The following is a 57,671-nucleotide window of genomic DNA, read 5'->3' as shown; positions in this document are numbered from 1 at the left end:
TTTGCAGAACGGTGGTCAGGTACTGAGTGGCGTATCAAAGAAATGTGACTACGTAGTTGTTGGTGATGAAGGCAGCGATGCTTGGACTACAAAAAACTACGGAAGTAAGGTAAAGAAGGCCCTGGAGCTTCAGTCCAAGGGCGATGACATCCAGATTGTCAGTGAAGATGCTTTGGGGCTATAGCGGGGTCGTTTTGGTGTAACATAATTGTGTACACAATTATGTTAGGAGTGTGCCATGCCCGTTTGCGTTCCAATTAAAGATATGCGGGACACCGCAAAGTTCTCGGAGCTCGTTGAAACTACTACGGGTCCAGTGACTGTTACAAAAAACGGCTATAGCAAATTTGTTGTACTTCGATCTGAAGACTACGACCTCATGGTTCAGGAACAAGCTAAGGCTCGCCTGATGGCTCGCATAGCTGTTGCCGAGCGGGAGCGTGCTGCCGGCACGGCGCGTGATGCCTTTGAGGCTCTCGATGACCTTGAGGCAAAATATGGCCTATAACGTCAAGATTCTGCCTACAGCGGAACAAGAGGTTGACGATATCGTTGATTATCTATTGGGGCATGGTGTTTTTACTGCCCGGCGCTTTCTGGATAAATACCGTAGTCAGCTTCAGCTTCTTCGAAGTGGCGTAGTTGACTACGGCTTATCGAAATTACCTGAGCTTGCAGCGCTCGGTTACCATGCTTGCCTCGTTAATTCTTATGTAATGCTTTATTACTACGATAACGAGGACGTTGTGATTGCCCACGTTTTTCACCAAAGCCAAGATTATGCCGCATTGGTTGTGTCTAGAAATCGATTCGAGTTGCTGGATAGTAGCGATTAGTCGGAACCGCCCGGAGAGCTTAACGCTTTCCGGGCGGTTTTTATTTGGATGCGGTAACAGGCACCGTGATTTGCGTCACGTAGGTCGCCGGATCGTCGCTGATGATGTCGTCGATGAGGGCGATTTCGCGTGAGGGCCCGGCGGGGGACAGGTCGCGCTCGTGCATGTAGTCGAGCAGGAGCTCGTAGCGCGGGGCTGCCTGCCCGTGCGTGCCGCGGAAGCTAATGGTCAAACAGCGCGCGGCGGGGCGTACCTCGACATCGCCCAGGTAGTCATCCGTGTCATCCAGCAGCAGAAAGACCTCGTCGTAGCCATCGAAGTCGCCGGTGGCAATGCGCTCGGGCGCGATGCCCACACCCAGATTGCCAAGGAAAACGAAGGTCTCGTGCTGTCCTTTTTGCAGCTGGCGAATCTGCCACTCCAACGCATAGGCATCGGTGGGGTTGACGCGTTCGCGCAGCACGGCGCAACGAAGTTCGGGCGCGTTGACCTCGTAGATGGTATCGAGCTCAGCATCCAATGCGCCTCGCAACAAGGCAAGCCGGTTGTTGATCTTGCGTGAGACGCGTTCCAACTCACGGCGTTTACGTTCGATAAGCTCCTGCTGCTGGGCGAGTTGGCGCTGCATGAGGTCCACGTCGCGCGTGGTCACAAATTCGCGAATCTGCGCCAGTGGCAAGTCAAGAACGCGCAGGTTGCTGATGGTGTTGAGAGTGGAGAGCTGTCGCGCTCCGTAGTAGCGATAGCCGCTTGCAGGGTCGATATGCGCCGGCTCCAGCAGGCCCAGCTGCTCGTAATGGCGCAGTGTGCCAACGCTCAGGTTAAACAGGCGCGCCACCTCGCCAATGCGGAGCAGGCCGTCGGTATGTTCGCTGGACGTGTCAGTCACAGGATTACTCCTTTCGGCAGAAAGCGGGACGGGGTCGCCAGGCTCGCCCCGCTACGCCACGAGCTTGTCAAAAGTGCCGCGGCGGTTGAGCACCGTAAACGCCACCACGCAAATGACTGCCGAAAGAATCGACCCGCACGGCGAGGCGATGCCCATGGGAAACAGTGTGTCGGAATAGGCGTTCGACAGCAGCCATGCGCCCGGCACGCGAATGAGCGCCACGGCCAGCACGTTGTGCGCAAAGCCGATGTAGCTCTTACCGTACGCAGCGAAAAAGCCGCTAAAGCAAATGTGGATGCCGGCAAAGATCGCGTCGAAAATATAGCTGCGCATATAGCCGGTGCCGGCTGTGACCACTGCGGCGTCCTTGGCAAAAAAGCCGAGAAACGCCGGCGCCACCAGCCACATCAGCACCGTGATCAGGCAGCCGTACACCACCGAGATGGTCATGGCGTCCTTGAGCACCTGACGCGCGCGGTCGCCCTTGCCTGCGCCGGCGTTTTGCGCCGTGAGCGCGCTGACGGTGGCGCCCATGGAGCTCGGCACGATGAACAAAAAGCTGATCATCTTCTCGACCAGGCCCACGGCGGCGGCGTCGACCAGCCCGCGGTGGTTGGCGATAACGGTGATGAACATAAACGCCACCTGGATGCAGCCGTCCTGCACGGCCACGGGCACGCCAATCTTAAGGATGCTGCCGAGCACCTCGGTCTGGGGGCGCAGGTCGCTGCGCTTGACGTGGATGTTCGTGCGGCGGCTCTTGAGCCATACGAGCGCGAGGGCAACGCTTGCCGTCTGCGCGATCACCGTGCCGAGTGCCGCGCCCACGGGGCCGAGCCCCATGTGGCCAATAAACAGAAAGTCGAGCGCGATGTTGATGGCGCACGCCACGCCGATCACATACATGGGCGAGCGCGAATCGCCCAAGCCGCGAAAGATGGCCGAAAGGATGTTGTACGCGGCGATGCATGGAATGCCGATAAAGCAGATGCGCAGGTAGGCGGCAGTGCCTTCGACCGCTTCGGCCGGCGTGCCGATGAGCTCCACGATCTGCGGACACAGTGCGAGCAAGAGCGCGGCCAACACCACCGAGACACCCATAAAGAGCGTGATGGTGTTGCCGATGGCGGCCTCGGCGCGATCGAAGCGGCGCGAACCCACGGCATGGCCGACGATGACGGTCGTTCCCATGGCCAGGCCCACGAGCGTTACGGTAATGATATAGAGCGTCTGCGCGCCGTTGCCCACGGCGGTGATGCCGGCGGCGCCGCTAAACTGTCCGATAAAGTACAGGTCAGCCATGCCGTAGAGCATCTGCAAAAAGTACGAGAGCATATAGGGTAGGGCGAAGACCGCGATGGTCTTGAGGACATTGCCGCGTGTGAGGTCATGTTCCATGGGCGGGCACTTTCTGGCTTGGTTCATTTACGTACCAGTGTAGTGAAAACCCTACAACGATTGTAGAGTCAAGGTCCATGTTGCCGGTGGGGCGAAAAAATTGCGCCTTCAATCATTTCCATTTGAATACGGTCGCGTGCCACGCGGGCTTAGCGCCTGCGCCAGCCTTGTAGAAATCGATTTCGGAACACTTGACACCATCGCTCGGCGCGCAATAATACGTGCGTTTGCGAACAACGTTTGATGGGGGATGAACCTGCGTGCGCAATCTCAAAATACTGTTTTCCTACTTGGGGGCATACCGTCGCGATGCCATTCTCGGCGTGATGTTCGTCTCGGTTGAGACCGCGCTCGAGCTGTTTATCCCGGTCATCATGGCCAACATCATCGACGTGGGCGTGCCCACGGGTGACGTCAACTACATGCTGCTGCAGGGCGCATGCATGCTGGTGTGTGCGGCGTTTTCGCTGGTACTTGGCCTGGGCTACGCGCGCACATCCGCCCGCGTGGCCTCGGGCCTGGGCGCCAACCTGCGCGAGGCCGAGTATCGCAAGATCCAGACGCTCGCCTTTGGCAACCTGGACAACTACGATGCTAGCTCGCTTGTCACCCGCATGACCACCGACATCACCGTCATCCAAAATGCCATCGGCAACGGCTTTCGCCCCATGGTGCGCGGACCGGTGACGCTCATCGTCGGCCTGGTCTATGCCCTGGTGCTGTCGCGCCCGCTTGCCACGGTCTTTGCGATCATTCTGCCCGTGCTGGCGATCGTGCTGGGCGTCATCACCTATCGCGTCAGCCCGCTCTACCGCCAACTGCAGACCTCAATGGACCATCTCAACGGCGTGGTGCAGGAGGACCTCACCGCCGTGCGCGCCGTCAAGGCGTACGTGCGCGCCGAGCACGAGGAGGCCAAGTTCGACACCGTCAATACCGAGCTCGCGCACACGGCGACGAAGACCTTCGGCAACGCCGTGCTCAATCTGCCGGTGTTTCAGCTGTCGATGTACGTGGCCGCCATCTCGATCCTGTGGATCGGCGGGCGCATGATTATCGCCGGCGAGCTGGGCGTGGGCTCGCTTACGGGCTTTATGAGCTACGTGCTGCTGATCATGAACTCGCTCATGATGATCTCCAACGTGTTTTTGTTGCTCACGCGCGCGCTCGCCAGCGTGGAGCGCATCTCGCGGGTGATCGACGAGCAATCGCTTATCCAGGCGCCTGCGGCAGACGCGGCTGTGCACGAGGTCGCCGACGGAAGTGTCGAGTTCCGCGACGTGTCGTTTAAGTACCGCGCGGATGCTGCCGAAGACGTGCTTGAGCATATCGACCTTCGCATCGAGCCGGGCTCTACGGTGGGTGTGCTCGGCGGTACGGGCTCGGGCAAGAGCTCGCTCGTGCAGCTCATCGCGCGCCTGTACGACGCGACCGAGGGCGCTGTGCTCGTGGGCGGGCGCGATGTGCGCGACTACGACCTGGCCGCCCTGCGCGACGCCGTGGGCATTGTGCTGCAAAAGAACGTGCTGTTCACGGGTACCGTGCGCGAGAACCTGCAGTGGGGCGCGCCCGACGCCACCGACGAGGAGTTGCTGCGCGCCTGCCGTGCGGCGTGCGTGGACGAGTTCCTGGATCGCATCGGCGGGCTGGACGGCGAGTTGGGCCAAGGCGGCGCCGGTGTTTCGGGCGGACAGAAGCAGCGCCTGTGCATCGCGCGCACGCTGCTCAAGCACCCGCGTGTGCTCATTTTTGATGACTCAACCAGCGCGGTCGATATGGCGACCGATGCCAAGATCCGCGAGCATATCGCGCAGATTCCCGATACGACCGTGATTGTCATTGCACAGCGCATTGCGAGCGTCATGGATGCCGACCGCATTATTGTGCTGGACGACGGCCGTGTCCACGGTGTGGGCACGCACGAGGAGCTGCTGGCGGGCGACGCCATTTATCAGGAGATCTATGCCTCGCAGATGGAGTTTGCGGGGGATGCGGGCGTCGTGGATGGTGCAAATGCCCTGTCTTCCTCTGGCCCCAGTGGATCACCTCAAGCCACGGAAGGGAGTGAGCGCCATGCCTAAGACATCCGCTCAGGCCCGTCCCGCCAATCTGACGCAGACGCTCCGCCGCCTGCTCTCCTACATGGGTCACGCCAAGTTCTCGCTGCTCGCAGTTGGTGTGCTTGCCTCTGTGGCCGCCATCGCAAGCCTTGCCGGCACCTACATGGTGCGCCCCATCGTTAACGGTTTGGCCACGGGCGGGGAGGAACTGCTCGCCAGGCAGGTCATCCTGACGGCGATCATTTACGCCGCGGGCGTGCTCTCGGCCCTGGGCTACTCGCAGATTATGGTGCGCGCGGCCCAACGCGTGGTGTCCGATATTCGCCGCGACCTGTTCGCGCACATCCAGGCGCTGCCGCTCAGTTATTTTGACAGCACGCGCTCGGGCGACATCATGAGCTTTTTCACCAACGACGTCGACACCGTCTCCGAGGCGCTCAACAACAGCTTTGCCAACGTGATTCAGGCCGCCATTCAGGTTGTGGGCACCACGGCCATGCTCATCATCCTTAACTGGCAGCTCACGATTATCACGCTCGTGTGCGATGCGGCCATTGTGCTGTATGCGCGCTATTCGGGCGCGCGCTCTAAGCGCTTCTTTGCCGCCCAGCAGGCATCGCTTGGCGACCTGGACGGATATATCGAAGAGATGGTCTCGGGCCAAAAGGTCATCAAGGTCTTTAACCGCGAGGCAGCGAATGTCGCCGGCTTCACCTGCCGCAACGACGAGCTTCGCCGCACCGGCACCGCCGCCGTGAGCTATGCCAACTCCATGGTGCCCATGACCGTGGTGATTGGCTACGTCAACTATGCCATCGTCGCGGTGGCGGGCGGCATGCTCTGCATCAAGGGGCTCGCCGACGTGGGCGCGCTTGCAAGTTACCTGGTCTTTGTACGCCAGGCGGCCATGCCCATCAACCAGTTCACGCAGCTGGGCAACTTCTTGCTCAATGCGTTGGCCGGCGCCGAGCGCTTGTTCGCGGCTATGGACCTTAAGCCCGAGGTGGACGAGGGCTGCGTGGAGCTGGTGCAGACGGGCGACGCCGCGTGGGCATGGAAGATTCCCGAGGGCCAGGGCGTGGGCGCGTACGGGCACCTGCATGATGTGGCTGCCGTTGATGAGTCGGGCCGCGCGGTGTCTGCCGACGGTACCGAGCTCACGTGCGGCTTGGTCCCGCTTGCCGGCGACGTGCGCTTCCATGCCGTGGACTTTTCCTACGTGCCGGGCACCCGCGTGCTCACGGACCTCAACCTGTTTGCCAAGCCGGGGCAAAAGATCGCGTTTGTGGGCTCGACGGGCGCCGGTAAGACGACCATCACCAACCTCATCAACCGCTTCTACGAGGTCGATGACGGCGAGATCACGTACGACGGCATCGACGTCAAGCACATTGCCAAGGCCAGCCTGCGCGGGTCGTTGGGCATTGTGTTGCAGGATACGCACCTGTTTAGCGGCACCATTGCGCAGAACATCCGCTTTGGCAAGCTCGACGCGACCGACGAGGAGGTGCGCGCCGCTGCCGAGGCAGCCTGTGCGGATTCGTTTATCCGCCGCCTGCCTAGAGGCTACGACACGCCGGTTACGGCCGATGGCGCCAACCTGTCGCAGGGCCAGCGCCAGCTGCTCGCCATCGCGCGCGTTGCTGTGGCCGATCCACCGGTGCTCATCCTGGACGAGGCCACGAGCTCCATCGACACGCGCACCGAAAAGCTAATCGAGCGCGGTATGGACCGCATCATGCGCGGCCGCACCACGTTTATGATCGCGCACCGCCTGTCCACCGTCCGCGACGCCGATGCCATCATGGTCCTCGAACACGGCCGCATTATCGAGCGCGGCACGCACGAAGAGCTGCTCGCTCAGCACGGCGAATACTGGCAACTGGCGCATGGCTTAAAAGAGTTGGATTAACCCGTTCGAGTACGATGCTTTGACCCCTTCGTGCTCTTCACCTCGCTTCAAACCATCACAACATTCGACGTTTTTTGCCAAAATCGGGAAAAGCATCGAATGTTGTGATGGTTTTTCTGCCACTCGACTGGGTGGAATCGCTTTCTTGCGCACGAAGGTGTGCGGACCCGTGGGCAGGGGAATAAGATTGGTTATCCGACTCCATTGGAGGGCTCATGGACCTGCCGATCGTCCTGTCCCATAAGACTGCCTGGCTGTACCACAACGTGGCGCGCCCGTCCGAGCCGCTCTCGCGAGCAAGCAGCCTATACGATGAGGACTCGCTTGCTAATGAGGCGGAGCCGATTGCGGACCTGCCCAAATTGGGACTCGATGCCAAGGGGCTGAGGGCTTCAACGGCAGTTGGGATCGTTACCGACTATCTGATTTCGCTTGGTATTCCACGAGAAGAGCTCGATCATATCGATACGCTCGTCAACTTCGATTTTGAGCGCTCGACGCCGGCTGGATTTAGGTGCCACGTGTTTGGAGCGCCGGTACCTCCAGGCCATCTTATCGAGGTGGCAGAGGACCTTCTAGTGGTTGATGAGGCCATGTGCTTTGTCCAAGCGGGTTCGTGGATGAGTGAGCCCGAGCAGTTGGAATATGGCTACGAAATCTGTGCCCGATACCATTTGAATCATCTGTCGACAGGCGATTATATCGAGATGGGGCAGAGGTATACCGTTGCCGACTTGATTGCCTATTGCAATGAGAACCGATCTCGTCAGGGGGCTATACGCGCGGCCGCCGCGCTCAAGCGCGTGCACGATGGCGCGCGGTCGCCCATGGAGACGGCCACCGCAATCATGGTCGTAGCAAAACGTTCCCAGGGCGGGCTGGGATACGCCAAGATCGAGCTCAACCATCGGGTCGATGTTCCCAACGAGTTCAAGTATCTCGCAAAGGCCGGGTATTTTGAGATCGACGTATATGCGCCTGCGAACGGTACGGGGATTGAATACAACGGCTCGGACCATCTTGATAAACAGCGCAGCGCGTCGGATGCGGAGCGTATGACCGTGCTGAGCGCGCTGGGCTTTAGGATGATCGTCCTCACCGGGACTCAGTTTGCCCACCAGCTGCAATTGCACCGGGCGATGAACGCTATCGCGCTCGCTATGGGCCTTAAGTGCGACCGAAGCGAAGTGTTCCAGAAACGTCAGAACGACCTGCGAGAATTCGTGATTCGGCACTGGGACGGCGGCCTCTAGGGGCGCTTTGGTCCTTCTACGGGGCGCTGCGGGCAGGCAAACCATCACAACATTCGACGTTTTTTGCCAAAATCGGGAAAAGCATCGAATGTTGTGATGGTTTGTGCTGAGGATGGGCTTGGAAAGTCCGTTTTGCTCGAAGCGACTCGTCCTGTCGTACGGGTGTCGGCATAATTCTCTCGTGGGGTATTATGTTTTCCGAAGAATAAAACGCCGCGTGAGGGGAGGGCTGCGTGGACGGGCACGTGCAACATGACGGCTTTGGCCGCGATATCAACTACCTGCGCATTGCCGTTACCGACAAGTGCAATTTCCGCTGCATTTACTGCATGCCGGCCGACGGCGTGGCGCCCCGTGCACACGACGAGCTGCTCAGCGCCGAGGAAATCGCCCGCTTTGTGCGCCTGGTGGCGGGGGAGGGTATTCGCCGCGTACGCCTGACGGGCGGCGAGCCGCTGGTCAGCCGCCGTATCATTCCGCTCATTCGCGACATCCGCGCGATCCCGCAGATCGAGGACATCTCGCTCACCACCAATGGCGCCCTGCTGCCCAAGCTGGCGCCGCAGCTCAAAGACGCCGGACTTAACCGCGTCAACATCTCGCTCGACACACTCGACCCTACGCTCTTTGGAAAGATCACGCGTCTGGGCCGGCTCGAGCAGACCATGGCCGGCATCGACGCGGCGCTGGCTTGGGGCTTTGAGCCCGTTAAGGTCAACTGCGTTGTGGTGCGCCGGCTCAACCAGGATGTGGCGGCCCTCGCACGGCTCACGCTCGACCGACCCATCCACCTGCGCTTTATCGAATACATGCCCATCGGCGACGAGCACACGAGCTCGCATTGCGCTGTGGACCCGCATGCGCCCGCGCTCAATCCCGAGCTGTGGGACGCGAGCGATACCGTGCCGAGCGATGAGCTGCGGGCGCGCATCAATGCCGGGGCCGCCGCGGTGGGTCTGGGCGAGCTCGAACCGCTCGACATCAACGACGCTCCTGCCGGCGCGGGCCCTGCGCGCTATTGGCACTTTCCGGGCGCGGCGGGAACGGTTGGCTTCATCAGCGCCATGTCCAACCATTTTTGCGCGAATTGCAACCGTCTGCGCCTGACGGCCGATGGCAACGTGCGTCCGTGCCTGTTCAGCGATGCCGAGTATTCGGTGCGCGATGCCCTGCGCCGTGGTGATGATATGCAGGTACTTTCGATTTGGCGCGATGCCGTGGCCCACAAACCGCAGGAACACGCGATAATTGAGGGCACGCAACGATTTATGTCCCAAATCGGAGGATGATCATATGGCCAAGAGCAGGTACGCCGATGCCACCAAGGCCGCTCGCAGGGCCGCGATGTCTGCCCACAAAGTCACGGCTGCGGCGAATGCTGGCAACGCCGACGCGTCCGCGCAGCCGACTTCCAGCGCTGCAGCCGAGCCCGCCCGCGACGCCCGTCGCGACGAGCTGACGCATGTGGACGCCAAGGGCGAGGTACGCATGGTCGACGTGTCCGACAAGGCCGAGACCCATCGCATTGCCATCGCCGAGGGCACTATCCTCATGCATCCCGAGACGCAGGCCATGGTGCTGCAGGACCGCGCCAAGAAGGGCGACGTGCTTGCCTGCGCGCGCGTGGCGGGCATTATGGCCATCAAACGCACGAGCGACATCATTCCCATGTGCCATCCGCTGCTCATTACCAAGAGCAAGTGCGACATTGCGCCCATCGCTGCGGCGGGGACGCCTGCCGAGGACGTGCCCGAGGGCTGGGCGCCGGCGCGCGCGGACGGACAGGTTGGCTTTCACGTGCTGGTTACGGCGGGCGTGACGGGTAAGACGGGTATTGAGATGGAGGCGCTGACTGGTGCGAGTGCCGCGTGCCTGACCATCTACGACATGTGCAAGGCCGTCGATCGCGGCATGGAGATCGTCGACGTGCGCCTGCTGCACAAGGAAGGCGGCCGCTCGGGTGTGTGGGACCGCGCCGAGCGCCAGGCCGCTGCTGTTGAGTCCGCGGCCGCTGACGGTGCCGCACCCGCAAGCGCGCCTGCCGCCGTCGCGTCCGCAGCTCCGGCCCCGGCCGTCCCCGCGATCGCGTTTATCGGCTACCAAAACTCGGGCAAGACCACGCTCGTCGAGAAGGTTATCGCCGAGCTCACCCGCCGCGGCCTGCGCGTGGGTTCGCTCAAACACCACGGGCACCACGGCTTTGATATCGACGTGCCCGCTAAGGACACCTGGTGCCATCACCAAGCCGGATCCAAGCACGTGGGCCTCATCTGCGCCACGCGCTGGGCGGAGTACGCCGACACACGCGAGGAGGACGAGATGCCCGCGCGCGAGCTGTTGTCGCGCTACAACGATGTCGACGTGGTGATCATTGAGGGCTACAAGACCGAGGGCTTCGACAACATCGTGGTCGCGCGCTCCGGTGTCGACCGTCTGCGCGGCAAGAGCTCGCTCGACCTGGTCGACGGTCACACGCTAGCCCTTGCCTGCAACGAAGCCCTGGCGCGTCAGGCCTTCGACGCCGGCTTTGCGACCCGAGCCATCAACATCAACGACGCCCGAGCCATCTGCGATCTGATCCAAGATCACCTTTAAGGCTTGACGCTGCGCTGTCATAACGTGCCAAAAGGGGACAGGTTTGTTTTGGCAGGTTTTATCTGGGCAAACGCCATTTCCACCACAAAGGGCCAGGCACCTTTGTGGTGGATTTTGCTTTAGTAGATGTGTGGGGCATGCCTTACAATCTACCAAGTAGTTCATACTGAGCGAAAAAAGGAGAGAAGGGTCCTGATGCGTCCTTAATGTTTCATGCGGACTGATTGATTTGATAGACGGTGGCGAATGCCCACCGCCCGTATTCGTATGAAACAAGGAGTCTCCATGCTCGCATCTCTTCTCTCAAAATCTCAACCTTCGCTGTCCGCGCAGGCTAAGCACCTGGTGGCAATGCGCTTCCTCATATATACCGGCTTTCAGACCAGTTATTTTATCGGCGTCATCGGAACGCTCACCTATGCAGACGATGCCTCGGTCGTCGCGACATCGCTGGCCGTTCTGTTTATGAACGTTTTCGTGATCCTGGGATCCTTTGCGGGTGGCGCGGAGCTCGACGCCTGGGGTCTGCGCCGCCATTTCTTGCTGAGCATCATCGGCGCGCTCGCAACCGGCATGTCAATCATCGCCTTTGGTAGCGCGACCGGCGTCGTCCTGCTCGGCGCGGTGTTTCTGGGCTTTACGATGGGATTCGCCCAGCCCATCGCCACGTCCTATCCGGCGTATCTCACCGACGACCCCGTCGAGCTCAAAGACATCAACTCCGCCATCGCCATGTTTTCAAACGTGAGTATCATCGTTGGCCCCACGCTGGGCGGCTTTGTCGCGGCGGCTGCGTCGTCGCGCACGGTGTTCGTGCTCATGATGCTCTTTACCGTGCTGGCGTTCGTCGTCGGTTGGGGCTTTAGGCCGCAGACCAGCCATGTCGCCGGGCATGCGGATGCCGATTCGACAGAGGAAGGGGAGCGTGCGGGACAAAGCTCCAACCCCAGCACGTCCGCCCGCGCCACCTTCGCAGGCAGCATCAAGACGGTCTTCACCAACAGCGTCCTCGCGCTACTTTTCTGCATCATTTTTCTTTCGAACTTTGGCTACGGAGCCTTCGATCCGCTCGAGTCGTTCTTCTACCGCGATGTCCTGCACGTCGGCGTTGAGTGGATGGGTTGGCTCTCGTCTGCTTCGGGCGTGGGCGCGGTGCTGGGTGCCGTGCTCGCGCTCCGCTTGCCGCCGCACCTGGTCAACCTTAAAACGCTGCTCGTGGCGCTCATGTCCGTGGGCCTGGGAAGTCTGCTCTATGTGGGGACACCGTACGTGGGCGTGGCCCTCATCGGCCAGATCGCCCTGGGCATAGCTTGGGGTGTCGTCAACCCGCTCCACAACACCATTGTGCAAACGACGGCTCCGCTCGAGCAGCTCGGTCGCGTGAACTCGGTCATGGGCTTTGGCAATATGTTCGCCGGCGTGGCCCCTCTGGCGATTGCCCCGTGGCTGGCGGCGACATTTGGCGTGCAGCAGACGCTCATTGGAGCAGGCATGGTCGTGACGGCAGTCCCCGCGGCGTTGCTGCTGTTTGGGCGCCGGCATTTTGATCGTGCCGCAAGGCAGTAAAGACCATCACAACATTCGGTAAAAATCGCGATTTTGCCGAAAAACGTCGAATGTTGTGATGGTTTGGCCCGCAAACGTCACTTCCACCACAAAGGGGCCAGGCGCCTTTGTGGTGGTTTTTGCTTTGACGGGCCGCGCCTGCGCCTTGGTATACCATGTACGCCGTTCACGAATACACCCCACACCGCCGCACGACCCAGAAAGGCCCCCATGGACACCACCTTCAGCCACATCAAAGCCGTGTTCTGCGATATCGACGGCACGCTGCTCGCGAGCCAGCACACGGTGTCCCCGCGCACCGTGGCGGCAATCCGCGCCCTGCGCGACCGTGGCGTGCTCTTTGGCCTGTGCACCGGGCGCGACGCCCACGCGACCGAGGCCATGTACGAGCTCTGGGGCATCGAAGGCCTGGTGGACGTGCTCGTGGGCTGCGGCGGCGCCGAGGTCATCGACCGTGCGCACGACATCAACGAGCTGAGCTATCCGCTGCCGGGCGAGACCATCGCGCGCATCTGCAAGCACATGGCGGACCTTCCGGCAACGCCTGTCTGCCCCCGAGACGGCGTGTTCTACGTGCCCGAGAGCAACGCGTGCGTCGAGCACCTGTCGCGCGTCGACGGCGTGCCCTACCAGGTGGTCGATTTTGCCGAGTTTTTGCGCGAGCCGCAGCCCAAGGTGATGTTTACCATGGCGCCCGAGGTAATGCCGCGGGTGATCGAGCGAGCATCGACGTTTGCCGATGACACTGTTAAGGCAGCGGCCCTGCAGACCACGCAGCGGCTCTACGAGTTTATGGATCCGCGTGTGTCCAAGACGCGCGGCCTTGTGCGCGTGGCGGAGCTCAACGACATGGAGCTCCAGGACATCTGCGTGTTTGGCGATGCCGATAACGACACCTGCATGGTGGCTGACGCCGGCGTGGGCGTGGCCATGGCAAACGGCAGCGATGCCACCCGTGCCGCCGCCGACTTTGTAACCGCCAGCAACGACGAAGACGGCATCGCGATCTTTATCGAGGAACATCTGCTGTAGCGCCGGGGCGGAACCACCACAAAGGGGGCAGGCATCTTTGTGGTGGCCTCAGGCGATTTGGGCGAAATGATGCCTAAAATCTGCGCGAAAATTCAAATATAGTTGTCTGAACATTACGCTTCTAACTACCAATGGGTTAAAGATATTCCCATCAATTTAGTAGTCTATTCCTCCCGGTTAATGACCTACCGTTCACAGGATGTTTGCTCTTGAGCAAAATGTTGTGCAAATAAATCTAATGCCATTAAAAAATAATAGGCAACTAAATTACCAGCAGAAACAAATAATAGATAGCGAATAAACGAAGGCAAATCCGAGCAAATGTCAAGAGAATTGAGAACTCACTACAAAACTATCGGTTTTATTTGCTCAGATATTTAAACAATCGTTATAATTGCATTACTAAACGAGCGCAATTACAGATTGCGCAGATACGTTTGATGGTGAAAGAGCAAGATCGCGGTCTCTTGGGGAGGAGACATCGATGAAAGCGAATTCGGACAAATCTAAGCAGAGTAATAAAGCGACGCGCCGTGTACTGGCAAGCGTTTTGTGCGGAGCCTCCGTTTTGAGCCTGGTACTGTCGCTCGTCATGCCTCCGATCTCGCAGGCCATTGCCAACGATGCCCAGGCGGTTTCTACCGAGGAAACTGTGATGGGGGGGGGTTCCTCAAGTGAGTCTACTGATGTAGACAACACCAACAGCGGGGATACCGAAAAAAACCAGAATAGTGACGAGACCGAGGGCGACGAGACTGGCGACGATGCCCAGCTTGAGGGACAGTCCGAGGAAGAGCAGCAGAACGAGGGTACAACGACTTCGGATGACAAAACCGTTGTCGCGGCTGCGGAAGGTGAGCAAGCCGGAACGGCTGCTGTGAAAATTAACAATGAAGCTGAGCTTAGCCAGAAACTTCAGGGCGTTGCGGAAAATCAGTCCGGCAGTTTTCAATTGATGCAGGACCTAGACTGCAACGGCGAAATCTTTCTCAATAAGAAAGGTAGCAATATCACCCTTGATCTTAATGGCTACAAAATAAAGCACTCGAGCAATGATAATAAGCCGCTTTTCAGTGTGAGCAATAGTGCCGAGTTTACAATCACGGATTCTAATCCGGGTGTGGATGAGATCAAAGGCACTCAGCCGCTGCAGGATCAAGGTCAGACTTTTACTAGCGAAAATTATGGCAAAAATGGCAAGGTCGACGACTATGACAACGATGACATCCCGACCACGCTCACCTATTACGTAACCAAGTCGTCCGCTAGCGGTACGAGCACGGCGGAAACGCTTGAAACACATACGGTCAACATCAAGGGTGCAATTGTCTCAACTGCGCCCACGGGTTCCGCGTTGAAGCTCATTAACGTCTACAATCACGGCAAGTTTAACCTTCGGGGCGGTACGCTTACGCAGAAAAAGGACTGCAATGTCGGCAGCCTCATCTATGCCGAGAACGGCTCCACCGTCAATATGAGCGGTGGCTACGTTTGCGGTGCAACCTCTAGGAGCCAAGGCGCAGGCATCGAACTCAAAGATGAAGGTACGACCCTTTATCTGACCGGTGGCGTGATCGCAGGCAACTACGCTCCCAATGGCGGCGGTGTGTACTCGAACGGCTCGAGCGTATCTATTTCGGAAAATGCGGTTATTTCGGGCAATGCGACGTTCAATGGGGAAAGCGATCAACCTGGCTATGGCGGCGGCATTATGGCCGTAGGCGGCATCGTGTCCGTTTCTGGTGGCTATATCACGAATAATAGAATGGCTAAATTCTGCAACAAGGATGGCAACGGTGACCATGGCGGCGCTGGGCTTGCTGCCAATAACGGCGCCAATGTCACTATTTCTGGTGGCCAGATTACCGGCAACTACTCCGAGGAAGCCGGCGGCGGTGTTTATGTCACGGATGTCAACCGTAATACTCAACCCCGTACGGGTATGGCGTGGCTGAAAATCACGGGAGGAATTATTGCCTCTAACGTGAGCTACCGATCTGAAGGTGCCGGCATTCGAGTGGGCCAGATGGTTGACGCGATGATTAACGGCACTGAAGACAATAATGTCTATATCACTAACAATCACTGCATGTCTCGCTTTGACTGGGGTGGCGGCGGCATCTTTGTTCAGGGAAACTCAGACCAAGGCAAGGAATATACTGCTGGTAGGCTATTCATATATAACTCGTACATTAGCGCCAATGAAGCTGGCGGCTACGGCGGTGGCGTTGCAGTCTGCCCCACGGGCAAGACGTTGGTAACGAACACTGAGGGCACGGCAATCTTTGGCAATTCGTCTGCCGGCGCTGAGTATGATGACGGAGATCGTTTTAAAGACGATTATAAATATGGTTACAACTCACAGAACAATACCGGCAATGAAGCTAAACCCCATCTTTCAGGTGGTGGTAGTGGCAAGAATCAAGATATAGATGCATACAAATCGAAGGTGTTTCGCGATAACGGTCATGCCGATTTCTTCCTTGCGGCAGCGGCTGGCCATCAGGAACCGCTTGCGGCGGTAATCGGCAAGATGCTCGGCGACGGAGACGCCAAGTATTCGGGAAGCAAAGAACGCAGCGATAACAAAGAACTCAGTGATAACGACGAACTCTATGAGGCTATCAAGATCCCTGCCAATGGCGGCGTGAAGATTTATCGGAGCGTCGGTCTGAAGTCGGATGTCAAAGTTGGAAGTGATGAAGCGAATAATGCGCAGAAAGCTGCCAGAACTTTCATCACGGGCAACTATTCCTGGGACCATGGTGGCGGCATCATGTCGAATGGCGACTTGTACCTAGGCGTGCCTGCGGATACGTACGTCTACCCGAGCCTTAAGCTGAAGGCGACCAAGAAGTTGGCCGGCCGTGAGCTTAAGGCTGGGGATTTCACCTTTACGGTCTACCGCAAGGATTCGAGTGATCCTATCGCTCGCGGGGTATTCACTCCTGACGCTTGCACCGAGGTTGGAACTGCGAGTAATGATGCAAGTGGCATCATCAAGTTTGACCTTGGTGAGCAGTTCATAGCGAACGGTACGACTGGCACGATTACATACTATTTGGTTGAAAATGCTGGCACTGATTCCGACATCACGTACGACCCGGCCGTGTACGAGATTACGGTTAAACTTGCAGAAGGCAAGCCAGATGTGCTCATGTCTGTTCCGATTCTGGATAATGCGACCGAGACCAAACAGCTTACAATCCATAACTACACGATCAATGGCATGACTGTAACCAAGCACTTCGGTGATTCAACTAGCGATCCGCGTCCTGTGCAGGCAGATTCTGACGGCTATTATTATGTGGTCGTTGGCTCCAATGGGGAAAAGACCTTCACCAACAAGTACAATCCGTACACTTCCAGCGGCTCTTGGACTCCTAAGGCGACTAAGGTCGTTGAGGGTGGCGAGATGAAAGAGTTTACGCTCGAGTTTGCGGATAACGAGAACTTCGATAAACCCATGACGGCTACGACCGACCCCGACGGCGAGATTACCACCACTGCCAGCGGCGACAAGTCCCAGACCCTGAGCTTCGCCGATGAGATTACGTACACACTTGCCGATCTCGTCAAGGGCACGGATCCCACGGGCCGCGGTGCAAGCAATACCTTTACTTATTACGTTCGCGAACAGCTGCCAACCACGCCGTTTACGAACTACACATACGACCAGTCGGTTTATCAGATTACGGTCAATGCGGTTGACGACTCTAACCACAAGATCAACATCTCTGCGACCTACAAGCAGATTCGGGATCGTGATGGCAAGCCAGTGACCACCGACACGCCCCACGACCTCACCGAGTCCACTCCCACCTTCACCAACACCTACTCCACCACATTGCCCCTTTCTGGTATGTCGGGCGTCACTCTGACGTACCTTGCCGGCGCGGCGGTGCTTTGCGCTGCTGCGGCCTGGATGCACATTCGTCGCAAGGCGAATGCGAAGGGAGGCGAGCGTCGTGAATAAGAAAGTTTGCTCCTTCCCGATCTTGTTTGCGCTGCTTGCCCTCGTGATCGGCACCTGCGCGGTTGTGTTCCCCGCATCCGCGCAGGCCGCGCCGACCTCGACCGGTTCCATCACGGTGAGCGGCACCGTGGCGAGCAGCTACGATGCCTACCAGATCTTTAGCGCCAACGTCGTCGACGGCGACAGCGACGCCAAGATCGCCACCGACCTCGCCTGGGTAAGCGACGCCGTGCGCGACGCCGCGCTGCCTGTGCTGCACAGCGCCGGCATGCCCAAATCCCAGACCACCGCGCAGGAAGCTGCCGAGTGGCTCAACACCGATTCCCACCTTACGAGCGCGCTGAGCGCACAGCTCGCTCGTTCCCTCCAGAGCTCTGGCGCCGAGCTCGTGGCCCTTAACGCGGGCACGACGGCCGAGCTGCCCTGCGGCTACTGGCTCATCGTCGCCGACGACGACGCCATCGCCCAGGACGAGGCCGGCACCGCGCCGATCATGGCCCTGGTGGGCGGCAGCACCGTCACCGTCAAGCCCAAGGCGGCGACCCCCAAGGTCGCCAAGCACGTGCTGGAGGACAGCACCGCCGCCTGGCAGAAGGCCACCGACGCCACGGTCGCCGACGACCTGTACTGGCGCCTCTCTGCCACGGTCCCGGCCGGGCTCACCGCCTACGACACCTATACGGTGCGGTTCGTCGACACCATGAGCGCGGGGCTCGACCCTTCCAGGGTGGCCGCGAGCATGCGCGTGTACGTGGCGGCGGGCGCGGACGGCGGCTTTGACGCCGTCTCGGCCGGCAAGGACGGTCGCGCCGGCACCGACCCCGCGAAGGGCTGGACCGATATCACGGCCCAGTGCGCCACCAAGGTAGCGGCCGACGGCAAGACCTTCACCGTGCGCACCGGCGACCTCATCGCCGCGCTCGGCGGGGCCGACGCCTTCACCGCGGGCGCCCGCGTGGTCGCCGTGTACAACGCACCGCTCAACAGCGCATGCAACCACGGCATCGCGAAGGGCAACCCCAACGAGGTCTACCTGCGCTACCCGCGCTCTCCCTTTGCCGACCAGTCCGGCGACGCCGGATTCACCCGCACGCCGAGCGACGATGCGTGCGCCTACACCTGGGATCTCGCGCTCACCAAGCGCGGCAGCGACGGCGACAAGCCGCTTGCCGGGGCGGTCCTGAGCATCATCGACGACCGCGGTCGCACGCTAGCGGCCGACGGCACGTGGGATGCAGAGGGCAAGGCCACCGTCACCACGGGCGAGGACGGCCGCGTGACCGTCTCGGGCGTGGACTCGGGCAAGCTGGAGGTCCGCGAGCTTAAGGCGCCCAAGGGCTACACCGTCTTTAAGGGCACGCGCTCTGTGACGGTCAAGGCCGAGGGCCTGGACGTCGACCAGGTGGCCGCCGCCAAGCCCAAACTCACCATCACGGCCGAGTCGCCCCTGCGCGCCGACAGCGCGGACGGGTCGACGGGCAGCCTGGAGGCGTCGCTCATCAACACGCCCACCGGCACACCCCCTAGCATTACCACCGGAGGCTTTATGCCCTCGACTGGCGATATGGCAATGTACGCCGCGGCCGCCGCAGCGGTCGCCGGAGCCGCGCTCATTGTGGTCGCGCTCCTGGTCAAGCGGGGAGGTGGCAGCCATAAAGAGTAGCTGGCAGCCCCACAGAGAGCGGGGCGAGACGTAGCGAAGTAGATGTTAAGACACAGACAGATAATGACCGATCGAATGAGTTACGAAGTAGAAAGCAGAGGAAAGAAGATGCACATGAACAAGAACATCGCACGCCTGGCAGTAACCGCCGGCCTCACAGCAGCGCTGAGCTTCGGCGGAGTCATGGCCCCGGTGACCATGGCGTTTGCTGAGGGCACGCCGAGGGTGGCCCAGAGCGGCAACGTGACGATTACGGAGGATATCTACAAGGATACGACCTTTAAGGGAATCCAAATTTTCTCGGCGAAGGTCACGCAAGACCAGAAGGATGATGGTACCTGGGACTCCACTGCGGAGAAGACGCTTTCCGATATCGATTGGGCAAGTGATCCCGTAAAGCGCGCAGTGACTACGGCATTTAATAACGATGACCCCAAGCCTGATGGCTTGCCGACTGGCGAAGATGCTGAATCTGCTCAGGCGTGGGCTCAGTTCATCAAAAAGCACGAGAACGAAGTTGTGAATAAAAACGTCAAGGCCGGAATCGTGCTCGACAAGATCGCTGCTGCTGTTGAGAAGGCGAACATTCCTGAAGGCAATAACGGCTGGCTAAATGCTGACAACACCGGTTCTTTTAGTAACTTGCCTACTGGTTACTGGCTCTTCGTGACTAAGAGTGTCGGCAAGGATGCTAATGCTGAAAAGGGTAACACGGACACCTTCAGTTCGCCCATTTTCGCCGTTGTGGGCGGTTCCGCTGAGAACTTAACTCCCAAGAAGCAGGTCCCCACTGTAACCAAGGCCGTCAAGGATGACAAAGAAGGCGGCTCTTTTGGCGATAATGTGTTCACGAATCCCAACATGGCTGCGGACTCCCGAATGGATCAGTTTATCGATTATCAGCTTACCGGTACCGTTGCGGGTAACATCGACACTTACAGCACCTACAGGTACACCTTCACGGATAATCTTCCCAAATCCATGACGCCTAGTCTTGGGGCTGACGGCAAGACGCCAGTTGTTAAGGTCAAAATTGGCAATACCGAGGTTAAGACCGGCTACACTGCCAAGTACGATAGCGACACGCTGACTGTCGACTTCCTTAATCTCAAGAATTGCACGGCTGAGGGTGGCACTCCTATCTTGCTGAACGGCAACTCTAAGGTGACCGTTGAGTACCAGGCCAAGCTCGACTCTAGCAAGGTTTGCAATACTGACGGTTCGCTCAAGTCAGGATTCAGCAGTTTGCTCGGTACCGCACAGAAGAATACGGTTAAGCTTACCTACTCCAACAACCCGCACGGTGAAGGTGAAGGCACTACGGTTGACCATCCTGCCTATGACTACACCTATGGTATCGATGTTACCAAGGTCGGTAGCGACGAGGATGAGGCTGGCAAGCCTAAGAAGCTCGAGGGCGTTGAGTTCACGCTGCAGGAGAAGGATGATACGAACAACTTTATCAAGGCGGATGGTACCAAGACGAAGGATAGCGAGCAGGCTAAGCTGAAGACCGACGCAAACGGTAAGATCAACGTCGTTGGTCTTGATGAGGGTACTTACGTCCTTACGGAGGTCAAACCGGCGCCTGGATATAACAACTCCCACAGCGCTGGCATCACGTTCACCATTACTCGCGGGACGCTTCCGGCAGACGATACGACTGTTGTTAACCCGGGCTGCACTCTTGCTGCTGGTACTGATGAGAATCTCGTCAAGGTGGCTCAAACTAATACCGAGGCCGCTGACGGCAAGGTACACCTCACTGTCACCGACCAGAAGGGCACCGGCCTTCCCCTCACCGGCCTCAACGGCGTGACCTTCACTTGGATCGCTGGTGGCGCGGTGCTGTGCATCGGCGTGGCGCACCTTATCCGCAGCCGTAAGCAGGCCGAGGAGTCCGAGCAGGAGTAACGCTCACTCACCCATCCCTTTGGCAGGTGGGATGTGATGGCCATGAGACTTGCGGACACTTTTCTCGTCCATTGACGTTCTTGCTTTGCCATTCTATTTTCGGGGCAGACTCCGCACTGGAGTTTGCCCCGTTCTTTTTGGACAACGCAGGCAGCCTCCACCGTCCGGTGCGGACTCATCCGTCATCGCGTTTTTTGACTCGTATGAGGTTCGGTTTAAGGTCCGTAGGCGCACGCGCGGTGCGGACGGTTCTCGGCGTTTGCGCCGCAAGCGCAAATAAAAACGGCCGGGGTTGCAGCCCGGCCGTTTAACACGTTAGAAAACTAGGCTGCCCGCGCTCCTTAACACTTACGCGGGATGCGTCGTTTTCTATAAACATTGTATCCCGAATCGCTCAGTTGATTCGAGATATTTTGAAAACTCAAATACGGGCCTATGCCTGATAGAAATCTCGTTATTTCCTAAAATTATGTATAATTCCAATATTAACTGGAACTAAACGAAAAAGATGGAAATGAACGAAGCGCTTGCCTACTTACAAGAAGCACTGGGTCTCTCCGCCAAGGCTAAAACTTGGCCTGGATCCGCACACTTGCCGCTGCATCTGCGGTCGATTGAGGTCCGCGCCGTTGACGCAAATGGTTTTTCTTTTTTGCTTGCAAGTTTGCCTACTGGCGTCAGGCTTCCCGAGGCTAAGAGAGTCTATAGCCAGCTAGCCTTGCGTGCGGAGGCTCCTGTCGTCGTTTCGTTTCCTGATGCCGATGCGCGCCAACGCAAGGCATTGGTCGCACAAGGAATCCCCTTTGTTTGCCCTGGTAGGCAGGCCTTTCTTCCATTTATGGGCGCGGCCTGCACGGAGAGGGGTGGCACTAGATTTCATAATCGCGCGACCAAGATGTCGCCCAACGCGCAGGCTGCCGCAATCTGGGGAGCAGGGCAGGAGTCATATCATTCCGATGACCTTTGTCGTGCGCTTGGGATTTCGGCAAGCCGCGCGAGTGAGGCCATAACCGAGCTTGTAGACAGGGGGCTCGCAAGGCGCGAGCGGCGCGAACGGCGTGTCATTGTGTTTCCCGTGGCCGTGGATTTTCTGCTCAATGAGCACATGGCAGAGCTTTCCTCGCCTGTCTCGAAGGTTATTTTTGCAAGGAAGGCACCACGGATCGACCGTCTCACTGACGCTGGCGAGACGGCGCTCGCTGCGCGTTCGATGCTCGCTGCGCCGGGTATAGAGCAAAAGGCTGTCTTAAGAAGTGCATGGCGTGAGCTGCGTGACCTTGAAGTCGCAGAAGGGGAACTGCCAGACAGCGAAACGGCGATGATCCAAGTGTGGCGCTATGCGCCCGTGTTTGCCGACTCCTCCCGTATCGACGACATTTCACTTGCGCTATCTTTGGCGGCAATCGACGATGAGCGAATTCAGCTCGAAGTCGATCGTCTGTTTGGAAAGGAATATTCATGGCAGGAAGCGCTGTAGAAGGTCTCTAAGAATTCCGACCGTAGGCGGTGCTTCGGTCCTGGCTGCGTTGTCCGGGATAGGGGCTCGCGAATCGGCTATTATTTGTTTAGACAACTTGAGCTGTAGAGGAGTGATCGACGATGGCGCAGGGTGCCAAACACATGAAGAGCGATGACGCCGCGACCAACGGCGGCTCAAGCCCGCAACCCAAGCCCAAGGGTGGTAAGCGTCGTCGCAAGCGACTACCGCGCTGGGCCGACCGGCTTATCACCATCGTCATCATCCTTATTGGCGTGGGCCTTATGACCTGGCCGTGGATCTTGGACCGGCTCGAGGCCTCGGGCGTGTTCAACCAGATCAGCACCGTGTCCAGCACCGTGGACGCGCTATCGGAAGAGGAGCGCGAGCGCATCCTGCTTCAGGCGCGCTCCTTTAACGAGCAGCTAGCCGGCGAGGCCACCGAGCTTCCCGTCGACCAGATCGAGCCCTACGATCAGCAGCTTATCTTTGACCGCGACCCCATGATGAGCTGGGTCGAGATCCCCTCCATCGACGTGAGCATGCCCATCTACCATGGCACGAGCGAGGAAGTCCTTATGGCGGGCGTCGGTCACCTGGAGGGCACGAGCCTGCCGGTGGGCGGCACCTCGACGCATTGCGTGCTCACCGCGCACTCGGGCATGCGCAACCTGAGCATGTTCGACGACATTCACTCGCTGGAGCCCGGCGACCTGGTGCTGCTGCACACCATGAACAAGACGCTCGCCTACAAGATGGTGGACTCCGAGGTCGTGCTGCCCGAGGAGATGGAGTCGCTGACCATTGAGCCCGGAGCCGACAAGGTGACGCTCGTCACCTGCACGCCCTACGGCGTGAACGACCACCGTCTACTGGTGCATTGCGTGCGCACCAAGTACAACAAGAAGGACGTCGACAAGCAAAAGTCGCTGGCCGGCCGCCACTGGGGCAAGCGCGAGTTTGCCGTGCTCATCGTGGTCGTGGCCATCCTGCTGTTGCTGCTGGACATCGTGGTCCACGCGATCCGAAAACGCCGCAAGGCCAAGGCCTCGGCATAGCCATTGTTCAGAACCACCACAATGGGGACAGGCACCTTTGTGGTGCTCAGGGCTCCCAAACCGTCCCAACATTCGACGAAAATCGCGATTTTGGCGAAAAGCATCGAATGTTGGGACGGTTTTCGTCGTGGGCGGGACGGTTTTCGCCGCAGGTCCGCCGAACCACGCCCTGCCGTCCCGCCGCCCTCGTTACGTTTTCGCTGCATTTGGGTAAAGCGCCTGCTCCAAGCGGCGTTGCCCTGTATACTAGAGCGGTTTATCTGTTATGCGGAAGGGAGCGCCTATGGCACTCAGCGAGAAAGACGTGCGCGGCATCGCCGAGTACGCAAAGATCGCACTGACCGATGACGAGCTCACCCAGATGACGTCCTACATGAACGACGCCGTCCAGATGCTCGAGCCCGTCTTGCAATATGACTTGCCCGACGTGGAGCCCACGTTCCATCCCATCGGAAGCCTGTCCAACGTGATGGGCGACGACCTGCGCGAGCCCGAGCGCGACCTGCCGCTCGACGTCGCGCTGGAAAACGCCGGCAGCGCGCGTGACCGCTACTTCCGCGTGCCGTCCATTTTGGGAGAGGGGGAGAGCGAGTAATGGCTCAGAGCTTCGATTCCCTTACCGCCGCCCAGATCGCCGCGGGCGTTGCCGCCGGCGACTTTACCGCTACCGAGGTAGCCCAGGCCTCCCTTGCCGCCATCGAGGCACGCGAGGGCGGGGTCCAGGCATTCCTGCAGGTGTCGCCCGAGCTTGCGCTCGAGGCCGCCGCGCGCGTGGATGCCGACCGTGCCGCCGGAAAGCCGCTGCCCCCGCTCGCGGGCGTGCCGCTGGCCATCAAGGACAACATGAACCTCGTGGGCACGCGCACTACCTGCGCTTCCCGCATGCTCGAGAACTACCAGAGCGTCTACACTGCCACCTGCGTTCAGCGCATGCTCGACGCCGGCTGCCTGCCTATGGGCAAGGTCAACATGGACGAGTTCGCCTTCGGTAGCTCTACCGAGAGCTCGGCCTTCCACCGCACCAACAACCCCTGGGATACCGAGCGCGTGCCCGGCGGCTCCTCGGGCGGCTCTGCTGCCGCCGTCGCTGCGGGCGAGGTCGCGCTCTCGCTGGGATCGGACACCGGCGGCTCCATCCGCCAGCCGGCGTCGCTGTGCGGCGTGGTGGGCTTTAAGCCCACGTATGGTGCCGTGAGCCGTTACGGAGTGGTCGCCTTTGGCTCTTCGCTCGACCAGGTGGGCCCCTTCGGCCGCACGGTCGAGGACGTCGCGCTGGCCATGAACGCGCTTACCGGCGCGGGCCACGATCCGTACGACTGCACCAGCCAGGATTGTGCCGTCGACTTTACCGAGCACCTCAATGACAGCATCGAGGGCAAGCGCGTGGGCATCATCCCCGCGTTTATGGAGGCCGAGGGCCTGACGCCCGAGGTCAAGGCCGCTGTTCAGCGCGCCGCCCAGGAACTGCAGAATCAGGGTGCCGAGCTGGTCGAGGTCGACCTGCCGCATCTGGACGCCGCCATCGCCGCCTACTACGTCATCGGCCCGGCCGAGGCGTTTTCCAACCTGGCCCGCTTCGACGGCATTCGCTATGGCTACCAGGAGGAGGGCTGCGCCAACCTGTCCGACCAGAGCTCGCTCTCGCGCGCCCACGGCTTTGGTGCCGAGGCCAAGCGCCGTCAGATGCTCGGCGCCTACCTGCTGAGCTCGGGCGTGTACGACAAGTACTACTACGCCGCGCAGAAGGCCCGTACGCTCATCACGCAGGACTACGACGCCGCGTATGCCAAGGTGGACACGATCCTGATGCCCGCCTCGCCGCGCACGGCCTTTAAGTTTGGCGAGATCAGCGACCCCACGCAGATGTACCTCTCCGACCTGTACACCATTTCGCTCAACATTTGCGGCAACGGCGGCATCTCGGTGCCGCTGGGCCTGGGCGAGGACAGCAAGCTGCCCGTTTCTGCCCAGCTGGTGGGACCTGCCTTTAAGGACCGTCAGCTGCTCACGTTTGCCCGCGCCCTGGAGCGCGGCTTTGCCGATGCCGCCACGGGTGCGCCCGCGCTTTCCGTCGCGCCCGATTTTGCCGGGAAGGGAGGCGAGCTGTAATGAAGGAGCTTTCCGAGGTCCTGCAGGATTGGGAGGCCGTGATCGGCCTGGAGATCCACACCGAGCTCACCGCACTCGACACTAAGATGTTCTGCAACTGCAAGCTCAGCCACGATGACGAGCCCAACGCCAACGTGTGCCCGGTGTGCCTTGGCCTGCCCGGCGCCCTGCCGGTGCCCAACAAGCGCGCCATCGAAAGCATCGTCAAGGCAGGTCTCGCCACCAACTGCGAGATCCAGCGCCACTCGATGTTCTACCGCAAGCACTACTTCTATCCCGACATGGCCAAGAACTTCCAGACCACGCAGGGTCCGGTCGCCTTTGCCATGTACGGCCATCTGGACCTGGATGTGACCGGTCGCGGTGCCACCGAGCGCCCCGACTGCGCGTTTGGCGAGGCCGAGGCTCAGAGTCTGGCGAGCGCCTCCGCCAACGCCGAGGGCCTGTCCACGTCCATGACGTCGACCATGCGCGAGGGCAACCAGCGTGCCGGTCACTTGGCCAGCTACGACGCGTCCAACCTGCAGATGCCCGAGCGCCGCGAGGACGGTTCCTACACGGTGCCCATCCGCATCCTGCGCATCCACATGGAGGAGGACGCCGCCAAGATGGTGCACGTGGGCGGTGCCGAAGGCCGCATTACCGCCGCGGCCGAGTCGCTCGTCGACTACAACCGCTGCGGCACGCCTTTGATTGAGCTCGTGACTGAGCCCGACTTGCGTACGCCCGAGGAAGCGCGCCTGTTTATGGAGAAGCTCCGTCGCATCTTTGTGACGCTGGGCATTTCGGACTGCTCCATGGAGAAGGGTTCCATGCGCTGCGACGGCAACGTGTCGCTGCGCCGCCGCGGCGAGACCAAGCTGGGCACCAAGACCGAGCTCAAGAACCTCAACTCGTTTAAGAGCCTGCATGACGGCCTTGCCTACGAGATCTGCCGCCAGGCCGAGGTGCTCGAGGAGGGCGGCATCATCTATCAGGAGACCCGCCACTGGGAGCCCAGCCGCAAGCGCACCGTGGTCATGCGTGTGAAGGAAACGGCCGACGACTATCGTCTGTTCCCCGACCCCGATCTGGCGCCCTTCGATCTGGACGACGAGTTTATCGACCGTTGCCGTGGCGAGATTCCCGAGCTGCCCGATGCCAAGCGCGCCCGTTTTGAGGCCGACTTTGGCATTAAGACGGCCGACGCCGAGCAGATTGCCGGCGACCCGGAGTTTGCCGACTTCTTTGAGGCCGCCGCTGCCGGTATGGCCGGCAAGGAGGCCCAGACGGTCGCAAACCTGCTGGTCAACGAGATGATCGCCTATCTTAAGAGCGTGGGCGTCTCGCTGGCCGAGTCCGGCATCGCGCCGGCCCAGGTGGCAGCTCTTGCCAAGCTACTGGCGACCGATGCCATCAGTTCCAACCAGGCGCACGAGGTCTTTGAGGCCATGGCCCAAACTGGCGACGACCCCAACAAGATCGTCGACGAGCGCGGCATGCGCCAGGTGAGCGATGCCGGCGCGCTGCAGCCGATCGTGGACGAGGTACTGGCAAACTGTGCCGAGCAGGCGCAGCAGTATCGTGACGGCAACCAGAAGGTCATCGGCTTTTTGGTGGGCCAGTGCATGAAGGCGAGCCGCGGCAAGGGCAACCCGAAGCTCTTCAACGAGTTGCTGAGAACGTCGCTCTCGTAAGCGGGAACCGAGGGGCCGGGCGCAGGGCCTTGCCTCTCAATTTCGGACAGTCCTGACTCACGACGGAGGCGCCACTGGCGCCTCCTGTTCGTGCGGAACTCATTGAGAGCCAAGGCCCTGCGCCCGGTCCCTCGGTTCCGTGACGACTCGGCCGTTCGGGTCAGGTGGGGCTGAATGGAATTTGGTGAATGAGGGCGCCGTTGGCGCCCTCATTCTTTATATATGTTGGGAGCGCCAAGCGGTGGGGGTGGTGCCGGTGTATTGTTTGAAGGCTTGGGCGAAGGCGGCTTGCTGAGGGTAGCCTAGACGCTCTGCCACCTGCGCTATCGTGAGTGCGCTATCGGCCAAAAGGTCCTGTGCTCGCTCCATACGGCGTCTGCGAATGTAGGCGCCCAGGGACTCGCCGGTTTGGGCCTTAAAGGTGGCGCATAGTTTGGAGCGGCTTGTGTAGAGCCTCTCGGCCACCTCGTTGATACCCACACGTCTGCCTTTGTCGAGCGCGCGCTCAATCATTGCCGTTGCTTCTTCGGCAATGGCCATGCTGACGCGTGTGCCTGCCGCCTGCCGCGCCTGCTTTTGGGCTGCGCGCGAACAGGCGAGCTCCGCGACCATGGTCTCCACGATGCCCTGCATATAGACGTGTCCGCCTACGGTGCGGGCGCGGTCCTCGTTAATCCGGCGCAGCGTTTGGCAGATCGCAGACGTCGCTTCCTCGTGCCATGGCTCGGCAAACGCCTCAAAGGTTCCCGCGAACTCGGTGGGATAGCGGTGCTCCAGGTCGTCAAAATATCCGGGCAAAAAGAGCACCGAGCGCGAGTGATAAAGCCGTCCCGCAAACAGCGGGCTTAATTCCTCGCCACAGCTATCTTGGATAAAGCTGCAAACGGCATTGTTTGGCCACGGTCCATGCAATGGTTTAAGGTTCGCGGGCGTTATGCCAGCCTCGGGCATGCATGTAAGTGTGGGCGCGCTGACCTCGCTCACGCAGGCGTATGGCTCGGGTGTGTATTCGGCCAGGTACATATCGTGCGTCGGGGTGATGAAATGCTCCATGACAATGCAGGCAGGGGAGAGAGGCATGATCCATGCGCGGCCGTGCGCCCGATCGTTTGCCACCTCGCCGGTAAAGACAGCGCCCTTGCCGGAAAGCTCCAGGCCAAACTGCTCAAATTGCGGTGCGTAGAGCTCGGTTATGTCGGTCGCGGCCCGATGCATTTTCAAAAGCGTCCCCTTCCTTTGCGGAAACGTCCACGCTTGGCTCGATTGTGTGCCTCGGCTAACATATCAATGATAAGTTGATTGAGGTTAACTCTCAAGCCGTTAGAAGGGAACCTTATGGCAAAGGGATCAAAAAGGGAAGGCGGCGGTATCGGCGAGCTGCTTGCTTATGCCGGCGACCGTAAATTCCTAACGTATTTGGGCATGGCGCTCTCGGCGCTCTCGCAGCTGCTGAGCTTTGGCCCGTACGTGTGCATTTGGCTTGTCGCGCGCGATTTGATCGCCGTGGCGCCTAACTGGAGCGAAGCCACCGATATCGCGATGTATGGCTGGTGGGCCGTGGGTTTTGCCCTGGCAAGCATCGTAGCTTATTTCGTGGGGCTCATGTGCACGCACCTGTCTGCGTTTCGCTGCGCATCCAATATTCGCAAAACTACGAGCGAGCACCTGCTTAAGCTGCCGCTTGGCTACTTTGACACGCACGCCACCGGTGAGCTGCGTCGTGTTGTAGACGGATGTGCCGCCTCCACCGAGACTTTGCTCGCACACATGCTGCCCGATATCGCAGGCGCCGCCGCCATGGTCGTGGGCTTGCTCGTGCTGCTTTTCGCGCTCGATTGGCGTTTGGGGGCGGCATGCCTTATCTCGGTCGTCGTTTCGTTTGGCGCCATGGCCACCATGATGAGCGGCAAAGGCGCCGAGTTCATGAAGGCCTACATGGGAGCGCTGGTCAAGATGAACAAGACCGGCACCGAATACGTACGTGGCATCCCCGTTGTCAAGGTGTTTCAGCAGACGGTCTACTCCTTTAAGGCCTTCCACGATGCGATCGCCGAATACGCCGACATGGCACAAAACTATGCGGGCACGTTCTGTCGAGGTCCGCAGGTACTCAACCTTACCGCGCTCAATGGTCTTGTGGCATTCCTGTTGCCCGTGGCGTTGCTGTTGGCGCCGGGCGAGACGGACTTCGCGCATTTTATGGCCAACTTCACGTTTTACGCGATATTTTCGGCCGTGGTGCCGACGGCCATGACCAAGCTCATGTTTGTGGGCGAGGCCTCTCAGATGAGTGCCGATTCGCTGGCTCGTATTCGAAGCGTCATGGATTCCAAGCAGCTCTCCGTGACCGCCCAACCCAAGCACCCTGCCGGCAGCGACGTGCGATTTGAGGATGTGAGCTTTACCTACGAGGGTGCCGAAGCACCTGCCGTTAGCCATGTGAGCTTTAGCGTTTCCGCGGGTAGCACCCTCGCCCTGGTGGGTCCCTCGGGTGGCGGTAAGTCAACCTGCGCAAGCCTGATCCCGCGTTTTTGGGATGTTTCCTCGGGTCGAGTGCTCGTAGGCGGTGTGGACGTTCGCGATATGGATCCGCACGAGCTTATGGACCAGGTCGCCTTCGTGTTCCAGACCAACCAGCTGTTCCGGCAAACACTTGCCGATAACGTGCGCGCCTCCAAGCCTACGGCCACTGACGACGAAGTGCGTGCAGCTCTCTCCGCAGCTCAGTGCGACGACATTGTGGCCAAGCTCCCACAGGGCATCAATACCATGCTCGGCGCCGGCGGGGCGTATCTTTCGGGCGGCGAGGTCCAGCGCGTGGCACTCGCCCGCGCGATCCTTAAAGACGCGCCTATCGTGGTGCTCGATGAGGCCACGGCGTTTGCCGATCCCGAGAACGAGGCGCTCATCCAACGCGCCTTTAGCAAGCTGGCGGCGGGTCGCACGGTCATTATGATTGCGCACCGACTCTCGACTGTAGTGGGCGCAGACCAAATCGTGGTGCTCAACCAGGGCAGCGTGCAGGAGTCGGGTACCCATGCCGAGTTGCTGTCCCAAGAGGGCCTGTATGCCAAGATGTGGACCGAATACGAACAGGCCGCGAGCTGGAAAATCACTGCAGCGACCGCGGATGCCGCCGTCACGAAGGGAGGCGAGGCCTAAATGTTCGCCTCATTCCAAAAGAAGTATTTCCTATCCGATAAAGGCGTCGCCGGCGTAAAACGTGGCATTTTCTGGACCACGCTCACTAATCTCATTACCATGGCCGGCATGGGCTTTTTATTCCTGGTCATGGCCGGTTTTGTCGAACATCTCGCCATCGGCGCCGACCTGCCGGATGCCCTGCCGATTGTGGGCGGCCTCCTGGTCTTTTTTGTGTTGCTCTTTGCCTCTAACTGGCAGCAGTATTACTACACCTACTGCATCTTTTACGAGGAGTGCGGCAAGCAGCGTATGGAGATCGCCGAGCGCTTGCGCAAACTGCCGCTGTCGTTTTTTGGTCGTCGTGATCTGGCCGATTTAACCGAGACCATCATGGGCGACGTCCAGGCCATGGAGCACGCCTACAGCCACGTGCTGGGAGAGCTTTGGGGTGCCATCATCGCAAGCGCCATTGTGTTCGTGGCGTCGCTGTTCTTTTGCTGGCAGCTGGCGATCGCGGCGTTTTGGAGCGTTCCCGTGGCCTTTGCCGTGCTGTATCTAACACGCGGCCCCATGACTCCGGTGTTCGACCGCGTGCGTGCCGAGAAGGTCAAGGTTACCGAGGCAATTCAAGAGACGCTCGACTGCGTTCGCGAGATCCGCGCCACCAACCAGGAGGCCCATTATCTTGAGGGACTCAACGCCGTGATCGATGCCGAGGAGCGCGAGACCACCAAGGGCGAGCTCGCTAACGGGCTTTTGGTTAACTCCGCCTTTGCCATCCTGCGTCTGGGCATTGCCACCACGCTGGTCACGGGTGCCGCGATGGTCGCCTCCGGGCAGGTCGACTTTTTGGTGATGTTTGCCTTCCTGCTTATGGTGAGCCGTATCTATGCACCCTTTGACCAAGCGTTAATGTTAATGTCCGAGCTGTTTGCCGCCGAGTCGTCTGCCAAGCGCATGCATTCCATCATGGAAGAGCCTGCGGCGCGGGGCAGCGAGAAATTTGAGCCCGCGGGCCACGATGTGGTGTTCGATCACGTGGCATTTGGCTATGGTGCGGGCGAGGACGGCCGTGCCGGCGAGAAAGTTCTTACCGATGTGAGCTTTACCGCCAAGGAAGGCGAAGTTACGGCGCTGGTCGGTCCTTCGGGTTCCGGTAAGTCTACGGTGAGCCGCCTGGCCGCGCGCTTTTGGGATGCCACCGAAGGCACGGTCACCGTGGGTGGCGTGGATGTTGCGGGCGTTGATCCCGAGGTGCTGCTGCGCGACTACGCCATTGTGTTCCAAGACGTGCTGCTCTTTGACGACACGGTGATGGGAAACATCCGCCTCGGGCGTCGTGATGCCACCGATGAGGAAGTGCTTGCGGCCGCGCGTGCCGCCAACTGCGACGAGTTCGTGAACCGCATGCCGCAGGGCTACGACACCATGATCGGCGAGAACGGCTCCAAACTCTCCGGTGGCGAGCGCCAGCGCATCTCCATCGCCCGCGCGCTGCTCAAAGACGCGCCCATCGTGCTGTTGGACGAGGCGACGGCAAGCTTGGATGTGGAGAATGAGACCGTGGTACAGCAGGCACTCTCCCGTCTGCTTGCAGGTAAGACGGTTATCGTTATTGCCCACCGTATGCGTACGGTGGAAAATGCCGACAAAATCGTTGTGCTCAAGGATGGTGTGGTTGCCGAGCAGGGTGCTTCGGCTCAGCTCAAGGCGGCAGGTGGAGAATTTGCCCGTATGGTCGCACTGCAAAAGGAAGCGGCTGCCTGGCAGCTGTAGGAAAGGGGACCAAGATTTCCAAAGGTTAACTTTGGTTGACCATAATAGTTCGACTAAACTAGTCTCAAAGTGTGCTCGAGCAAACTTGTTTACTCGGGTGCTAAGGCACCGTGCCGCAGTTGTTGCGGAAAAGGGAGAGACATCATGAAGAAGTCCACGTTTAACACCCTACTTGTTGGTGGCGGTTTTCTGCTTGGTACGGCCGGCATCAAGCTGCTCACCAGCGCTCCGGTAAAGAATGCCTGCGTGCAGGGCATCGCGTGTGGCATGCGCGTCAAGAACTGCTACCAGGACATGGTCGAGCAGGCCAAGGCTAATGTCGACGACATGGTTGCCGAGGCTGCTTACATCACCCAGAGCGAGGCCGCTGCTGACGAGGCAGCCGAGTAGCGCTCCCAGGCACAAACTATGAGATTCTCGATTATCAGCGAGATCCCTGGCAGGACCCGCCTTCAGTTGGCGGGTCCTGTGCCAGAGAGCGATCTCGATGCGCTTCTAAAGCTTGGCGGCGACATCGATGGCGTGCGCAAGGTGCGCGTGTATGGCCGCATTGGCCAGATGGCGCTGGAGTACGACGAGCCGCGCCGCGCGAGCGTGCTCGATGCCTTGGGCGCGCTCGATGCTCAAGCTATCGCCGATGCCAAGTCGGGCTACGTGATGCAACTCGAGCCGCGCAAGCACAAGCTCGTCATGGATCTTGCCACACTTATCGGCGCCCACTACGCGCGCCGTTGGTTCTTGCCGACGCCTCTGCGTGCGGTGTTTGTCGTGGCCGGTTACATGGCATTTTTGCGCGCTGCCCTTCATGAGCTGGCACAGCCGCGCCTGACCGTTCCTGTGCTCGACGCTTCGGCCATCGGCATTTCGTTCGTCAAGCGTGATGTCGACACCGCGGGCCAGACAATGTTCTTGCTCAACGTGGGCGAGCTGCTCGAGGACTACACTCGCGCCATGAGCGAAAACGAGCTCATCAACTCGCTGCTTGATGTGCCCGACAAGGCGCAAAAGGTTGTCGGCGACACCGAGGTAAGCGTTGCCGCGACCGAGCTCGAGCCCGGCGATTTGGTCGCCGTGCGCACTGGCATGTCCATTTGCATCGACGGTGTTGTCGAGCAGGGGAGCGCTATGGTCAACCAGGCGACCCTGACCGGCGAGCCGCTGGCCGTCGAGCGCAGCGTGGGCGACGATGTGTTCGCCGGTACCGTCGTGGAAGACGGCAGCATCTTGGTGCGCGTGCGCGCCAACACGGCGCAGACCAAGCTCCGCTCGATCGTCTCGCTCGTGCAGACGGCCGATTCGCTCAAGTCCGAGGGCCAGTCGCACATGGAAGACCTCGCCAACAAGATCGTCCCGTGGAACTTCCTGCTCGCGGGCCTGGTTGCGCTTACCACCCGCAGCCTCATCAAGACCTCGGCGGCACTGATGGTCGACTACTCGTGCGCACTCAAGCTCACGGGTTCCGTCGCCGTCATGACTGCCATGAGCGATGCTGCCAAGATGGGTGTTATGGTCAAGGGCGCCAAGTACTTTGAGTCGTTTGCCAAGGCCGACACCATTGTGTTTGATAAGACCGGCACGCTTACCGAGGCGCAGCCGCGTCTTGCCTGCGTGCTCACCACCGATGGTTGGAGCGAGGACGAGATCCTGCGCCTTTCCGCTTGCTTGGAGGAGCATTTTCCGCATCCGGTGGCGCGTGCCGTGGTCAACGCCGCCCGCGAGCGCGGGCTCGAGCACCGCGAGCGCCATGCCGCCGTCGAGTACATCGTGGCGCACGGCATCGCTTCGTCCATTGAAGGGCGTCGCGCCATCATCGGTTCCGCGCACTTTGTATTTGAGGATGAGGGCGCGCAGCTCGAGTCCGACATTAAGGAGCGCATCGAGTCCCAGATGCAGGGCTTGTCGCCGCTGTACCTGGCGGTCGACGGTACGGTCGTTGGCGTGCTCGGTATCGAGGACCCGCTTAAGCCCGGGGTTCGCGAGGCTATCGCCGACTTGCACGCGTTGGGCGTTAAGCACGTGGTCATGCTCACGGGCGACTCGGAGCGCACGGCCGAGCGCATTGCTCGCGAGGCGGGTGTCGACGAGTTTAAGGCCGAGCTGCTGCCCGAGGACAAGTACGCGTATGTTGAGCGCATTAAGGGCGAGGGGCGCCACGTTGCCATGGTGGGCGACGGCGTCAACGATTCGCCGGCGCTCGGTTTGGCCGACGTGGGGCTGGCAATGGGCGGTGGAAGCGACATCGCCAAGGAGGTCGCCGATATCATCCTGACCGATACAGATCTCGCCGCGATCGTGCGCCTGCGCCGCATGAGTCAGGGGCTTATCGACCGTCTGACGAGTTCGTATTCCAAGGTGATGCTCACCAACTCGGCGCTGTTGGCATTGGGTATTACCGGCATGATTACTCCGCAGGCGTCGTCGCTGCTGCACAACGGCTCAACGATCGCCTACAGCCTGGGCAACGCAAAGGCTTACCTGCGCTAGCGGACGTGTTCGCCCACGTTATCTGGCCTGCGCCCAGACGGCATCGGTGTCGTCCGGACGCAGGCCTTTTGCATTTGACCATTTGCTAGCTTCTCTATATAGTGTTGCTAGCGGTGCTAGCATTTGAAGGGAGCGGGATCAACGTGGGTGCTGTTAGCGGCATGGCGCAGGTGAACGTTCGCGTGGATCGCCAGGTCAAGGACCATGCGGAGGAAGCGTTGCGGCTTTCGGACAGATCACTGCCCGAGCTCATCAAAAAGGTCGTGGCCAAGGTCGCGCAGGGCGGCGGGCAGTGCGAGGAAGTGCTTGCGGCCGTCGACGACCGGCAACAGACCGTCGCGCACGATACTCCGTTCGCCGCGTCGTGGGCAGCGGCAGACCGGCTTTATGCAGATTTGGGCATCGCTGCGTCGCCCGTATCCGACGATCGCGATTGGGACACAATCTATTCCGAAGCCATGGACGAGCGCTATCGCCAAAAGGGGATGATCCTGTGAGCGGAGCCCCTCTCAAGATCATGGTGGACGCCAACGTATGGGTTGATTCGTTTTGTGTTGACCATGCCGAGTCGCTTGCCGCGCGTGCGTTTATTGGGCAGGCGACGGAGGCGGGGGCATCGCTGTTCTTTCCGGTGCATATCGCTAAGGACGTGCTGTACGTTGTCCAACACGAGCTGAAGCGTGGCGTTCTTGCCAGCGGGGGAGCGCTCGACGAGGCTTCTGCCCGCGCGATTGGCGATGCGGCGCTGGCGTTTGTTCGGAATATGACCGAAAACGCTACGGCCGTGGGTGCAGATGCGTCGGACCTTTGGCTGGCCGACAAATACTTAGCGCTCCATCGCGATTACGAGGACAACTTGGTGCTCGCCGCGTGCAAGCGCGCGCAGGTCGATTACTTGGTGACCAACGATCGTAAGCTGCTCGAACATGCCGATCTTGCAGCAAAGACCCCGCACCAAATGATGCCGATTCTTGCTTTGGCCGAACGTGGCGGCGCGGCTATCGGTTGACGCGAACTGTTTGCGGGCCTCTTGGACGACGATGCGCCAAGGGGCCCGCGTCTGATATTTACAAAAGCGCGGCCTTGATGACGGGAGCTTCGGCGAGCTTTTCGGCAGCCTTTTCGTCGGAATCGTTTAGTGCTGCCAGGCTTCGGTAGACCCACTCGTTGACCTGGGTGTTCTTGACGCCTGCAGTCTGCATAAGGGCGCCTACCTCGCGGATTGCTGCGAGCAGATCGGCTTTGGGACCCGCGAGCTCGACCTCGATGCCGTGGTAGGCGGCCACGCCGCGGTTCTCGCTCACGTGGTCGATAAAGCCCTCGACGGTCTCAAGCTGCTGGGCGAGAGCTGCATCATCGTCAGCGTCCAGCGCAACAAGGGCGTTCGAAACCGTGAGGGCGGGATGTCCGCAGGGGACAAAGCCTTCGATGACATCCATAGCTTCGGTAATGGTTGAACCCAGACCTGCGAGGGCATTGACGAGTTGCTGCTTGGTATCCATAACGGTCCTTTCGACGGGTCAATTATGCTTGGCGAAAATATACGTGACGCGATCGGTAGCAAAAGTGCGAAGTGCGGAGCACATTGGGGTCTTCACAGCTCGTGCATAGAACAGCTGTCTGCCTTTAGAACGTGGTAAGATAGCTATCCACGAGCGGGGTTCACCCCGCGTGTTCCTTGAAAAGTCGACGGGTGTTGGGTACTCGTGCCCAATGCTATCCAGACTTTCCCGACATTCGGGGGCGACTGGTTTCGACACGATAGCTCTGAGAGAGGAAGCAAGCCGAGGTCTCCTCGCCTCGTTAAACAGGGGTACCGTCAAATTGAATTGACAACAACTCTTCTTTTGAGCCTATGGCTCTCGCTGCTTAATTTATAGCGGCGCGTCAACCCGGTGATTTCCCCGACACCGGCGCGACGTCATTTTAGGGGAATGCTCCTGCGCACGTAATCGGTATGGCGCAGGCTAAGACCGAACCGGTTAGGACACCGCGAGCGTGTCGCTGCGCGCAAAGCGTCCGAGACTAAACCAGCGACTGAGCTTGGAGATGCCAATCAGGGGGCTTTCGTGGACCGGAGTTCGATTCTCCGCGCCTCCACCATATGTAACAGGCAGGTAGATATGTATATCTACCTGCCTTTTTATTTCTAGTCCGTACCGCGGAGAATCGAACTCTATGCAGGGCGCGAGCGTTAAGCAAACGCGAAGCGTTTGTAGCGAGCGGACGAGGACGCCGGCAGGCGGCCGAAGCCGGTGCGGATTTGCGAAGCAAATACGCGGATTCTCCGCGCAAAGCCTCGACTGGATATAGATTCGATGCCGACCGGATGACAGCCTGCCGTGTCCCGCGCGGACGGATCCCCTCCACCCGCGGAGAATCGAACTCTATGCAGGGCGCGGGCGTAAAGAAAACGCCTCAGTGACTCAGACCGGGACACGCTTTCCCAATGGCAGCTCAAGCGGAAAGCGCATCCCGGAATCTAAGCTCGGAATGGGATTCATTTTCCGGATGTCGCCTCAAGCGGAAACTGCAACCCGGAATCGAGCCGTAGAGCGGGACGCGCTTTCCCAACGGCAGCCCAGGCGGAAAGTTCATCCCGGAATCCGCGCTCAGACCGGGATACACTTTCCGCTTCACCTGCCGCCTCGAAAAACCTGCGCGCCCTCCATCCCAAAACTGGGTAGAAGAAGGCCAAAACGCAATCGCAGGAGGTCAATATGACTGCAGAAGATAAGGCAAAGAACGCCGGCAAGGTCGCGCTCGTCTTGGAGGGTGGCAGTTTTCGTGGGCAGTTTACCGCCGGCGTGCTCGACGTTCTCATGGAGGCCGGTGTCGAAATTCCGGCGGTGTACGGCGTTTCGGCCGGTGCGCTCAACGGCGTCAACTACAAGTCGCACCAGATCGGTCGCACCAACCGTGTCAATTTGACCTTCTGCAACGACAGCCGCTACATGGGCGCCGCGTCGTTTGCGTCCACGGGTTCCATCGTGGGTTACGACTTTATCTTCAACGACGTCCAGGACCGCCTGGATCCTTTTGATAACGAGACGTTCGACGCCAGCCCTATCGAGATGTACGCCGTCGCGACGGACATGCTCTTTGGAACCGCTGCCTACCTGCCGGTCAAAAGCGCCGTGCTCGACCTCGATGCTGTGCGCGCCTCTACCTCGCTGCCGCTGGTGACGCCGCCGGTCGAGATCGACGGGCACAAATACGTCGACGGCGGTGTAGCCGATTCGGTCCCTATCGAGCATGTGCTGGAGGAGGCCGGTTTCGAGCGCGCGGTTGTCATTGTCACGCAGGACCGCTCGTACGAGAAAAAGCCCTACGAGTTTATGCCTGCCGCGCGCGCCCGCTATGCCGACTACCCCTACCTGCTCGAGGCTATCGAGACGCGCCACGACCGCTATAACCTCCAGCGCATGCACCTGTGGAAGTATGAGCGCGAGGGCCGTGCGTTGGTCGTCGCTCCGCAAAAGCCGGTCGAGGTCGGCCATGTCGAGCACGATCCGGCAAAGCTTTTGGACCTGTATATCCAGGGCCGTCAGGAGGCAAAGCGCCTGCTCGCGGAAATCCAAGAGTTCGTTGAGCGCTAGCGATAGCGAACCCTCAAAAAATGACAACAGCTAAAGAGCTGGAAAAATTATGGCTCGTGGATGACATGTGCAGAAACTCTGGTCGGAGCCAAAATACCTGTTGACTCGTACGGCGAGCGGGGTAATATGGACGGGTTACTTGCAGAGCCCCGTGAATCTCTGTAACAACACGTACTGTACATGGAGGAGTCTAAGTGATTTCGAAATCGACTCACTACGCCAAGCAGGGCGAGGTCCAGCGCAACTGGGTTCTCGTCGACGCCGATGGTGCTGTCCTGGGCCGTCTTGCCACCCAGATCGCAATGATCCTGCGCGGTAAGAACAAGCCCCAGTTCACGCCCAACAGCGACTGCGGCGACTTCGTTGTCGTCATCAACGCCGATAAGGTCCAGCTTACCGGTAACAAGGCCGACACGAAGACCTATTATCGCCACAGCGGCTACAACGGCGGCCTCAAGGCTGAGAGCTTCCGCCAGGCTATGGAGAAGCACCCGGAGAAGGTCATCGAGCGCGCCGTTCGCGGTATGCTGCCCAAGACCACCCTCGGCCGTGCCCAGATGACCAAGCTTAAGGTCTACGCTGGTGCCGAGCATCCGCATGCTGCCCAGAACCCCACGAAGATTGAGCTGGAGGCTTAAAGATGGCTGAGAACACCGTTGTCTACCAGGGTACCGGCCGTCGTAAGAACGCCGTCGCCCGCGTCCGTCTCGTCCCCGGCACCGGCAAGGTGACCATCAACAAGCGTGACGCCGAGCAGTATTTCGGCCGTCATCAGCTCGTTGAGAACGCCCTTGCTCCCTTCAAGGTGACCGACACCGCCGGTCAGTTCGACGTTATCGCTCTGTGCGATGGCGGCGGCATTTCCGGTCAGTCCGGCGCTCTGCGCCTGGGCATCGCCCGCGCTCTTCTGAACGCTGGCGACTACCGTGCTGACCTCAAGAAGGCCGGTTTCCTTACGCGCGATGCTCGCGTGGTCGAGCGCAAGAAGTACGGCCTCAAGAAGGCCCGCCGCGCTCCCCAGTTCTCCAAGCGCTAAGGTTTTATCTCCTTTCGAGATACAATGTACAAGCGGGGCCTGCCGATTCCTCGGCGGGTCCCGCTTTTCTTTTTCGACTAGGGTGGGCGGTTGTATATCGCCTGCTAGGGAAGGAGCAATCCTATGCCCCAGAACATCTTCGGTACCGACGGCGTCCGTGGCGTCGCCAATGCCGACCTCTCGTGCGACCTCGCGTTTCGCCTGGGCCGCGCGGCGACCAAGTTCCTTGGTCCGGATATTTGCATCGGCCGCGACACGCGCCTTTCGGGCACCATGCTCGAGAGCGCTCTGACCGCCGGCATTATGGCCGAGGGCGGCCGTCCGCATTGCTGCGGCGTCATTCCCACGCCCGCCGTGGCGCTGCTCACTGTTCAAAACGAGCTCGACGGCGGCATTGTCATCTCCGCTTCGCACAATCCGCCGGAGTTCAACGGCATCAAGTTCTTTAGCCGCAAGGGCATGAAGCTTCCCGATGCTGTCGAGGAAGAGATCAGCGCCTGGGTCATGTCCGAGGAAGCCATGGCTGCCGACACGCTGCCGACCGGTGCCGGCGTGGGCCACATCATCAAGATGAAGGACGCTCGCAAGGCATACGTCGACCACGCCATCGATACGCTTGATGGCCTGAGGCTCGACGGCCTAGTCGTTGCCGTCGACTGCGGCCACGGTGCTTCTTGCCAGACCACGCCCGCCGCGCTGCAGCGCCTGGGCGCCACGGTCCATGCCATCAACACCGATTACTGCGGCACTGACATTAACGTTGAGTGCGGCTCTACGCACCTCGAGCCCCTGCGCGAGCTCGTGCTGCGCACCCATGCTGATATCGGTCTGGCCCACGACGGCGACGCCGACCGCGTACTGTTCGTGGACAGCGAGGGCAATGAGATCGACGGTGACTACATCCTGGCTATCTGCGGTTCTGACCTCGCCGCTCGCGGCAAGCTCGCCAACTCCGAGATCGTCTCGACCGTCATGTGCAACCTTGGCTTCTCCATCGCTATGAAGGAGCAGGGCTTCGAGATGGTCCAGACCGCCGTGGGCGACCGCTACGTTCTGGAGCGCATGCTCGCGGACGGCGCCGTCATCGGCGGCGAACAGTCCGGCCACATCATCTTCCTGGAGCACAACACCACCGGTGATGGCCTGGTGACGGCTCTGCAGCTGCTGGCCGTGCTCAAGCGCACCGGTCGTACCCTCACCGACCTTGCCGGCATTATGAAGAAGTACCCGCAGGTACTCGTCAACGTGCATTCCGACAACAAGGCCGGTCTGGACGATTGCCAGCCCATCTGGGATGCCGTCGCTGCTGCCGAGAAGGAGCTTGACGGCCGCGGCCGCATTCTGGTGCGCCCGAGCGGTACCGAGCCGCTGGTCCGCGTGATGGCCGAGGCCGAGACGCACGAGCTGACCCAGCGCGTTGTCGACGACATCGTCGAGGTTGTCAAGCGCGAACTTCCCTAATGGTCAAAAACCGTTGCCAAGTGGTAAACTGTTAAGGTTATTTTGATTGATTGGTATGTCCGAGGGGGAGCATGTTCACTAAAGTCCTAAGGTCTTTTGGTATGCGTGGTCGAGTCCTTACGCTGGATGCTCCCATCTCGGGCGACGTCATTCCGCTTTCCGAGGTAAACGACCAGACGTTTGCCACCGGCCTTTTGGGCCAGGGCGTGGCGATTCGGCCCACCGGAACGCGTGTGATTGCACCGGCTGATGCCAAGGTCGAGGCTATTTTTCCCACGGGACACGCCGTTGCGCTTAACACGGTCGATGGTCTGGACGTGCTTATCCACGTTGGTTTGGACACTGTTCAGCTCGAGGGCAAGCACTTTACCGTACATGCGCAAGTGGGTGACATCGTCCATAAGGGTGATGTGCTCATTGAGTTCGATCGCGAGGCAATTGCTGCCGAGGGCTACGATGTGACGGTTCCCATCTTGGTGTGCAACTCCGTTGAGTTCTCGAGCATCAAGGGCTCCGTTGGCGTGCATGTCGAAGAGATGGACCAGCTCATCGTTGCTCGCGAGCGCTAGCAAGTGCGCGTGGCCATTAGCCTACAATTCAAACACGTTTACGGAGGGCGCCCTTGAAAGAGGACGCCCTCAGTGGCAAGATGGGATTTGTCCGAAGCTAAAAGGCTTTGGGTCACCGTGGACGGGCAGGGGCCTCGACGCGGCTAGACACGAGACACATACATTACGCGACCTCGCCCTGGTGGCCGCACACGTTGGTTGCGGCCGACGCGGGCCGCGGGCAAGTGCTTGTAAGGGAGCCTTGCCTCTCTTGTACGAGAAAGGACGCGTAATGAAGATCATTAAAGCTAAAGACTACGAGGATATGAGCCGCAAGGCCGCTAATATCATCTCGGCCCAGGTTATCCTCAAGCCCGACTGTGTGCTGGGTCTTGCCACCGGCTCCACCCCGATCGGTGCCTACAAGCAGCTCGCTGCTTGGTACAAGAAGGGCGACGTCGACTTTGCCGAGGTCAGCACCTACAACCTGGACGAGTATCGCGGCCTTTCGCACGACGATCCCCAGAGCTATCACTACTTCATGCGTGAGAACTTCTTCGATCACATCAACATCGACCTGAACAACACGCATGTGCCCGACGGTTCCAACCCCGACGCCGCCGCTGCCTGCTCTGAGTACGACAAGATCGTCGCCGAGGCCGGTTACCCGGATCTGCAGCTGCTCGGCATTGGCAACAACGGCCACATTGGCTTCAACGAGCCCGATGACCACTTCTCCAAGGGCACGCACTGCGTCGACCTCACCGAGAGCACCATTCAGGCCAACAGCCGCCTGTTCGACAGCATCGACGATGTTCCCCGTCAGGCCTACACCATGGGTACCCAGACCATCATGTATGCCCGCATGATCCTGGTCGTCGCCAACGGCGAGGCCAAGGCTCAGGCCGTGCATGACATGTGCTATGGTCCGGTTACGCCCGAGTGCCCGGCTTCGATCCTGCAGCTGCACACCAACTGCGTTGTCGTTGCCGACGAGGCCGCCCTTTCGCTCTGCGAGTAGCGCGAATCCTGCAGCTCGACATAGCCTTGCCTAAGGCCTCCGCTTTGCGGGGGCCTTTTTGCTATCCCATTTCGCCCACTTGACCAAAATCTTGCCGCAAGCTTGACGAATGCCGGATGCCCAACAGCTTGATTCATTCTATATCAGATTCTATGCAAAAATGCCACTAGAAGGTCGTAGACGGTAGCGGGTGCTAGGCGAGTTGAATGACATGGCTGAACCTTGTTCATCTGCGTTACACTGCCGCTTAGATGGGACAAGCTGACAAGCTCATTTACCTGCTTAAAGACCGATTAGTCGGGGGATTAATAACAATCGGCCCTTGCTGTACAAAAACTTGCCGCTTGCGTACCAAAAGACAACCTAAAACACAAGGTCGCTCTATTCATAGCGCGGCTTGTATGGTCTTGCGGCTACAGTGTCCATACGGTCGAGTTGAGGAGCGGGCATGGTAAACGATTTGAGCGGTATAGACGACCTCGAGCTGATGCCGCTGGGCGGAGGCTATATGGTGCGACGCGAACGCTTGATGAATGAGCTTATCGCCAAGGGCCGAAAGGCCGGCATCGTGGTTCTTTATGCGCCCGACGGGTTTGGGAAGACCTCGGTGCTGCTGCAGTACACCCATGAGGTTAAATGCGATCCGACGCGAGGCCCCGTGCGGATTATCGAGGCCGATCGCGCCACTGGGCGCGAGGTGTTTATGCAGCTCGAGGTGGTTACCGAAGAACTCAAAGACAAACCGCATTCCCTTATCGCGATTGATAATGTGCCAAACCTCGATCAGCACGATACCGAGGACCTCATCGACAGGATTCGCGGCCTGCGCGCTATGGGGGTAGGGGTCTTTATCTCCTGCCGTCCTTCAAATCGTCAGTTGATTCATGGGCTGGGCGATTCGGTTAAGATCAATGCGCAGATGCTCAAGGTGCATGCCTATGAGTATTCGGCGTGGGCATCGGCGTTTTCGATCAGCACATCGCTCGACTTTTATCAGCTCACGCAGGGCGTGCCCGAGCTCGTTTCGGCATTGCAGACAGGTCTGTATGGCCAAGGCGACGTAGCCGGCCTGCTCGAAAACGAGATTGTCAACGTGTATGGCGCGGCACTTGCCGATCTGGCTTCACTCGACAATAATGCGCTGTTTTGCGTGGCATGTCTCATGGTTTTGATGGGCGAGGGCAATATCGCAGAACTCGAGGCCTGTGGGGTGAGGCTGTCGATGGTCGACCAGTCCTACTTTGTACGCGACTACCCGATCTTTGGCTTGGACCCCGCCGAGCGGAGTTTTACATGTCTGGGCACGGAGGATAACGGACGCTTGCGTTTGCGTAAGTTGGTGGCCGAGGTTCGCCCCGAACTTGTTCCGAGGGCGGCCCGGATTTTGCTTAAGGCGGGCCGATGCGATGCGGCGATGGGCCTGGCGGACGCCTTTCTGGACCGTGAAGCGGTCCTTGAACTTGCTGGGCAGTATGGGGTCGATCTGGCTCTGACGGGGCACGGGGCCGATATCTGCCGAGCGGCGCTGGGCACGATCGATGCCGACGATCCGGCTCCAGAGCCAACGCCTGCCGAAGCGCTTGGCGTATATCTGGCAGCGGTCAGCGTGTCCAATACAAAGCTCGCTCGCTATATGGCATCGGTCATCGAACGCGGGGGCGAACGGGCGGCCTGCGAAATAGACCCTGTTTCATGGAGGGTGGCCCAGACACTGACGGCTGTTTGCTATGGGGACAACGGGCTTGGGCTTCCTACGAACCTGGCCGTGCCAGAAATCGAGACATCCCATACCGCACTCGATATGCTGTCTGCGCATATCGAGGTCAAGCGCTGCCTGACCGAGCGGGGAAATGACGGCGGCGTTCTACAACAGCTCAAAACGAGCAAGGCCTACGACTGCGAGCTCGACATCGCGGGGATTGTTATACGGGCCGATAGCATGCTGGTGGAGCTCTTTGACGGGTCGTTTGCGGGAACCGACGAGCGCGACGACGAGATGACGGTGGCGCGGGAGGCGCTCGACGTACGTGGGCTTAAGGCGATGGCTATCTGGGTGCGCATGGTGTTGGCGGCACGGCGGCTCCTTTCCGGCTTGCCGGTAACCGACGACGCGGCGTTCAACGAGCTCGATCGTTTTGCCGTGCGCATGCGCGACAACCAGATTCAGCTGTTTGGGCTGTTGCTAGAAGGCTGGCAGTCGCTGGCAGAGGGACGGCCGGTTAATGCAAAGTTCCGTGCGGTCCAAGTGCTCAAACTTGCCGAGGAGTCGATTGCGTACATGCGCGATAACGCATTGCTGTTGGAGCGCGCGGCGTATCTGCGTAACACCTCGATGGTTTCGGTGCGCGAGGAAGCGGAGCTACTCGATATAAGCCAGACGCAGGTTGGTGGAGCGGAGGCCTGGATGGTGGCGCTGCATTTGGCCTGTGCGGGCCGAGACAGCGATCTTGCGGCCTGGATGTCCATGAATCGTGCGGGGATTCTAGAGCCATCGTATCGGCTCTTTGCGCGCCTTGCCATGCACTGTCTGGGCGAGTCTGGCGCAAGAATCCGCAAGAAGCTCCCGGTGCGCGAGCTTTCGAGATACACGCTGCGCGACGATTTGGACGAAGCGCACGAGCGGCTGTTTCAGGTCGAGGAAGTCGAGGCCGTCGATACGATCGAGCATATCGAGATCCGCATGTTCGGGGCATTTCGCGCCGAGCGCGACGGGTTTCCCATCACCGATAAGATGTGGCGTCGCAAGAAGGCGGCAACGCTTGCGGAGCGTCTCGCGCTGAGCATGGACGCGCTGGTCGATCGCGAGACCCTGGCCATGGAGCTGTGGCCCCATGCAGAGTTCAACCGCGCCCGCAACAACTTGTATTCGACGATATCGCGCCTGCGCTCGGCCTTGGGGCCGACGCCAGACGGCAAGTCGTGTGTGCTGATCCAAAACGAATGCATTGGGCTCAACGGCGACTACGTTAAGACAGACGTACGGCTGTTTGAGCAGATGACCCGCGAGATCTTGGGAAATCGTGGGGGAGCGCGCGGGCCTCACCTGGTGGAGCTGTGTCTAAAGGTCGAGCAGCTCTACGCTGGCTCGCTCTATATCCCCAATGGCTGCAATCCAACGTACTTCGTGCGCATGCGTCGCATCATGCAATCCAAGTTTATCGACAGCATGATTCGCGGGGCGAACGAGGCTTTGGAGGAAAACGACCTGCAGTCGGCAATATGGCTGGTCGAGGCAGGGCTTCGCCAGGAGACGGCACGTGAGGACATGGTTCGCTGCGCCATGCGCGTCTATAACGCCGCGGGTCGCCGCCGCGACATCATCGATTTGTACAGCGGACATGTCCATCATCTTAAAGAGCAGATTGCGGGCGTACCCGAGCCCGAGACGCGGCGCCTCTACGAGCGTTTGGTCGAAGGCAGGCTTAAGCGCATGGCCGTTGTGCGATAAAAAAGGGGCGTCCAGGTAACCCGGACGCCCCATAGGCACGCGATGTATGAGTGTCTAAACGAGCTCGATCTTCTCGATGTCCTTGCGCGAGGACTCGCGATACAGCGAGAACTTGCGGCCGATAACCTGGACGACCTCGGCGTGGCAGCGCTCGGCGAGCTCCTCGGCGGCCTCGCGGGCAGAAAGGCTGGAGCCGTCCAGCACGGAGCACTTGACGAGCTCGTGCTTCTCCAGGTAGGCGACCGTCTGCTCGACGGTGCCCTCGTTGACGTCGGACTTGCCGATGATGATGGCGGGGTTGAGGTGATGGGCCATGCTGCGAAGTTGCTTGACCTGGGCTCCTGTCAGTGCCATGGGTTCTCGCTTTCTATGTTATGGGGCGCCCCGCGACGGGGCCTTAATCTACGTGAGCTGTCCCACGATAGCGCAGGAACGGCGCGGTGTGGGGCGCGTTTGCCCAGTTCAAAAAGAATGCGGATGCCAAGCGAGTGGGCGGTGCGGGATGAAGGCGGACGCGCGGCACGGATACAAGCGGACTACGGACGATTTGCAGAGACTGGCTCCCAGGCAATAAAGGCCCAACGGACTTTGCGGATATGGTCGAGCATGTAGCGTCCCTGCGGCACACCCTTAGACCCCGGCTCGCCAGCATGGGGATTCTCAATCATGTGCTGCGCGATGTAGTCGCGCAGACGGTCGGTCTTATCCTCGTTACCGTGCTCGAGCATGCGGGAGAAGTCCGCCACGCCCGCCTCAAGGCTGTCGAAGGTATCGCGACGAGGCGATTCAAAGTACGTGACCTGCGGCAGGGCACCCATCTGAATGAGGATATTAAAGGCATAGACAAAGCCATTACTGCAGGTAACCGAGGCGCCGATGGCATTCATCAGGTGCAGGTCATAGCGCGGGCTGGAGTTAGCGACCATCGTGACAGCACAACGCCGACGAGCCGTTCGATCAAGCTTGGCAAGCGCGCCTTTTAGGTTGGTCGTGGTGACAGAGCGACTGGCAAAGGCAACATCTACCGCTTTCGCGACCGGTCCAACCAGGTTCCAATCATCATCCCAAGCAAGCTCAAGCGGCGTAATGCGATCCTCGAGCCCATAGTATTCAATACCAGCATCAAGCGTGCCCAGCATGGCAGGAGAGAAGTCGGCAGCAATCACAGGATGCCCAGCCTGCGCAAGCGGAATAGCAATCGACCCAGCCCCACACCCCATATCAAGCACCGACTCGCCGGGCTGGAGTGCCAACAGCTTCATAAAATCGCGAGCATACGGAGCAGTCTCAAGCGGCCGAAAATGCCGAGCCCTTTTATCCCACTCAAAAGAGTCATCAGCCCGCCGCCGACCAGCCTGCAAGCGCATCCATTCCTGGTTCCAATCTGTGGAAAGCAGCTCAGAACGAGCACCCTCATCAACCACGGGCCATCCCCCTCACAACAAAAAAGCGGCCCCTCACAAAAGAAGAGCCGCAACCAGCATATATCAGAAAAAGAACCGTTCCAACGCCAAACCGCCGCACCTGCCAAGTGGTGCAGGAGCGAAGCAACTGCAACCGGGATAGAACCCAACCGAGGTCCCGCTGTGCGGGAGCCCCGCTGCCCGGCGGCAGGCATATAAGGTCGATCGCGAGTTCCGCACGAGCCGGAGAGCACTTAATGTGCTCTCCGTGCGAGCCAGGACTGTCCGAGCAGGCGACCTTATATGCCTGCCGCCGGGCAGCGGGGCTCCTCGCCCGAATCCCTAGCCTAGTTCTTCAGCGAGTTCAGCGGTGCCGGGAATCGACCACCGCGGTGGGCAAGCACGGTGCCGGCGTTGGGGTTCACCGGCATGATGGGTGCGCGGCCGAACAGGCCGCCGTACTCGACGCAGTCGCCCACACCCTTGCCGATGGCAGGGATCACGCGGACAGCCGTGGTCTTGTTGTTGATGACACCGATAGCCATCTCGTCGGCGATGATGCCGGCGATGGTCTCGACCGGGGTGTCGCCGGGGATGGCGATCATGTCCAGGCCGACGGAGCACACGCAGGTCATGGCCTCGAGCTTCTCGAGTGAAAGCGCACCGGCCTCGACGGCGGCGATCATGCCGGCGTCCTCGGACACGGGGATAAAAGCGCCCGAAAGGCCGCCGACGCTGGAGCTGGCCATGACGCCGCCCTTCTTGACGGCATCGTTGAGCATGGCGAGCGCGCAGGTCGTGCCCGGGCCACCACAGGTGCCCACGCCGATGATCTCGAGGATGCGGGCAACGGAGTCGCCGATGGCGGGCGTGGGAGCCAGCGACAGGTCGACGATGCCCTTCTCGACACCCAGGCGATGGGCGGCCTCGCGGCTCATGAGCTCGCCGGCACGGGTGATCTTAAAGGCGGTCTGCTTGATCTTCTCGGCGACTTCCATCATCGAGGCGGAGTCGGGGAGCGTTTCCAGTGCCGCGGCCATAACGCCGGGGCCCGAGACACCAACGTTGATGACGGCGTCGGCCTCGCCGCCGCCGTGGACGGCGCCCGCCATAAACGGGGAGTCCTCGACCATATTGGCAAAGCAGACAAACTTGGAAGCGCCGACGGAATCCTGGTCGGCCGTGAGCTTGGCAGCGTCGATGATGGTCTGCGCAGCCATGAGCACGGCGTCCATGTTGATGCCGGCGCGCAGGCTGGCGACGTTGACGCTGGAGCAGACGCGGCTCGTGGTGGCGAGCGCCTGCGGAATGGACTGGATAACGCGGCGGTCGGCGTCGCCGATGCCCTTCTGGACGAGCGCGGAGAAGCCGCCCAGGTAGTCGATGCCGAGGGTCTCGGCCGCACGGTCGAGGGCATGCGCGATGGGGGTGAGGTCCTCATCCTTGCAGCACGCGGCAATCTGCGCCACCGGGGTGACGGAAACGCGCTTGTTGACGATGGGGATACCGTACTCGCGCTCGAGGTTCTCGGCGGTCTCGACCAAGTGCTCAGCCGTGTGCGTCACGTGGTCGTAGATCTTCGTGCACATGCGGTCGAGGTTCTCGTCACCGCAACCCATGAGCGAAACACCCATGGTAATGGTTCTGATGTCGAGGTTCTGCTCCTCAACCATGCCGCGGGTTTCCGCGATTTCTGCAGGCGTGATCGCCATCCTTGCGCTCCTATCTGCCAAAACGAGCATAGTCCCCTCTATTTTAACGTGCCGCACGCGCCAAGTGGCACATGCGGCACGTTTTGGTGTGGGGTTGTTTCCGTTGTGTTACCGGCCAAAGACCTCTTCGGCGATACGCGCGCTCTCGGCGGCGTCCTTGGCGTAGTAGTCCGCGCCGATTTGCTTGGCGTATTCGGGGGTGAGCACGGCGCCGCCGACGATGATCTTGACGTCCGGAACCTCGGAATGGAGCAGCTTGATGGTCTCCTCCATGGCGACGACCGTGGTGGTCATAAGCGCCGAGAGACCGACGAGCTTAATGTCGCGCTCCTTGACGGTCTTGAGCACTTCTTGCGGGTCGACGTCGCGGCCCAGGTCAAAGACGGTGTAGCCGTAGTTGTCGAGCAGCATCTTGACGATGTTTTTGCCAATGTCGTGGATGTCGCCCTTAACGGTGGCCACGCAGATCTTGCCCTTGTCGGCAATCTCGCCGGCGGGCATCAGGCGCTTGATGGTATCGAAGCCCACACGCGCGGCCTCTGCCGAGGCCATGAGCTGCGGCAAGAAGAACTTGCCCTGGTCAAAGAGCACGCCGACCTCGTCGAGGGCGGGGATAAAGTGATTATTGATGAGGTCCATGGCGTCGTGGTCGGCCAGCAGACGCTCGGTCTCGGCCGCGATCTCGCCCTTACGGCCCGAGACGACCATGTGGCGAATGGGGTCGTCATCGGCGCTGGTGGCGGTGCCTGCGGCAGGCGCGGCATCGCTCGATGCGGCCTGGGCGGCAGCCGGGTTGGCGGCAATCTTGTACGGGTCGGTCCAGCCGGCGTAGCGTTCGATGTATCCGGTCGAGCCCTCGTCCTCGACGCTCAGCACGCGATAGCTGTAGACGGTGTCCATAAAGCGCTTGGAGCCCGGGTTCATGATGGGGGCATCCAGGCCCGCTCCAAAGGCAGCGGCCAAAAAGACCGAGCCAAGCAGCGGGCGGGCGGGCAAGCCAAAGCTGATGTTCGACACGCCGAGCGCGCACTTAACGTCCAGGCGCTCTTTGCACAGGGACATGGCGCGCAGAATTTGCTCGGCCTGGCGCTGGTTGGTCGAGGCCGTCATGACCAGGCAGTCGATGAGGATGCGGTCCGGGCCGATACCATAGCGGGCGGCCTCGGCCACGATGCGCTCGGCGATGGCAAAGCGGGCCTCGGCGGTATCGGGGATGCCGCCCTCGTCGAGCGTGAGACCGACGACGTTGGTGCCGTAGTGGGCGACCAGCGGAAAGATCTCGTCCATGATCTGCTGCTTGCCGTTAACCGAGTTGATGATGGGCTTGCCGGCGTAGCGGCGCACGGCGGCCTCGACGGCGGCGGGATCGGTGGAGTCGATCTGCAGGGGCAAGAGGGTGGAGCCCTGGAGCTGCTCGGTTGCCTGCTGGATGATCTTGACCTCGTCGATCTCGGGCAGGCCCACGTTGACGTCCAAGATGTCGGCGCCCTGCTCCTGCTGGCTGATGCCCTGGCTCACGACGTAATCCAGGTCGCCGTCACGCAAGGCCTGCTGCAGGCGCTTTTTGCCGGTGGGGTTGATGCGCTCGCCGATGACGGCGATCTTGTGGCCATCGCAGGGAAGGTCCACAACCGTCTGGGCGCTCGTGACCGACATGCTGGGCTTGCGGTGACGCGGGCTGGGCGCGTGATTGTCGATGAGGGTGCGAAGTGCCGCCATGTGCGTGGGCGTGGTGCCGCAGCATCCGCCGACGACGCTCACGCCGTCCTCGATCATGCCGGCGACGGCTTCGGCGTACTCGGGTGCCTGGATGTCAAAGACGGTGTTGCCGTCATCGTCCACACGGGGCAGCCCCGCGTTTGCCTGTACCATGACGGGCTTGTCGGTGACGGTGAGCATGCGCGCGGCGAGTCCGCGGAGCTCGGCCGGGCCCTGGCTGCAGTTGATGCCCAAGACATCGGCGCCGATGGCGTCGAGGGTGATGGCGGCGACCTCGGGGCTCGTGCCTAAGAAGGTGCGGCCGTCTTCCTCAAAGGTCATGGTGGCAAAGACGGGCAGGTCGGAGTTCTCGCGGCAGGCGAGGACCGCCGCCTTGATCTCGGCCAGGTCGGTCATAGTCTCGATAATAAAGAGGTCGACGCCCGCAGCGACGCCAGCGCGCACCTCCTCGGCAAAGAGGTCGTAGGCCTCGTCAAAGCTGAGGGTGCCCAAGGGGCGTAGCAGGGCGCCGATGGGACCGATGTCGCCGGCGACGTAGCGGGCGCCGGCCTCACGGGCGCAGGCGACAGCGGCGGCAAAGACGTCTGTCACGGTGGCGGCTCCGTCGAGCTTGTGGGCGTTGGCGCCAAAGGTGTTGGCGGTGATCACGTCGCAGCCGGCCTCGACGTATTGGCGCTGAATGTCGGTAATGACCTGGGGCTCCTCAAAGTTGAGCAGCTCGGGCAGGGCGCCGGCCTTCATGCCGGCCGCCTGCAGCATGGTGCCCATGCCGCCGTCAAACAGCAGGTGCCCCGTGCCTTCGATGGCAGCGCGCAGGCGGTCATCCTTAATGCGCAGGTCGTCAATCGTGCGCGTCTTGTACGCGGCGCCGTTACAACGCGCAGCATTGACGGGCGCCGCCAGTGCAGCACCGTCAGAATCATGGGTGATAAGTATGTTTGAGCTATTCGCCATGTGCGTCCATTTCGTCTAGAGCCCACTGAGGGATTTCTATTTGTAGGGATTTGTCGGGCTCGATGTCTTCGATTCGTTTGTTGTAGTAGACAAGAAGTCGTGCAACATTTAATCGAATTAGGCTTCGCTTGTAGAACGATAATTCTTCAATATTGATGCCAATAAACGATTCGAGCGCGATAACCTGTACGCAATCGCCGAGCCCCTCACTTTCGAACAGTCCGTAAGCGAAGGAAACTTTATTGCGGGGGACAACAACGATGGGCCGAATGCCATTTCGAATGTTATCTCGGCATCGATCGGTCAATTTGGCCATCGGCGATACAGTTACATGAAATGCAGCATCATTGATTTGGAAATCGCCAGAACGGTCAGTCTGCTGGTCGGCAGCGTTTGAGTTGTCCTTTCCGATTTCTATGGTTGGAAATAACATTTCAAGTTTTGCACCTACCAGGTGCTGTGCGACCGTGCCTGTTGGTTTATCGGATCGCAGGCTTGCTCCGGCCAGGATGTCTTCGACAATGGCAGAAATTGGTTTTTGAAGATCGATTTCGACTTTGATTCTCTGCCGGTTGAAGAAGTCGACCTGGATACGCTCGACGAAGAAGTTGGCGATTGCATTCGCAGCTTCAAGACGAGCGTCTTCACAAGTGTCGCTGGGCAGGGTAGAGTTGATGATCGCGGCAAGCTCAAGCGCCATTGGAAGCGTGCCGCGTGAGGTCCTGCCGCCTTCTGATGCGAAGGCGCGCGTTTCCCCATGTCTGGCTAAAACTGTTTTGATGCATGCCCCACTTAGGCCTCGTACTTGGCTCCCCTTGTCCGATTGCACGTAATCGTTGGTGAGCGGGAAACGGTTTTGCAACAGCTCGCTTATGCCTATGCCAACCGCCATGACGTTGCGGTTGACATTGCCTCGCTTGTTTCGCTTGGATTCGTACCAGAGCTCAATGGCATTCAAGACGTTTTTATTGGGCTCGCTCAAGGAGTAATTTGCCATTTCCATCATCGCTCACTCCATTCCTTGAAGACATTAACGCGGGCTTGACTGCATTTTTTATAAGCCAGGTGACAACTGGCACGGCAACTGCATCGCCGAATGCATAACGAATCTGAGCATCCGAGAAGCCGCTAAATTGATATGAGCCGGCACCTTGGAGACGAGCATATTCAGTTCCAGTCATCCAGCGAACTTTTAACTTTCCGTTTTCGCATATAACGACTGCCTGTCTTGATGAGCCGCCGCGAGCCGTTCTTAGACATCCGGCAATTTCCTCTTCGCGGATTTCCCAGCGTACAACGCCCGACCGCGTGCGACGATAAGCAGTGCGAACAATTTTTGCACTGGCATTTAAGAAGCGCTGAAGGCGATCTTCTTGATGTGGCGCAAGTGAATCGGTAAATGCTTGCACTTGGTTCTTGTCCCACCAACGCTTGTCGTCATCGGGCATATTTTCAACTACCGTTGCGAGGCCTGTCATGCGAAGTGGACTCGGCTCGTTTAGGTGAGAGATGTGTGTAATGAGCGAAGGGTCGGAGTGAATCCAGGAGACCTTTTCAGGTCGAAGCGAGGAATCGAGTCGGCTGTTGGGAAGGGGATTATTTAATCCGACGACAAACATGCGGGGGCGAGACTGGGGAAGCCAGTGCCGTGCGTCGATAAAATAGGCATCGCATGAATAGCCCAATCGATTAAATTCCTGGCAAACGAGCCTAAAGTCATCACTGTTATTAGACGTCGCAAGGCCGATGACGTTTTCGAGAACAATTGCCCGCGGGGCGCGATCGCCCATTCCTTCGATGGCCTTAATAAAGCCAAAGAACGCACTAGACTCTTTGCCAGAGATAAGCCCCTCCCGGTTCCCCGCGAGAGATAGGTTTGTGCAAGGGCTTGATGCCCATGCGATGTCGGCTTGGGGTATCAGGTCGGGATCGAGTGCGTGGACATCCTGCTCGACTAGATGTTCATCGCCCCAACGCTGGCTGTACATGGCGCATTTAGTATGGTCTATGTCGTTTGCCCAGATTGTTTTGATTCCGGCTTTTGCCATGCCGGCACGAGCCAGGCCAATGCCTGAAAAAAACTCAAGCGCGGTAAGTTGTGGCGAGAACTGCAGAATGTTGTGCATGTACTGGCTTTCAGATAGTTGTTATTTGGCCTCTTATGGTACTTGTTTGCGAGGACATCTGCTTACAAACGGATGCGATTCCCTCGATACCGAGCCATCAATTGACATTTTATTCAGAATACGAATAGCAGGTGGTGTGGGCGGCGCGGAAGCGGCAATGCTCGCGCATGCGGCAGATATTGCAGGTGGGACGGGTCTGGGCGTCGTGGACCTCGCCGTCGAACAGACCGATCACCGCGGTCACGCTCTTGGTGGGCATGAGCAGGCTGGTGGGTGTGACGGTGAGTCCAATGAGGCGCGTGGCGTTGAGCGCATCGACGATTGAGTGCTGAGCCGAGAGCGGGCAGTCGCCGTAGCCGGGACTAAAGCGCCAGTTGCCGGCAAGGCCGTGTGCGGCAGCGTCCGTCTTGACCCGCTGGTCCATCTGCTCAACGGCGGCCTCAACATATGCCGAGCACGCGGCGTCGAGCACGGTGCCCTCCAGGGGCTGCTGGGCTCCGGTGGTCCGCAGGCGGCGCTCGGCGGCCATGCCGAGGGTGCAGGCCATGAGCGCTGCCAGGCGGGCGTCCTTAAGATGTCGATAGATATCACGACCCCGCAGCTCAACATTGGTGCCAACCAAGCGGATGCAGGGCTCGCCCTGCTCGTCGACGCCCGTGGCATCGACGGCAAACACGCGTCGCACGCCGCGGGGCTCGATATCCAGCTCTAGGCGCTCGACTACAAGCTCAATTCGTCGTGACAGCTCGGGCTCAATCTGCTGGCCGCCGTAGCCCAGATACCGCAGCATCTCGGCACGGTCGACACGAGGGCGGTGGGCAGCGTCGATACGGTAAAGCGCCGGCGACGCAAGGTCGGCCGGCACTTCAACAACGGTTGTATCGACGTGCGGTTTTTCCATTACCCCAGGCGCTCCATAATGGTCGCGGCGATTGCAGGACGGTTCATAGTGTACAGGTGCAGACCGTCGGCGCCGTGCTCCTTAAGGTCGCAAAGCTGACGGGCGGCATAATCTACACCGGCTGCCTGCAGGCTCTCGGGGTCGTTCTCATACTTGGCGAGGATCTTGATGACGGGGGAGGGCAGCGACGCGCCGCACATAAAGACCATGCGGCTAATTTGCGACTTGCCCATAAACGGCATGATGCCCGCGGTGATGGGCACGGTGATGCCCGCCTTGTCGGCAAGTTCGCGGAAGCGGTAAAAGCACTCGTTATCAAAGAAGAGCTGCGTCACAAAGAAGCTCGCGCCGGCATTCTGCTTTTGCTTGAGGTGCTCGACCGAGAGGTTAAGGTCCTCGCAGGCGATGTGGCCCTCGGGGTAGGCTGCGGCACCCACGCAAAAGCCGGCGTCGACAAGCTCGGGGATGAGGTCGCGGGCATAGGCGTAGTCGGAAGCGGGCTTGTCGTCCTCGGTCGCGCCGGCGGGAAGGTCGCCGCGCAGGGCCAGCACGTTTTCCACACCGGCGCTGCGATACTCATCGATCTTGGCGGCGATGTCGGCGTGGGTGCGACCCACGCAGGTGAGGTGCGCGACCGAGGGCGTATCGAATTCGCTCGAGATCATATGCGCGATGGGGGCGGTGGTGGCACCGTTGCCCGAGCCGCCGGCCGAGCAAGTGACCGAGACAAAGCTCGGCGAAAGCTTGCACAGGCTGCCCGCCACTTCGTGAGCCGTATCGAGGGTGAGCTCGCCCTTGGGCGGGAACATCTCAAACGAAACGGGCGTGGTGTTCTGGGATGCTGCCTGCTTAAAAACCTCGTCGACGCGCATATCGTGCTCCTTTAGATATTTAGTGCGATGTGTTGTAAGGATTCTACAGCACCACTGTGCCACGGTGGAGTTTTACTCGCTATTTGGGGATACCAATCAAAGATGCTTTGCTATCGGCATTGCCTATAACGGAGCAGTCAATTTGGAACGGGGCTATATAGACTGGTATCTGATGTGAAATACCAGTCTTTTTAGCCCCGTCCCAAATGAACTACCCTAAAATCATGCGGGGAGGTCTGCAATTTATACAGTTCGTTGGCTGTTAAGGGTGGTAATAATCCTGCGATGCGGTAACCTCATTGATTGGTTTCGTGACCGCAACATAACGGTAATGTTGCGGAAACACGGCGAGTCTAATCTAAGGCTCGTTCGTTAGTAATCAACACCGCATCTCACGCGGTGCCGATACGAAGGGAGTTCCGTATGGCCGAACTTACTGACCGCTTCGGGACCATGGTGTTCTCTGAGGAAGTCATGAAAGACTACCTCCCCAAGGACATTTGGAAGCGCCTCGCTGCAACCCTCGAGGACGGTGAGCCGCTCGACCTGGACGTGGCCAACGCCGTCGCCCACGCCATGAAGGTCTGGGCCATCTCCAAGGGCGCTACGCACTACGCCCACTGGTTCCAGCCGCTTTCGGGCATCACTTCCGAGAAGCACGACAGCTTCCTGGAGCCCAACCACAACGGCACCGCTATTACCAAGTTCACGGGCAAGAACCTCATCCAGGGCGAGCCGGACGCCTCCAGCTTCCCCAACGGCGGCCTGCGCGCCACCTTCGAGGCCCGTGGCTACACCGCTTGGGACCCCACCAGCCCCGCCTTCATTAAGGACGAGGTCCTGTGCATCCCCACCGCCTTCTGCTCCTACACGGGCGAGGCCCTGGACAAGAAGACCCCGCTGCTGCGCTCCATGACCGCGCTCGATCGCGAGGCCAAGCGTGTCCTGGCTCTCTTTGGCAAGACCCCCAAGAAGGTCGTTCCCTCCGTCGGCGACGAGCAGGAGTACTTCCTGATCAAGAAGGACGCCTACCGTAAGCGCAAGGACCTGGTTATCACCGGCCGCACCCTCTTTGGTGCCAACCCCTGCAAGGGCCAGGAGCTCGAGGAGCACTACTTTGGTGCTATCCGCCCCACCGTCTCGGCCTACATGAAGGACCTGGACGAGGAGCTTTGGGCGCTCGGCATTCCCGCCAAGACCAAGCACAACGAAGTCGCTCCCTGCCAGCACGAGCTCGCGCCGGTCTATGAGGAGGTCAACGAGGCTATCGACCAGAACCTGGTCATGATGGAGAAGATGAAGCTCATCGCCTCCCGCCACGACCTGGTCTGCCTGCTGCACGAGAAGCCCTTCGACGGCATCAACGGTTCCGGCAAGCACAACAACTGGTCTATCGGCACCGAGTCCGAGAACCTGCTCGATCCGGGCGACACCCCGCTCGACAACCTACAGTTCATTGTCTTCCTCACCGCGGTGATCGAGTCCGTCGATAACTATCAGGAGCTCCTGCGTGCTTCTGTCGCCTCGGCCGGCAACGACCACCGTCTGGGCGCCAACGAGGCTCCTCCGGCGATCGTCTCCATCTTCCTGGGCGACCAGCTCACCGAGGTTGTCGAGAAGATTATCGATGGCAAGGCATCCGTCCACGCCACCCACGGCGTGCTCGACCTGGGCGCCGATGCCCTGCCCAAGCTCATGCAGGACAACACCGATCGTAACCGCACCTCTCCGTTCGCCTTTACCGGCAACAAGTTCGAGTTCCGCGCCTGCGGCTCCGAGCAGAACGTCTCCGACCCCAACATGGTCCTCGACGCTGCCGTTGCCAAGTCGCTCAAGGCTTTCGCCGACGCGCTCGAGGGTACGCCCGAGGACAAGTTCCAGGACGCTGCGCTCGAGTACTGCAAGAAGGTTCTGACCGACCACCAGCGCATCCTCTTCTCCGGCGACGGCTACTCCGACGAATGGCCCATCGAGGCGGAGAAGCGCGGCCTTGCCAACAACAAGACCACCGCGGACGCTTTGCCCGCCTTTGTCTCCGAGAAGGCTCTTGCCC

At 59.9% G+C, this 57,671-nt stretch carries 44 protein-coding genes and 1 other RNA gene (1 of these 45 running past the window's edge); 33 read left to right on the top strand and 12 right to left on the bottom strand.

The features are described from left to right. The 3 genes in view from AB5Z14_RS06370 to AB5Z14_RS06360 are tightly spaced (at most 54 nt apart) and all read left to right on the top strand, a layout consistent with a single transcriptional unit that may run on beyond the window. A protein-coding gene (locus AB5Z14_RS06370) for an exonuclease domain-containing protein (RefSeq protein WP_368130772.1) crosses the window boundary here: on the top strand, positions 1-184 show its final stretch. Its footprint begins 950 nt before the window's first position; the window shows 184 of its 1,134 coding nt (coding positions 951-1,134); its start codon lies beyond the left edge, outside the window; its stop codon occupies positions 182-184. 54 nt (positions 185-238) lie between these two features. Then, positions 239-508, top strand: a complete 270-nt coding sequence (locus AB5Z14_RS06365) for a type II toxin-antitoxin system prevent-host-death family antitoxin (RefSeq protein WP_117635874.1) — start codon at positions 239-241, stop codon at positions 506-508. After that, positions 498-836, top strand: coding sequence for a type II toxin-antitoxin system RelE/ParE family toxin (locus AB5Z14_RS06360; RefSeq protein ID WP_368130771.1), 339 nt, complete (start codon positions 498-500; stop codon positions 834-836). Before AB5Z14_RS06365 ends, AB5Z14_RS06360 begins: the two co-directional genes overlap by 11 nt. 40 nt (positions 837-876) lie before the next feature. Here the strand turns inward: AB5Z14_RS06360 and AB5Z14_RS06355 are convergent, their stop codons facing one another. Both AB5Z14_RS06355 and AB5Z14_RS06350 read right to left on the bottom strand, forming a co-directional pair. Beyond that, positions 877-1,725 (bottom strand): MerR family transcriptional regulator, encoded by an 849-nt coding sequence (locus AB5Z14_RS06355; RefSeq protein WP_368130770.1) that lies wholly within the window; start codon positions 1,723-1,725, stop codon positions 877-879. 51 nt (positions 1,726-1,776) lie between these two features. Beyond that, positions 1,777-3,123 carry an MATE family efflux transporter gene (locus AB5Z14_RS06350; RefSeq protein WP_368130769.1) on the bottom strand — a complete coding sequence of 449 codons (1,347 nt, stop codon included), beginning with the start codon at positions 3,121-3,123 and terminating at the stop codon, positions 1,777-1,779. Between the two features lie 260 nt (positions 3,124-3,383). Between AB5Z14_RS06350 and AB5Z14_RS06345 the strand changes: the two genes are divergently transcribed. From AB5Z14_RS06345 to gatB, 15 genes are all read left to right on the top strand, one after another. Next, positions 3,384-5,204, top strand: a complete 1,821-nt coding sequence (locus tag AB5Z14_RS06345; RefSeq protein WP_368130767.1) for an ABC transporter ATP-binding protein — start codon at positions 3,384-3,386, stop codon at positions 5,202-5,204. Next, positions 5,197-7,095 (top strand): ABC transporter ATP-binding protein, encoded by a 1,899-nt coding sequence (locus AB5Z14_RS06340; protein ID WP_368130765.1) that lies wholly within the window; start codon positions 5,197-5,199, stop codon positions 7,093-7,095. The genes AB5Z14_RS06345 and AB5Z14_RS06340 overlap by 8 nt, the downstream gene beginning before the upstream one ends. 215 nt (positions 7,096-7,310) lie before the next feature. Further along, positions 7,311-8,348, top strand: coding sequence for a putative endonuclease domain-containing protein (locus AB5Z14_RS06335; RefSeq protein ID WP_368130764.1), 1,038 nt, complete (start codon positions 7,311-7,313; stop codon positions 8,346-8,348). Between the two features lie 233 nt (positions 8,349-8,581). Continuing rightward, complete coding sequence (gene moaA, locus AB5Z14_RS06330; protein ID WP_368130762.1) at positions 8,582-9,637, top strand: GTP 3',8-cyclase MoaA; 1,056 nt, start codon at positions 8,582-8,584, stop codon at positions 9,635-9,637. Positions 9,638-9,641: 4 nt separating this feature from the next. Continuing rightward, positions 9,642-10,943 carry a molybdopterin-guanine dinucleotide biosynthesis protein B gene (gene mobB / locus AB5Z14_RS06325; RefSeq protein WP_368130761.1) on the top strand — a complete coding sequence of 434 codons (1,302 nt, stop codon included), beginning with the start codon at positions 9,642-9,644 and terminating at the stop codon, positions 10,941-10,943. A gap of 285 nt (positions 10,944-11,228) precedes the next feature. Beyond that, a complete protein-coding gene (locus AB5Z14_RS06320; RefSeq protein WP_368130759.1) occupies positions 11,229-12,509 on the top strand; it encodes an MFS transporter in 1,281 nt (426 codons plus the stop codon). A gap of 210 nt (positions 12,510-12,719) precedes the next feature. Continuing rightward, positions 12,720-13,541: an HAD family hydrolase gene (locus tag AB5Z14_RS06315; RefSeq protein WP_368130758.1), complete on the top strand. Its 822-nt coding sequence runs from the start codon at positions 12,720-12,722 to the stop codon at positions 13,539-13,541. A 484-nt stretch (positions 13,542-14,025) separates the two neighbouring features. Continuing rightward, the gene (locus AB5Z14_RS06310; protein ID WP_368130756.1) at positions 14,026-17,517 is read left to right on the top strand and encodes a Spy0128 family protein; all 3,492 of its coding nucleotides are present in this window, start codon (positions 14,026-14,028) and stop codon (positions 17,515-17,517) included. Next, entirely contained in the window at positions 17,510-19,180 is a 1,671-nt protein-coding gene (locus AB5Z14_RS06305; RefSeq protein WP_368130755.1) for a SpaA isopeptide-forming pilin-related protein, read from the top strand. Before AB5Z14_RS06310 ends, AB5Z14_RS06305 begins: the two co-directional genes overlap by 8 nt. A 114-nt stretch (positions 19,181-19,294) precedes the next feature. Continuing rightward, positions 19,295-21,094: a SpaA isopeptide-forming pilin-related protein gene (locus tag AB5Z14_RS06300; RefSeq protein ID WP_368130754.1), complete on the top strand. Its 1,800-nt coding sequence runs from the start codon at positions 19,295-19,297 to the stop codon at positions 21,092-21,094. A 514-nt stretch (positions 21,095-21,608) separates the two neighbouring features. Beyond that, positions 21,609-22,571 carry a hypothetical protein gene (locus AB5Z14_RS06295; RefSeq protein ID WP_368130753.1) on the top strand — a complete coding sequence of 321 codons (963 nt, stop codon included), beginning with the start codon at positions 21,609-21,611 and terminating at the stop codon, positions 22,569-22,571. 122 nt (positions 22,572-22,693) lie between these two features. Beyond that, complete coding sequence (locus AB5Z14_RS06290; protein WP_368130752.1) at positions 22,694-23,629, top strand: class C sortase; 936 nt, start codon at positions 22,694-22,696, stop codon at positions 23,627-23,629. A 283-nt stretch (positions 23,630-23,912) separates the two neighbouring features. Further along, positions 23,913-24,224: an Asp-tRNA(Asn)/Glu-tRNA(Gln) amidotransferase subunit GatC gene (gatC, locus tag AB5Z14_RS06285; protein ID WP_055250987.1), complete on the top strand. Its 312-nt coding sequence runs from the start codon at positions 23,913-23,915 to the stop codon at positions 24,222-24,224. Then, positions 24,224-25,738: an Asp-tRNA(Asn)/Glu-tRNA(Gln) amidotransferase subunit GatA gene (gatA, locus tag AB5Z14_RS06280; protein WP_368130750.1), complete on the top strand. Its 1,515-nt coding sequence runs from the start codon at positions 24,224-24,226 to the stop codon at positions 25,736-25,738. The genes gatC and gatA overlap by 1 nt, the downstream gene beginning before the upstream one ends. Then, a complete protein-coding gene (gatB, locus tag AB5Z14_RS06275; protein WP_368130749.1) occupies positions 25,738-27,414 on the top strand; it encodes an Asp-tRNA(Asn)/Glu-tRNA(Gln) amidotransferase subunit GatB in 1,677 nt (558 codons plus the stop codon). Before gatA ends, gatB begins: the two co-directional genes overlap by 1 nt. Before the next feature lie 216 nt (positions 27,415-27,630). Here the strand turns inward: gatB and AB5Z14_RS06270 are convergent, their stop codons facing one another. After that, a complete protein-coding gene (locus AB5Z14_RS06270) occupies positions 27,631-28,629 on the bottom strand; it encodes a helix-turn-helix transcriptional regulator (protein WP_368130777.1) in 999 nt (332 codons plus the stop codon). Positions 28,630-28,749: 120 nt separating this feature from the next. On the opposite strand from AB5Z14_RS06270, the gene AB5Z14_RS06265 reads away from it, so the two are divergent. The 6 genes from AB5Z14_RS06265 (at position 28,750) to AB5Z14_RS06240 (ending at position 35,827) form a co-directional block, all read left to right on the top strand. Further along, on the top strand, positions 28,750-30,576 hold the full coding sequence (locus AB5Z14_RS06265; RefSeq protein ID WP_368130747.1) for an ABC transporter ATP-binding protein: 1,827 nt from the start codon (positions 28,750-28,752) through the stop codon (positions 30,574-30,576). Continuing rightward, the gene (locus AB5Z14_RS06260; RefSeq protein WP_368130745.1) at positions 30,577-32,334 is read left to right on the top strand and encodes an ABC transporter ATP-binding protein; all 1,758 of its coding nucleotides are present in this window, start codon (positions 30,577-30,579) and stop codon (positions 32,332-32,334) included. Positions 32,335-32,478: 144 nt separating this feature from the next. Further along, positions 32,479-32,724 (top strand): DUF6110 family protein, encoded by a 246-nt coding sequence (locus AB5Z14_RS06255; RefSeq protein ID WP_022094642.1) that lies wholly within the window; start codon positions 32,479-32,481, stop codon positions 32,722-32,724. 78 nt (positions 32,725-32,802) lie between these two features. Continuing rightward, positions 32,803-34,818, top strand: coding sequence for a heavy metal translocating P-type ATPase (locus tag AB5Z14_RS06250; RefSeq protein ID WP_368130744.1), 2,016 nt, complete (start codon positions 32,803-32,805; stop codon positions 34,816-34,818). 143 nt (positions 34,819-34,961) lie between these two features. After that, complete coding sequence (locus tag AB5Z14_RS06245; protein ID WP_368130743.1) at positions 34,962-35,315, top strand: hypothetical protein; 354 nt, start codon at positions 34,962-34,964, stop codon at positions 35,313-35,315. Next, complete coding sequence (locus tag AB5Z14_RS06240) at positions 35,312-35,827, top strand: type II toxin-antitoxin system VapC family toxin (RefSeq protein WP_195192578.1); 516 nt, start codon at positions 35,312-35,314, stop codon at positions 35,825-35,827. Before AB5Z14_RS06245 ends, AB5Z14_RS06240 begins: the two co-directional genes overlap by 4 nt. Positions 35,828-35,885: 58 nt before the next feature. Here AB5Z14_RS06240 and AB5Z14_RS06235 read toward each other — a convergent pair whose 3' ends face one another. Then, a complete protein-coding gene (locus tag AB5Z14_RS06235; RefSeq protein ID WP_368130742.1) occupies positions 35,886-36,320 on the bottom strand; it encodes a hypothetical protein in 435 nt (144 codons plus the stop codon). 237 nt (positions 36,321-36,557) lie between these two features. Between AB5Z14_RS06235 and ssrA the strand changes: the two genes are divergently transcribed. From ssrA to AB5Z14_RS06195, 8 genes are all read left to right on the top strand, one after another. Beyond that, positions 36,558-36,921, top strand: a transfer-messenger RNA (tmRNA) gene (ssrA, locus tag AB5Z14_RS06230). Between the two features lie 617 nt (positions 36,922-37,538). Then, on the top strand, positions 37,539-38,417 hold the full coding sequence (locus AB5Z14_RS06225; RefSeq protein WP_368130740.1) for a patatin-like phospholipase family protein: 879 nt from the start codon (positions 37,539-37,541) through the stop codon (positions 38,415-38,417). A gap of 194 nt (positions 38,418-38,611) precedes the next feature. After that, the gene (gene rplM / locus AB5Z14_RS06220) at positions 38,612-39,055 is read left to right on the top strand and encodes a 50S ribosomal protein L13 (protein WP_022094635.1); all 444 of its coding nucleotides are present in this window, start codon (positions 38,612-38,614) and stop codon (positions 39,053-39,055) included. Positions 39,056-39,057: 2 nt separating this feature from the next. Then, complete coding sequence (rpsI, locus tag AB5Z14_RS06215; RefSeq protein ID WP_022094634.1) at positions 39,058-39,453, top strand: 30S ribosomal protein S9; 396 nt, start codon at positions 39,058-39,060, stop codon at positions 39,451-39,453. 123 nt (positions 39,454-39,576) lie between these two features. Beyond that, positions 39,577-40,914, top strand: a complete 1,338-nt coding sequence (glmM, locus tag AB5Z14_RS06210; RefSeq protein ID WP_006234694.1) for a phosphoglucosamine mutase — start codon at positions 39,577-39,579, stop codon at positions 40,912-40,914. 71 nt (positions 40,915-40,985) lie between these two features. After that, positions 40,986-41,483 carry a PTS sugar transporter subunit IIA gene (locus AB5Z14_RS06205; RefSeq protein ID WP_006234693.1) on the top strand — a complete coding sequence of 166 codons (498 nt, stop codon included), beginning with the start codon at positions 40,986-40,988 and terminating at the stop codon, positions 41,481-41,483. A gap of 271 nt (positions 41,484-41,754) precedes the next feature. After that, complete coding sequence (nagB, locus tag AB5Z14_RS06200) at positions 41,755-42,483, top strand: glucosamine-6-phosphate deaminase (RefSeq protein WP_152067340.1); 729 nt, start codon at positions 41,755-41,757, stop codon at positions 42,481-42,483. Positions 42,484-42,931: 448 nt separating this feature from the next. Beyond that, positions 42,932-45,931: an AfsR/SARP family transcriptional regulator gene (locus AB5Z14_RS06195; RefSeq protein ID WP_368130739.1), complete on the top strand. Its 3,000-nt coding sequence runs from the start codon at positions 42,932-42,934 to the stop codon at positions 45,929-45,931. 54 nt (positions 45,932-45,985) lie between these two features. On the opposite strand, the gene AB5Z14_RS06190 is transcribed toward AB5Z14_RS06195, so the two are convergent. The 8 genes from AB5Z14_RS06190 to AB5Z14_RS06155 form a co-directional block, all read right to left on the bottom strand. Next, entirely contained in the window at positions 45,986-46,285 is a 300-nt protein-coding gene (locus AB5Z14_RS06190; RefSeq protein ID WP_117763624.1) for a YhbY family RNA-binding protein, read from the bottom strand. A gap of 182 nt (positions 46,286-46,467) precedes the next feature. Continuing rightward, entirely contained in the window at positions 46,468-47,193 is a 726-nt protein-coding gene (locus tag AB5Z14_RS06185) for a methyltransferase domain-containing protein (RefSeq protein ID WP_368130738.1), read from the bottom strand. A gap of 488 nt (positions 47,194-47,681) precedes the next feature. Further along, entirely contained in the window at positions 47,682-49,046 is a 1,365-nt protein-coding gene (locus AB5Z14_RS06180; RefSeq protein WP_035136908.1) for a PFL family protein, read from the bottom strand. Between the two features lie 108 nt (positions 49,047-49,154). Next, positions 49,155-51,719, bottom strand: coding sequence for a homocysteine S-methyltransferase family protein (locus AB5Z14_RS06175; protein WP_368130736.1), 2,565 nt, complete (start codon positions 51,717-51,719; stop codon positions 49,155-49,157). Further along, positions 51,709-52,725: a DUF4928 family protein gene (locus AB5Z14_RS06170; RefSeq protein ID WP_368130734.1), complete on the bottom strand. Its 1,017-nt coding sequence runs from the start codon at positions 52,723-52,725 to the stop codon at positions 51,709-51,711. The genes AB5Z14_RS06175 and AB5Z14_RS06170 overlap by 11 nt, the downstream gene beginning before the upstream one ends. Further along, positions 52,685-53,845 carry a DNA cytosine methyltransferase gene (locus tag AB5Z14_RS06165; protein WP_368130733.1) on the bottom strand — a complete coding sequence of 387 codons (1,161 nt, stop codon included), beginning with the start codon at positions 53,843-53,845 and terminating at the stop codon, positions 52,685-52,687. The genes AB5Z14_RS06170 and AB5Z14_RS06165 overlap by 41 nt, the downstream gene beginning before the upstream one ends. Positions 53,846-53,954: 109 nt before the next feature. After that, the gene (locus AB5Z14_RS06160; RefSeq protein WP_368130731.1) at positions 53,955-54,746 is read right to left on the bottom strand and encodes a hypothetical protein; all 792 of its coding nucleotides are present in this window, start codon (positions 54,744-54,746) and stop codon (positions 53,955-53,957) included. Beyond that, positions 54,746-55,618 carry a methylenetetrahydrofolate reductase gene (locus tag AB5Z14_RS06155; RefSeq protein WP_368130730.1) on the bottom strand — a complete coding sequence of 291 codons (873 nt, stop codon included), beginning with the start codon at positions 55,616-55,618 and terminating at the stop codon, positions 54,746-54,748. The genes AB5Z14_RS06160 and AB5Z14_RS06155 overlap by 1 nt, the downstream gene beginning before the upstream one ends. A gap of 423 nt (positions 55,619-56,041) precedes the next feature. Here AB5Z14_RS06155 and AB5Z14_RS06150 point away from each other — a divergent pair. Next, on the top strand, positions 56,042-57,671 hold a 1,630-nt coding region (locus tag AB5Z14_RS06150), incomplete at its 3' end, for a glutamine synthetase III family protein (protein WP_368130729.1).

The sequence above is a fragment of the Collinsella aerofaciens genome, from assembly GCF_040910265.1.
GTDB classification, from domain to species: Bacteria; Actinomycetota; Coriobacteriia; order Coriobacteriales; family Coriobacteriaceae; genus Collinsella; species Collinsella aerofaciens_BK.
The sequence above is the reverse complement of the archived record's forward strand: the minus strand, read 5'-3'. Positions and strand labels throughout refer to the sequence as shown.

What these genes read in the sequence shown, in the direction of transcription:
- AB5Z14_RS06255 (WP_022094642.1), top strand. Translation starts at nt 32,479, where the DNA reads ATGAAGAAGTCCACGTTTAACACCCTACTTGTTGGTGGCGGTTTTCTG.
- AB5Z14_RS06155 (WP_368130730.1), bottom strand. Translation starts at nt 55,618, where the DNA reads ATGCGCGTCGACGAGGTTTTTAAGCAGGCAGCATCCCAGAACACCACG.
- AB5Z14_RS06205 (WP_006234693.1), top strand. Translation starts at nt 40,986, where the DNA reads ATGTTCACTAAAGTCCTAAGGTCTTTTGGTATGCGTGGTCGAGTCCTT.
- AB5Z14_RS06320 (WP_368130759.1), top strand. Translation starts at nt 11,229, where the DNA reads ATGCTCGCATCTCTTCTCTCAAAATCTCAACCTTCGCTGTCCGCGCAG.
- AB5Z14_RS06310 (WP_368130756.1), top strand. Translation starts at nt 14,026, where the DNA reads ATGAAAGCGAATTCGGACAAATCTAAGCAGAGTAATAAAGCGACGCGC.
- AB5Z14_RS06315 (WP_368130758.1), top strand. Translation starts at nt 12,720, where the DNA reads ATGGACACCACCTTCAGCCACATCAAAGCCGTGTTCTGCGATATCGAC.
- AB5Z14_RS06175 (WP_368130736.1), bottom strand. Translation starts at nt 51,719, where the DNA reads ATGGCGAATAGCTCAAACATACTTATCACCCATGATTCTGACGGTGCT.
- glmM (WP_006234694.1), top strand. Translation starts at nt 39,577, where the DNA reads ATGCCCCAGAACATCTTCGGTACCGACGGCGTCCGTGGCGTCGCCAAT.
- AB5Z14_RS06235 (WP_368130742.1), bottom strand. Translation starts at nt 36,320, where the DNA reads ATGGATACCAAGCAGCAACTCGTCAATGCCCTCGCAGGTCTGGGTTCA.
- AB5Z14_RS06165 (WP_368130733.1), bottom strand. Translation starts at nt 53,845, where the DNA reads ATGCACAACATTCTGCAGTTCTCGCCACAACTTACCGCGCTTGAGTTT.
- gatC (WP_055250987.1), top strand. Translation starts at nt 23,913, where the DNA reads ATGGCACTCAGCGAGAAAGACGTGCGCGGCATCGCCGAGTACGCAAAG.
- AB5Z14_RS06365 (WP_117635874.1), top strand. Translation starts at nt 239, where the DNA reads ATGCCCGTTTGCGTTCCAATTAAAGATATGCGGGACACCGCAAAGTTC.
- AB5Z14_RS06225 (WP_368130740.1), top strand. Translation starts at nt 37,539, where the DNA reads ATGACTGCAGAAGATAAGGCAAAGAACGCCGGCAAGGTCGCGCTCGTC.
- AB5Z14_RS06180 (WP_035136908.1), bottom strand. Translation starts at nt 49,046, where the DNA reads ATGGCGATCACGCCTGCAGAAATCGCGGAAACCCGCGGCATGGTTGAG.
- AB5Z14_RS06360 (WP_368130771.1), top strand. Translation starts at nt 498, where the DNA reads ATGGCCTATAACGTCAAGATTCTGCCTACAGCGGAACAAGAGGTTGAC.
- AB5Z14_RS06170 (WP_368130734.1), bottom strand. Translation starts at nt 52,725, where the DNA reads ATGATGGAAATGGCAAATTACTCCTTGAGCGAGCCCAATAAAAACGTC.
- AB5Z14_RS06340 (WP_368130765.1), top strand. Translation starts at nt 5,197, where the DNA reads ATGCCTAAGACATCCGCTCAGGCCCGTCCCGCCAATCTGACGCAGACG.
- rpsI (WP_022094634.1), top strand. Translation starts at nt 39,058, where the DNA reads ATGGCTGAGAACACCGTTGTCTACCAGGGTACCGGCCGTCGTAAGAAC.
- AB5Z14_RS06185 (WP_368130738.1), bottom strand. Translation starts at nt 47,193, where the DNA reads ATGAAGCTGTTGGCACTCCAGCCCGGCGAGTCGGTGCTTGATATGGGG.
- mobB (WP_368130761.1), top strand. Translation starts at nt 9,642, where the DNA reads ATGGCCAAGAGCAGGTACGCCGATGCCACCAAGGCCGCTCGCAGGGCC.
- AB5Z14_RS06350 (WP_368130769.1), bottom strand. Translation starts at nt 3,123, where the DNA reads ATGGAACATGACCTCACACGCGGCAATGTCCTCAAGACCATCGCGGTC.
- AB5Z14_RS06265 (WP_368130747.1), top strand. Translation starts at nt 28,750, where the DNA reads ATGGCAAAGGGATCAAAAAGGGAAGGCGGCGGTATCGGCGAGCTGCTT.
- AB5Z14_RS06335 (WP_368130764.1), top strand. Translation starts at nt 7,311, where the DNA reads ATGGACCTGCCGATCGTCCTGTCCCATAAGACTGCCTGGCTGTACCAC.
- gatB (WP_368130749.1), top strand. Translation starts at nt 25,738, where the DNA reads ATGAAGGAGCTTTCCGAGGTCCTGCAGGATTGGGAGGCCGTGATCGGC.
- AB5Z14_RS06160 (WP_368130731.1), bottom strand. Translation starts at nt 54,746, where the DNA reads ATGGAAAAACCGCACGTCGATACAACCGTTGTTGAAGTGCCGGCCGAC.
- AB5Z14_RS06300 (WP_368130754.1), top strand. Translation starts at nt 19,295, where the DNA reads ATGAACAAGAACATCGCACGCCTGGCAGTAACCGCCGGCCTCACAGCA.
- AB5Z14_RS06270 (WP_368130777.1), bottom strand. Translation starts at nt 28,629, where the DNA reads ATGCATCGGGCCGCGACCGACATAACCGAGCTCTACGCACCGCAATTT.
- AB5Z14_RS06195 (WP_368130739.1), top strand. Translation starts at nt 42,932, where the DNA reads ATGGTAAACGATTTGAGCGGTATAGACGACCTCGAGCTGATGCCGCTG.
- AB5Z14_RS06295 (WP_368130753.1), top strand. Translation starts at nt 21,609, where the DNA reads ATGAACGAAGCGCTTGCCTACTTACAAGAAGCACTGGGTCTCTCCGCC.
- AB5Z14_RS06290 (WP_368130752.1), top strand. Translation starts at nt 22,694, where the DNA reads ATGGCGCAGGGTGCCAAACACATGAAGAGCGATGACGCCGCGACCAAC.
- AB5Z14_RS06190 (WP_117763624.1), bottom strand. Translation starts at nt 46,285, where the DNA reads ATGGCACTGACAGGAGCCCAGGTCAAGCAACTTCGCAGCATGGCCCAT.
- nagB (WP_152067340.1), top strand. Translation starts at nt 41,755, where the DNA reads ATGAAGATCATTAAAGCTAAAGACTACGAGGATATGAGCCGCAAGGCC.
- gatA (WP_368130750.1), top strand. Translation starts at nt 24,224, where the DNA reads ATGGCTCAGAGCTTCGATTCCCTTACCGCCGCCCAGATCGCCGCGGGC.
- AB5Z14_RS06260 (WP_368130745.1), top strand. Translation starts at nt 30,577, where the DNA reads ATGTTCGCCTCATTCCAAAAGAAGTATTTCCTATCCGATAAAGGCGTC.